Annotated in this window: 54 protein-coding genes and 4 pseudogenes; 21 read left to right on the top strand and 37 right to left on the bottom strand. The window is 60.4% G+C overall.

Going from position 1 to position 55,415, the window contains the following annotated elements:
* Positions 1–15: 15 nt before the first annotated feature.
* From AABM54_RS00290 to AABM54_RS00280, 3 genes and pseudogenes are all read right to left on the bottom strand, one after another.
* On the bottom strand, positions 16–1,554 hold the full coding sequence (locus AABM54_RS00290) for a SulP family inorganic anion transporter (protein WP_347902996.1): 1,539 nt from the start codon (positions 1,552–1,554) through the stop codon (positions 16–18).
* 90 nt (positions 1,555–1,644) lie between these two features.
* Positions 1,645–2,377: pseudogene (locus tag AABM54_RS00285) on the bottom strand (carbonic anhydrase).
* Positions 2,378–2,619: 242 nt separating this feature from the next.
* Positions 2,620–3,678, bottom strand: coding sequence for a PA0069 family radical SAM protein (locus tag AABM54_RS00280; RefSeq protein WP_347902995.1), 1,059 nt, complete (start codon positions 3,676–3,678; stop codon positions 2,620–2,622).
* A gap of 223 nt (positions 3,679–3,901) precedes the next feature.
* Between AABM54_RS00280 and AABM54_RS00275 the strand changes: the two genes are divergently transcribed.
* Positions 3,902–4,207: a hypothetical protein gene (locus AABM54_RS00275; protein WP_347902994.1), complete on the top strand. Its 306-nt coding sequence runs from the start codon at positions 3,902–3,904 to the stop codon at positions 4,205–4,207.
* A 77-nt stretch (positions 4,208–4,284) separates the two neighbouring features.
* Here the strand turns inward: AABM54_RS00275 and AABM54_RS00270 are convergent, their stop codons facing one another.
* Genes AABM54_RS00270 through AABM54_RS00260 form a run of 3 tightly spaced genes read right to left on the bottom strand, consistent with a single transcriptional unit; the run spans position 4,285 to position 8,129 of the window.
* A complete protein-coding gene (locus tag AABM54_RS00270; protein ID WP_347902993.1) occupies positions 4,285–5,589 on the bottom strand; it encodes a cytochrome c in 1,305 nt (434 codons plus the stop codon).
* Between the two features lie 12 nt (positions 5,590–5,601).
* Positions 5,602–7,386, bottom strand: coding sequence for a GMC family oxidoreductase (locus AABM54_RS00265; protein WP_347902992.1), 1,785 nt, complete (start codon positions 7,384–7,386; stop codon positions 5,602–5,604).
* A gap of 2 nt (positions 7,387–7,388) precedes the next feature.
* Positions 7,389–8,129 (bottom strand): gluconate 2-dehydrogenase subunit 3 family protein, encoded by a 741-nt coding sequence (locus AABM54_RS00260; protein WP_347902991.1) that lies wholly within the window; start codon positions 8,127–8,129, stop codon positions 7,389–7,391.
* Positions 8,130–8,435: 306 nt separating this feature from the next.
* Here AABM54_RS00260 and AABM54_RS00255 point away from each other — a divergent pair, with 306 nt between their 5' ends.
* A complete protein-coding gene (locus tag AABM54_RS00255; RefSeq protein WP_347902990.1) occupies positions 8,436–9,074 on the top strand; it encodes a tyrosine-protein phosphatase in 639 nt (212 codons plus the stop codon).
* A gap of 59 nt (positions 9,075–9,133) precedes the next feature.
* On the opposite strand, the gene AABM54_RS00250 is transcribed toward AABM54_RS00255, so the two are convergent.
* The 3 genes and pseudogenes from AABM54_RS00250 to prlC form a co-directional block, all read right to left on the bottom strand.
* Positions 9,134–11,155, bottom strand: coding sequence for a M3 family metallopeptidase (locus tag AABM54_RS00250; protein WP_347902988.1), 2,022 nt, complete (start codon positions 11,153–11,155; stop codon positions 9,134–9,136).
* Between the two features lie 126 nt (positions 11,156–11,281).
* Positions 11,282–11,569, bottom strand: a complete 288-nt coding sequence (locus AABM54_RS00245; RefSeq protein ID WP_347902987.1) for a YheV family putative zinc ribbon protein — start codon at positions 11,567–11,569, stop codon at positions 11,282–11,284.
* A pseudogene (gene prlC / locus AABM54_RS00240) lies at positions 11,566–13,645 on the bottom strand (oligopeptidase A). The gene AABM54_RS00245 and the pseudogene prlC overlap by 4 nt, the downstream one beginning before the upstream one ends.
* Before the next feature lie 62 nt (positions 13,646–13,707).
* On the opposite strand from prlC, the gene AABM54_RS00235 reads away from it, so the two are divergent.
* Together AABM54_RS00235 and AABM54_RS00230 are read left to right on the top strand one after the other, a co-directional pair.
* A complete protein-coding gene (locus AABM54_RS00235) occupies positions 13,708–14,253 on the top strand; it encodes a gamma carbonic anhydrase family protein (RefSeq protein ID WP_347902986.1) in 546 nt (181 codons plus the stop codon).
* A 19-nt stretch (positions 14,254–14,272) separates the two neighbouring features.
* A complete protein-coding gene (locus AABM54_RS00230; RefSeq protein WP_347902984.1) occupies positions 14,273–14,923 on the top strand; it encodes an HAD family hydrolase in 651 nt (216 codons plus the stop codon).
* Positions 14,924–15,073: 150 nt separating this feature from the next.
* Here AABM54_RS00230 and AABM54_RS00225 read toward each other — a convergent pair.
* Positions 15,074–16,151 (bottom strand): annotated as a pseudogene (locus AABM54_RS00225) (aminopeptidase).
* Between the two features lie 59 nt (positions 16,152–16,210).
* On the opposite strand from AABM54_RS00225, the gene AABM54_RS00220 reads away from it, so the two are divergent.
* Positions 16,211–16,624 carry a hypothetical protein gene (locus tag AABM54_RS00220; RefSeq protein WP_347902982.1) on the top strand — a complete coding sequence of 138 codons (414 nt, stop codon included), beginning with the start codon at positions 16,211–16,213 and terminating at the stop codon, positions 16,622–16,624.
* Positions 16,625–16,664: 40 nt separating this feature from the next.
* Positions 16,665–17,084 (top strand): hypothetical protein, encoded by a 420-nt coding sequence (locus AABM54_RS00215; protein ID WP_347902981.1) that lies wholly within the window; start codon positions 16,665–16,667, stop codon positions 17,082–17,084.
* 6 nt (positions 17,085–17,090) lie between these two features.
* Here AABM54_RS00215 and AABM54_RS00210 read toward each other — a convergent pair.
* Together AABM54_RS00210 and AABM54_RS00205 are read right to left on the bottom strand one after the other, a co-directional pair.
* Positions 17,091–17,325 (bottom strand): annotated as a pseudogene (locus AABM54_RS00210) (DUF1161 domain-containing protein).
* A gap of 250 nt (positions 17,326–17,575) precedes the next feature.
* A complete protein-coding gene (locus AABM54_RS00205; protein WP_347902980.1) occupies positions 17,576–18,007 on the bottom strand; it encodes an OsmC family protein in 432 nt (143 codons plus the stop codon).
* A 241-nt stretch (positions 18,008–18,248) separates the two neighbouring features.
* Between AABM54_RS00205 and AABM54_RS00200 the strand changes: the two genes are divergently transcribed.
* The gene (locus AABM54_RS00200; protein ID WP_347902978.1) at positions 18,249–19,250 is read left to right on the top strand and encodes an LLM class flavin-dependent oxidoreductase; all 1,002 of its coding nucleotides are present in this window, start codon (positions 18,249–18,251) and stop codon (positions 19,248–19,250) included.
* 61 nt (positions 19,251–19,311) lie between these two features.
* Here the strand turns inward: AABM54_RS00200 and AABM54_RS00195 are convergent, their stop codons facing one another.
* A complete protein-coding gene (locus AABM54_RS00195; RefSeq protein WP_347902977.1) occupies positions 19,312–19,536 on the bottom strand; it encodes a DUF1161 domain-containing protein in 225 nt (74 codons plus the stop codon).
* A 132-nt stretch (positions 19,537–19,668) separates the two neighbouring features.
* Positions 19,669–19,884: a dodecin gene (locus tag AABM54_RS00190; protein ID WP_029290270.1), complete on the bottom strand. Its 216-nt coding sequence runs from the start codon at positions 19,882–19,884 to the stop codon at positions 19,669–19,671.
* Positions 19,885–20,039: 155 nt separating this feature from the next.
* Between AABM54_RS00190 and AABM54_RS00185 the strand changes: the two genes are divergently transcribed.
* Positions 20,040–20,366 carry a DUF883 family protein gene (locus AABM54_RS00185; RefSeq protein ID WP_347902975.1) on the top strand — a complete coding sequence of 109 codons (327 nt, stop codon included), beginning with the start codon at positions 20,040–20,042 and terminating at the stop codon, positions 20,364–20,366.
* Here the strand turns inward: AABM54_RS00185 and AABM54_RS00180 are convergent.
* A complete protein-coding gene (locus tag AABM54_RS00180; protein ID WP_347902974.1) occupies positions 20,363–21,253 on the bottom strand; it encodes a LysR family transcriptional regulator in 891 nt (296 codons plus the stop codon). The two genes, AABM54_RS00185 and AABM54_RS00180, sit on opposite strands and share 4 nt — an antisense overlap.
* A gap of 112 nt (positions 21,254–21,365) precedes the next feature.
* Here AABM54_RS00180 and trpB point away from each other — a divergent pair, with 112 nt between their 5' ends.
* Positions 21,366–22,601, top strand: a complete 1,236-nt coding sequence (gene trpB / locus AABM54_RS00175; protein WP_007902766.1) for a tryptophan synthase subunit beta — start codon at positions 21,366–21,368, stop codon at positions 22,599–22,601.
* On the top strand, positions 22,601–23,413 hold the full coding sequence (gene trpA / locus AABM54_RS00170; protein WP_347902972.1) for a tryptophan synthase subunit alpha: 813 nt from the start codon (positions 22,601–22,603) through the stop codon (positions 23,411–23,413). Before trpB ends, trpA begins: the two co-directional genes overlap by 1 nt.
* Before the next feature lie 57 nt (positions 23,414–23,470).
* Here trpA and AABM54_RS00165 read toward each other — a convergent pair whose 3' ends face one another.
* The 3 genes from AABM54_RS00165 to hemF form a co-directional block, all read right to left on the bottom strand.
* Entirely contained in the window at positions 23,471–23,797 is a 327-nt protein-coding gene (locus AABM54_RS00165) for a DOPA 4,5-dioxygenase family protein (protein ID WP_347902971.1), read from the bottom strand.
* 150 nt (positions 23,798–23,947) lie between these two features.
* Entirely contained in the window at positions 23,948–24,769 is an 822-nt protein-coding gene (aroE, locus tag AABM54_RS00160; protein WP_347902970.1) for a shikimate dehydrogenase, read from the bottom strand.
* Between the two features lie 68 nt (positions 24,770–24,837).
* Positions 24,838–25,752: an oxygen-dependent coproporphyrinogen oxidase gene (gene hemF, locus AABM54_RS00155; protein WP_347902968.1), complete on the bottom strand. Its 915-nt coding sequence runs from the start codon at positions 25,750–25,752 to the stop codon at positions 24,838–24,840.
* Positions 25,753–25,924: 172 nt separating this feature from the next.
* Here hemF and AABM54_RS00150 point away from each other — a divergent pair, with 172 nt between their 5' ends.
* Entirely contained in the window at positions 25,925–26,902 is a 978-nt protein-coding gene (locus AABM54_RS00150) for an NADPH:quinone reductase (RefSeq protein ID WP_347902966.1), read from the top strand.
* Between the two features lie 162 nt (positions 26,903–27,064).
* On the opposite strand, the gene AABM54_RS00145 is transcribed toward AABM54_RS00150, so the two are convergent.
* The 3 genes from AABM54_RS00145 to AABM54_RS00135 form a co-directional block, all read right to left on the bottom strand.
* Complete coding sequence (locus tag AABM54_RS00145) at positions 27,065–27,622, bottom strand: L-threonylcarbamoyladenylate synthase (protein ID WP_347902964.1); 558 nt, start codon at positions 27,620–27,622, stop codon at positions 27,065–27,067.
* Between the two features lie 70 nt (positions 27,623–27,692).
* Positions 27,693–28,796: a DNA-processing protein DprA gene (gene dprA, locus AABM54_RS00140; protein WP_347902962.1), complete on the bottom strand. Its 1,104-nt coding sequence runs from the start codon at positions 28,794–28,796 to the stop codon at positions 27,693–27,695.
* A gap of 81 nt (positions 28,797–28,877) precedes the next feature.
* On the bottom strand, positions 28,878–29,903 hold the full coding sequence (locus AABM54_RS00135) for a LysM peptidoglycan-binding domain-containing protein (protein ID WP_347902961.1): 1,026 nt from the start codon (positions 29,901–29,903) through the stop codon (positions 28,878–28,880).
* A 170-nt stretch (positions 29,904–30,073) separates the two neighbouring features.
* Between AABM54_RS00135 and def the strand changes: the two genes are divergently transcribed.
* The 5 genes from def to AABM54_RS00110 all read left to right on the top strand — a co-directional run bounded on the left by def (position 30,074) and on the right by AABM54_RS00110 (position 34,805).
* A complete protein-coding gene (gene def / locus AABM54_RS00130) occupies positions 30,074–30,580 on the top strand; it encodes a peptide deformylase (protein ID WP_347902959.1) in 507 nt (168 codons plus the stop codon).
* Between the two features lie 70 nt (positions 30,581–30,650).
* The gene (gene fmt, locus AABM54_RS00125) at positions 30,651–31,610 is read left to right on the top strand and encodes a methionyl-tRNA formyltransferase (RefSeq protein ID WP_347902957.1); all 960 of its coding nucleotides are present in this window, start codon (positions 30,651–30,653) and stop codon (positions 31,608–31,610) included.
* The gene (rsmB, locus tag AABM54_RS00120) at positions 31,607–32,917 is read left to right on the top strand and encodes a 16S rRNA (cytosine(967)-C(5))-methyltransferase RsmB (RefSeq protein WP_347902956.1); all 1,311 of its coding nucleotides are present in this window, start codon (positions 31,607–31,609) and stop codon (positions 32,915–32,917) included. Before fmt ends, rsmB begins: the two co-directional genes overlap by 4 nt.
* Positions 32,918–32,939: 22 nt before the next feature.
* A complete protein-coding gene (gene trkA / locus AABM54_RS00115; RefSeq protein WP_347902955.1) occupies positions 32,940–34,313 on the top strand; it encodes a Trk system potassium transporter TrkA in 1,374 nt (457 codons plus the stop codon).
* A gap of 177 nt (positions 34,314–34,490) precedes the next feature.
* Positions 34,491–34,805: a tetratricopeptide repeat protein gene (locus AABM54_RS00110; protein WP_347902954.1), complete on the top strand. Its 315-nt coding sequence runs from the start codon at positions 34,491–34,493 to the stop codon at positions 34,803–34,805.
* 16 nt (positions 34,806–34,821) lie between these two features.
* Here AABM54_RS00110 and AABM54_RS00105 read toward each other — a convergent pair whose 3' ends face one another.
* The 3 genes from AABM54_RS00105 to AABM54_RS00095 form a co-directional block, all read right to left on the bottom strand.
* On the bottom strand, positions 34,822–35,061 hold the full coding sequence (locus tag AABM54_RS00105; RefSeq protein ID WP_347902953.1) for a PilZ domain-containing protein: 240 nt from the start codon (positions 35,059–35,061) through the stop codon (positions 34,822–34,824).
* Between the two features lie 83 nt (positions 35,062–35,144).
* Positions 35,145–36,032, bottom strand: a complete 888-nt coding sequence (locus AABM54_RS00100; RefSeq protein ID WP_347902952.1) for a lysophospholipid acyltransferase — start codon at positions 36,030–36,032, stop codon at positions 35,145–35,147.
* 56 nt (positions 36,033–36,088) lie between these two features.
* Positions 36,089–36,646 (bottom strand): DNA-3-methyladenine glycosylase I, encoded by a 558-nt coding sequence (locus AABM54_RS00095; protein ID WP_347902951.1) that lies wholly within the window; start codon positions 36,644–36,646, stop codon positions 36,089–36,091.
* Between the two features lie 81 nt (positions 36,647–36,727).
* On the opposite strand from AABM54_RS00095, the gene glyQ reads away from it, so the two are divergent.
* From glyQ to AABM54_RS00075, 4 genes are all read left to right on the top strand, one after another.
* Positions 36,728–37,681 carry a glycine--tRNA ligase subunit alpha gene (gene glyQ, locus AABM54_RS00090; protein ID WP_008155694.1) on the top strand — a complete coding sequence of 318 codons (954 nt, stop codon included), beginning with the start codon at positions 36,728–36,730 and terminating at the stop codon, positions 37,679–37,681.
* Positions 37,678–39,732: a glycine--tRNA ligase subunit beta gene (gene glyS / locus AABM54_RS00085; protein WP_347902949.1), complete on the top strand. Its 2,055-nt coding sequence runs from the start codon at positions 37,678–37,680 to the stop codon at positions 39,730–39,732. Before glyQ ends, glyS begins: the two co-directional genes overlap by 4 nt.
* A gap of 6 nt (positions 39,733–39,738) precedes the next feature.
* A complete protein-coding gene (gene gmhB / locus AABM54_RS00080; protein WP_347902948.1) occupies positions 39,739–40,272 on the top strand; it encodes a D-glycero-beta-D-manno-heptose 1,7-bisphosphate 7-phosphatase in 534 nt (177 codons plus the stop codon).
* A gap of 83 nt (positions 40,273–40,355) precedes the next feature.
* Positions 40,356–41,126: a lysophospholipid acyltransferase family protein gene (locus AABM54_RS00075; RefSeq protein WP_347902946.1), complete on the top strand. Its 771-nt coding sequence runs from the start codon at positions 40,356–40,358 to the stop codon at positions 41,124–41,126.
* A gap of 175 nt (positions 41,127–41,301) precedes the next feature.
* Here AABM54_RS00075 and AABM54_RS00070 read toward each other — a convergent pair whose 3' ends face one another.
* From AABM54_RS00070 to AABM54_RS00060, 3 genes are all read right to left on the bottom strand, one after another.
* Positions 41,302–43,611, bottom strand: a complete 2,310-nt coding sequence (locus AABM54_RS00070; protein ID WP_347902944.1) for a CHASE2 domain-containing protein — start codon at positions 43,609–43,611, stop codon at positions 41,302–41,304.
* Between the two features lie 18 nt (positions 43,612–43,629).
* Positions 43,630–44,580, bottom strand: coding sequence for a FecR domain-containing protein (locus AABM54_RS00065; protein ID WP_347902942.1), 951 nt, complete (start codon positions 44,578–44,580; stop codon positions 43,630–43,632).
* Between the two features lie 455 nt (positions 44,581–45,035).
* Positions 45,036–45,311 (bottom strand): hypothetical protein, encoded by a 276-nt coding sequence (locus AABM54_RS00060; protein ID WP_347902940.1) that lies wholly within the window; start codon positions 45,309–45,311, stop codon positions 45,036–45,038.
* A gap of 190 nt (positions 45,312–45,501) precedes the next feature.
* Between AABM54_RS00060 and AABM54_RS00055 the strand changes: the two genes are divergently transcribed.
* Positions 45,502–46,230, top strand: coding sequence for a response regulator transcription factor (locus AABM54_RS00055; RefSeq protein WP_347902939.1), 729 nt, complete (start codon positions 45,502–45,504; stop codon positions 46,228–46,230).
* A 14-nt stretch (positions 46,231–46,244) separates the two neighbouring features.
* Here AABM54_RS00055 and AABM54_RS00050 read toward each other — a convergent pair whose 3' ends face one another.
* The 10 genes from AABM54_RS00050 to dnaA form a co-directional block, all read right to left on the bottom strand.
* Positions 46,245–46,568 carry a hypothetical protein gene (locus AABM54_RS00050; protein WP_347902937.1) on the bottom strand — a complete coding sequence of 108 codons (324 nt, stop codon included), beginning with the start codon at positions 46,566–46,568 and terminating at the stop codon, positions 46,245–46,247.
* A gap of 77 nt (positions 46,569–46,645) precedes the next feature.
* The gene (locus AABM54_RS00045) at positions 46,646–47,131 is read right to left on the bottom strand and encodes a DUF4265 domain-containing protein (protein ID WP_347902935.1); all 486 of its coding nucleotides are present in this window, start codon (positions 47,129–47,131) and stop codon (positions 46,646–46,648) included.
* Positions 47,132–47,163: 32 nt separating this feature from the next.
* Complete coding sequence (locus AABM54_RS00040) at positions 47,164–47,553, bottom strand: Imm10 family immunity protein (protein WP_347902933.1); 390 nt, start codon at positions 47,551–47,553, stop codon at positions 47,164–47,166.
* A complete protein-coding gene (locus tag AABM54_RS00035; RefSeq protein ID WP_347902932.1) occupies positions 47,543–48,055 on the bottom strand; it encodes a DUF4265 domain-containing protein in 513 nt (170 codons plus the stop codon). Before AABM54_RS00035 ends, AABM54_RS00040 begins: the two co-directional genes overlap by 11 nt.
* Before the next feature lie 33 nt (positions 48,056–48,088).
* Positions 48,089–48,556 carry a hypothetical protein gene (locus AABM54_RS00030; protein WP_347902930.1) on the bottom strand — a complete coding sequence of 156 codons (468 nt, stop codon included), beginning with the start codon at positions 48,554–48,556 and terminating at the stop codon, positions 48,089–48,091.
* Positions 48,557–48,586: 30 nt separating this feature from the next.
* Positions 48,587–49,093 carry an Imm21 family immunity protein gene (locus AABM54_RS00025; protein WP_347902928.1) on the bottom strand — a complete coding sequence of 169 codons (507 nt, stop codon included), beginning with the start codon at positions 49,091–49,093 and terminating at the stop codon, positions 48,587–48,589.
* Positions 49,094–49,208: 115 nt separating this feature from the next.
* Positions 49,209–51,626, bottom strand: coding sequence for a DNA topoisomerase (ATP-hydrolyzing) subunit B (gene gyrB, locus AABM54_RS00020; protein ID WP_347902926.1), 2,418 nt, complete (start codon positions 51,624–51,626; stop codon positions 49,209–49,211).
* A gap of 4 nt (positions 51,627–51,630) precedes the next feature.
* Positions 51,631–52,734, bottom strand: a complete 1,104-nt coding sequence (gene recF, locus AABM54_RS00015; RefSeq protein WP_019694407.1) for a DNA replication/repair protein RecF — start codon at positions 52,732–52,734, stop codon at positions 51,631–51,633.
* A gap of 20 nt (positions 52,735–52,754) precedes the next feature.
* Positions 52,755–53,858, bottom strand: coding sequence for a DNA polymerase III subunit beta (dnaN, locus tag AABM54_RS00010; protein ID WP_347902924.1), 1,104 nt, complete (start codon positions 53,856–53,858; stop codon positions 52,755–52,757).
* Positions 53,859–53,897: 39 nt separating this feature from the next.
* Positions 53,898–55,415, bottom strand: a complete 1,518-nt coding sequence (gene dnaA, locus AABM54_RS00005) for a chromosomal replication initiator protein DnaA (RefSeq protein ID WP_347902922.1) — start codon at positions 55,413–55,415, stop codon at positions 53,898–53,900.

Here is a 55,415-nt window from a genome sequence, read left to right as displayed (position 1 = left end):
CTCCCACACGGTCACCTATCCGGCTGAGCCTACCCCCGCCGTAGTTCGCAACCGTCCTTCAAGCCGCCGCTTCAACCCCCGTGCCTCGATCACCAGTTTCGAGCCCTTGCTTTCATTGGCCCGTCCCCACTCCTCGAGCAATTCCAGGCAGGCGTGGTCGATGTAGCTCAGGTGGCTCAGCGGTACGTGCACGGTCGCGCCTGCGGGAATCGTCCCCAGTACCTGAGTCAGTGCCGGCACCTTGAGGAAGGTGGCAGCGCCTGTCAGTCGCAGTTCCATTTCACCGTCGCGAGGCAGGTCGACCAGGCTGATTTTCAGCCGCGATGCCTTCCACGCCAGTTTGGCGAGGGTCAGGCCGAATCCGATCAATACCCCGGTCAGCAGGTCGCTGAAAATGATTGCCAGCGCCGTCACCCCGTAGGTGAACATCGGCATCCGGCCGTAACGGCCCAGGCCGCGAAACGCCTTGAGGTCCACCAGTTTCACGCCGGTGTACACCAGCACGCCCGCCAGGCTGGCCACCGGAATGCTTTGCAGCACACTCGATAGCAACAATACAAACGCCAGCAGCCATACCCCATGGAAGATCGCCGACAGCCGCGTGGTGGCCCCAGCCTGAACGTTCGCCGAGCTGCGCACGATCACGCCCGTCATCGGCAAGGCGCCCAGCAGGCCACACAGCATGTTGCCTACGCCTTGGGCAGACAGTTCGCGGTCGAAATCCGAACGCTGACCGTTGTGCATGCGATCGACCGCTGCCGCCGACAACAGGGTTTCGGCGCTGGCAATAAAGGCAACGGCGAATGCCGCGACCAGCAGCGCCGGATCGGCCAGGTTCAGCAGGTCCGAAGGCCGCAGCCAATCTATCGCTTCGGCCAGGTTCGCCGGGACTTCGACCCGTTTGACCGGTAGCGCGAGCAGCAGACTGGCGACCGTCGCCAGACCAACCCCCAGCAGTGCCCCTGGAACAAAGCGCAGCGCTTGTGGACGACACTTTTCCCACAGCCACATCACCACAATCGTCGACAGCCCGAGTAAACCGGCCTGCCAGCCCAGCCCGCCGCCCATTGTCGGCAACGCCCCGGCGAGTGCGGCCGGGAACCCGGCGAGGTTATCCAGCCCCGAGGGCTTGGGCGAGCCGTCGAGCATCACATGCAACTGCGACAGCACGATCAGTACGCCGATCCCCGCCAGCATTCCATAGACCACGGCCGGGGCGGTCACCCGAAACCAGCAGCCGAGGCGAAACCGCCCGGCCAGCAGTTGCAGAAACCCGGCCAGCAGCAGAATCGGCCCCAGCATGGCCATGCCATGCTGGCGCACCAACTCGAACACCAGCACCGCCAACCCGGCCGCCGGGCCGCTGACTTGCAGGGGCGAACCGGCCAACCAGCCGACAACCAGACCACCGATGATTCCGGTAATCAGCCCTTTCGCGGGCGGCATGCCGGATGCGATGGCGATGCCCATGCACAAGGGCAGGGCGACCAGAAACACCACCACGGAGGCCAGTAACTCCCGTGGCAAAACAACTTTCCATTGCACAGCACGCATGATGACGCTCCCTGAGGTTTCTTCAGGCGTGGCAAAGCCCGACCGCTTTTCAGCGGCCTCGACCTGGCCAGGCAAGGTGTTTAGGAGGTTTTAGAAGCGCGCTTTGGGCGTCGCCATGGGAATGGGGTGGCTGCCATCCAGCGGCAGGAAGCACCCTTGATCGGCGTCGTACGCTTTGATTTCACTGGTTTCGATGCTGTAGACCCAGCCATGGATAAACAGCTGACCGTTGGCCATGCGCGAAGCCACCGAAGGGTGAGTGCGCAAGTGCTGCAACTGTGCGATCACGTTTTCTTCGGTGAGGACGTGCATGCTTTCGTTTTCGTCAGCGCAATGGCAATTGTCCTGAACCATGGTTTTCGCCACTTCGGCGTGCCGCAGCCAGGCTTTGACCGTGGGCATTTTTTCCAGGCTTTGCGGGTTCAACACCGCACGCATCGCGCCGCAGTCAGAATGCCCGCAGATGATGATGTGCTGCACCCCCAGCGCCAGTACCGCGTACTCGATGGCGGTGGATACACCACCGTTCATCTGACCGTACGGCGGCACCACATTGCCGACGTTGCGGGTCACGAACAGGTCGCCGGGGGCGCTTTGGGTGATCAACTCAGGAACGATGCGCGAGTCGGCGCAAGCAATGAACATTGCACGGGGCCGCTGGGGCCGTGGCGAGCTTCTTGAATAGTTCCTCCTGTTGCGGGAAGACCTCGTGATGAAAGTGCAGAAAGCCGTCAACGATATGCTGCAGCGCTGCATCGGCGCTTTCGGCCTCGGGGAGGGCAGAAGCCGACGCAGCCAACGGCTGTTTATCCTTGTCACTCATAATTCATCCTCTTTGGCGGAGTAAGGGAATCTTCCCGTTTTGTCCGGTACGAAACCAGCACCTGATTAAAAAATATACAGCCCTTTTACCTCGACCAGTCGGTCACTCGATGAACAAGGTAGCGGCCGAAACTTAACTCAAACTGAATGAAACGCTCTAGAACGTGCGTTCCAGGTCACACAAAACGTGACCAGCCTAAAAACGCTGCCTTTTTGCACCACTCAACCATAGGCCACTCGCGCCTAGAGCAGCGACATCTGACGGCCCGGCGGACAAAACGCCTGGCAATCCAGGTCGAAGCCTTCGCGACGGTTGAGCCCCAGGCGTTTAATGGTTTTGGCAAAACGTTGCGCCAGCAAATCGGCAAACGGCCCTTCGCCGCGCATTCGGACCCCAAACCGACTGTCATACAGTTCACCCCCACGGCTTTGGCGAATCAGGCTCAGCACATGAGCGGCGCGTTGCGGGTAGTGCGCCGCCAGCCATTCCTCAAACAACGGCGCCACTTCCAGGGGCAGGCGCAACATCATGTAAGCGGCACTCTGCGCCCCGGCAGCATGGGCCTGGGTGAGCAGGCTTTCGAGTTCGCTGTCATTGATCATCGGAATCATCGGCGAGCACAACACACCCACCGCAATGCCTGCCTCGCGCATCACGCGGATGGCGCGCAACCGTGCCTTGGGTGCCGCGGCCCGGGGTTCGAGAATGCGTTTGAGTTCATCGTCCAGGGTGGTCAAGCTGATCATCACCGCCACCAGCCGTTGCTGCGCCAGTTCGACGAGCAGGTCCAGGTCGCGCAGGATCAGCGACCCCTTGGTGATGATCGTGACCGGATGGCGATAACGCAGCAGCACCTCCAGGGTTCGCCGCGTGATCCGGTGTTCCCGCTCGATCGGCTGATAAGGGTCGGTGTTGGACCCCAGATTGATCGGCGCGCACTGATAGCCCGGCCTGGAAAGCTGCTGCTCCAGCACATCGGCGGCATTGGTCTTGGCGATCAGTTTTGTTTCGAAATCCAGCCCCGGTGACAGGTCCCAATAGGCGTGACTGGGGCGTGCATAACAATAGATGCAACCGTGTTCACAGCCGCGGTAAGGGTTGATCGAGCGGTCGAAGGGCAGGTCGGGCGAATTGTTGCGGGTGATGATGGTTTTCGCTGTTTCAATGCGCACCTCGGTGCCTTGGGTCAGCGGTGCTTCTTGATACCAGCCATCGTCCTCTGCCACCGAGATCTTGGGAGCAAAGCGATTGTGCGGGTTGGTCGCGGTGCCGCGACCGCGAGGTGGCAAGGGAGTGGTCATCGGGAGCAACCTGCTAGCTGTATGCACATACAGTATCCGAGTGCCCAGCATTGGACCAGTGCCGTTCGGCAGCTTCAGAGCCTGAAGCGTATTGTTAGTTGCTATATAACAACTAAGTGCAAATCAACGAAACATATACACAGTGGTCTACTTTCCAATATCCCTCGTACTATCTTCGGCACAGGTAACACTCAACCAACTGAAACAGTAAAAGGATTTACTTATGTCGTTCTTCAATCAACGCGGTATCTTTCTGCAATTACTTCGCCCGTCTCCTGCTAATCCGCAGGAAGCAATGGTTTCGATGCAACTGGCGCGTAAAGAGTCGCAATGGGACCCCGTCAATCAAGTAGCCACCGATGCATTGGTGGACTCCATTTTCATTACCGCAGTTTCAAACGATGGCGGTCATTCCTTTAATATCAATACCGTACGCAAGGATGTGGACGGTGATGGCGATATTGACGAGCAGGACAAAGCCAAGCTGCTGGCCTTGGCCAAGGCTTATTCCAGTATTGTCAGCCCATGATTCAGATTGACTAACCGTCAAGCACTCAACCCATGGCCATAACGTCCGCAGGTTGAGTGCTGATACTGCATGACCGTTTAGTTGTGCACGGCCACGGACCCGGCTTCAATAACCGACGAATCACTTACATCATCTTTGCGTAACTTTTCGACATCGTTGGCGTTAACTTTCGATGCCCGATTCCCCCAGCTCGTGCGGATAAAATTGACCACCTCGGCCACTTCCTTATCCGACAGGCGCCAGGCGAATGCCGGCATGGTGAAGGTCGACGGTGCGCTGTGCGTGGCCGGCAGGGTGCCGCCCTTGAGTACGATGTGGATCAGCGAGGTCGGGTCGTCCGATTGCAACACCGGGTTGCCCGCCAACGCCGGGAACACTCGGGTATAACCGTGCCCATCAGTGCGGTGGCAGGCCGCGCAGTTGTCGATGTAGACCGACGCCCCTGGTTTGCTGTCATCACCGTTCCATAGCGCCTGGGCCACCTGCTGGTCGTACGCGTGCGGCTGATCCGTGGGGTCATTGGCCGGCAGGGACTTGAGGTAGCGGGCAATCGCGCTGAGGTCCGCATCGCTCATGTACTGCATGCTGTGCACCACCACATCGCTCATGCCGCCAAACACCGCACTGCGATCACTGCGACCGGTCTTGAGAAACTGCACCAGTTGCTCCTCGCTCCAACTGCCCAGGCCGTCCTTGTGATCGCCGCGCAGGCTTTTCGCGATCCAACCTTCCAGCGGCGCACTGCCGGACAGAAAGTCACTGCTTTCGCCAGCGCTCAAGGCTTTTTCCTGCATGGTCAGGGCTCGTGGCGTATGGCACGCGCCGCAATGTCCGAGCCCTTCCACCAGATACGCCCCACGGCCGACGACTGCATCCTCACCCACGGCCGGTTGAGACGCCCCGACATTCGGGGCAAACATCCAGCGCCATCCGGCCAACGGCCAACGCATGCTCAAGGGCCATGGAATGTCGCTGTCCTTGTTCACTTGAGCAACCGGCGCCACACCTTTCATGAAGTAGGCATACAACGCCTGCATGTCGGTATCAGTGACACGGGCATAAGACGGATACGGCATGGCCGGGTAAAGCGTACTACCGCTTTTGGCGACGCCATGGCGCACGGCCTTGTCGAAGTCTTCGAAGCTGTAATCGCCCACGCCGGTTTTGTCCGGGGTGATGTTAGTGGAGTAGATCGTGCCGATCGGGGTTTCCATCGGCAGGCCACCGGCGAACGGCTTGCCGTCCTTGGCGGTGTGGCACGCCACACAGTCGCCTGCACGGGACAGGTATTCGCCTTGCCTGATCAACGCTTGATCATCTTCAGAAGCACTGATCGAGCAACTGCCGAGCAGGGCGAGGGTCACGATAACGAGGGTCTTCATGGTCATCGCTCCTTAAGCCTGAACCAGCGGGCCGGGGTTTTTCAGGTACTGCTCGCGAATCGCCCGCGCCGACCAGTAGGTGAGGGCCGCCACCAGCCCCGTAGGGTTGTAACCCAAGCCTTGTGGGAATGCGGAAGCGCCAGGCACGAAGACGTTATGCACGTCCCAGCTCTGCAAGTAGCGGTTCAATGCGCTGGTTTTCGGGTGGGTGCCCATGATCGCGCCACCGTTGAGGTGGGTGGTCTGGTAGGACGCGGTGTTGAAATGGTCGCCGACTTTCTTGCCAATCACGGCGATGGCCTTGGGGTTCATCGCCTCGGCGATCTTGCCCATTTTCTCGACCATGAAGCGGTTCATCTTGATGTCGTTTTCCTGCCAGTCGAACGTCATCCGCAGCAGCGGCAGGCCGTAGGCATCGCGGTAAACAGGGTCGAGATCCAGGTAGTTTCCACGGTAGGACTGATGCGCACCGTGAGCGTCCATCGACACCTGGTGGGTGTAGTAATCGGCGGTAGCACGTTTCCAGGCACTGCCCCAGGCCGGGGTTCCCGGCGGATTTGAAGTACCGGCAATCGGCCGGCTGCCTGCCTGGTTGACCCACATCGGCGAACCGCCGACGAAACCATGGGGGCCATGGTCGAAGTTGTCGGCATTGAAGTCGTCCACCGCCACACCGTTGCCGCCCGCGCCGATGAAGTTGTTGGTGTGCACGTCCTTGTCGAAATAGGCCTTGATGGTCGCCATGTTCTGATAGGCAAAGTTGCGCCCGACCACACCTTCGCCAGTGATCGGGTCATAGGGTTTGCCGATCCCGGACAGCAGCATCAGCCGCACGTTATGAAGCTGGAACGCCCCCAGAATCACCAGGTCCGCCGGTTGCTCGATCTCGCGGCCCTGACCGTCGATGTAGGTCACGCCGGTGGCCTTGGTCTTGCTGCTGTCGAGATTGACCTTGAGCACGTGGGAATTGGGCCGCAGCTCGAAATTCGGCAGCGGCTTGAGCGCCGGCAGAATGTTCACGTTCGGCGACGCCTTCGAATACATGTAGCAGACATAGCCGCTGCAGAACCCGCAGAAATTGCACGGCCCCATCTGCGCGCCGTAAGGGTTGGTGTACGGGCCCGAGGTATTGGCCGATGGCAGGTTGTAGGGTTTGTAACCGACGGCGTTGGCGGCGCTCTGGAACAACTGCGCGGAGTAGGTGTTCTTCTGCGACTCCAGCGGAAAGTGGCTGGAACGGTCCGCCGCGTAGGGGTTGCCGCCCTTGCCTTCACCGACCACTTGCCCGTTCACGGTCCAGGCCTGGCCCGAGGTGCCAAAGACTTTCTCGGCATAGTCGAAGAACGGCTCCAGTTCTTCGTAGCTGACGCCGAAGTCCTGAATCGTCATGTCCTTGGGGATGAAGCTTTTGCCGTAGCGCTCTTCGTAGTGGCTGCGCATGCGCAGCTCGATCGGGTCGACCCGAAAATGCACGCCAGACCAATGCAGGCCGGCGCCACCCACGCCATTACCCGGCAGGAACGCCCCAAGCTGACGGTTGGGCAGTGCAATGTCATTCACGCTATGGCGAATGGTCACCGTCTCTTTCGAGACATCCTGAAAGAGTTTTTTACGCACGCTGTAGGTGAGTTCGTCGATCACCTGTGGGTAGTTGCCGTCGGGATAGGTGTCCTGCATCGGCCCGCGCTCCAGCGCCAGCACATTGAGGCCGGCTTCTGTCAGCTCCTTGGCCATGATGGCGCCCGTCCAGCCAAAACCGACGATCACCGCGTCGACCTTCTTCATTACCGTTGCCATGCTCAAGCCCTCTCGCCGCGAATCGACACTGCCGGGAAGGGGTACTGCTCGTTGCGCTCCACCCAATCCATGAAATCGGCGCGGGCGCCGGGGAAGCCGATCAGGGTCCAGCCGACCATGCCTTTGTTGCCGCCGTGGATCGGGTCGCAGAAGAACCCTTCCCGGGTGTTTTGCAGCAACAAACTGAAGAAAATCTTCGGTGGCACGCTGTCGAATGTCGGCGTACCGGCCTCCAGTTGCTTGAGCAAATCGTCTCGGGTAGCGCTGTCTTGCTCAGCAAAAACTTTGCCGTTGAACGCTTTCGACCAGGCATCCGTCGCCGCGATGCCCAGGCGGTAGATCTGTTTGGGCACCAATTTGCTCTGCCAGCCCATTTCCGGCGCGGCGTCGGCATTGAACGGGCCTTGCATGTACCACAGCGCACCGGCGGCATATGGCGTATTCATTTGGCGGTCGATGTACTCCGGCACGCCGGCTTCCAGCGCGCCCGGGCCTTGTTCATCGGCAGGAATCAATCGCGCGACGGCGGCCTGAATGAAAGCCCACTCTTGTGCGGTGAAGTAGCCAGGCTGATACGCAGCGCTGTTGACCGGCGTCTTGCTGGTGCTGGCCGGTGCGGCGTCAGGCGCAGCCATCAGCACCGAGCTGCCAAAGCCTGTGCTGGCGACGGTGACCACCGGGATCAAGGTCAGGGATTTGCGTAAAAACTCACGCCGCGGGTTGTCTCGATCTTGATCAGACATGGGGGTGCACCTCATCAGGCATTGGGTAGAAGGTCGCTTCAACGAGCGACTTATCGTTTTTTGGCCACGTAAAAGGTCGGGGGAGGACCCCATGGAACAGGACGTGCCAGTAATCATTAGTTACAAATGGTAGCAGCCTAAGCATCAAGATTAATCGTTTCAGCTCAAATAAACCTTGGAACACTGCCGTAACCCCTACGTCGGGCGAGTGGATTCACGACTTTTTGACAGACGTCTCACGGGCCTTTGACTGCCCCTCCCGCAGGCTGCCCACCGATCCTCCATTCGTCTTTTAGGCCCCTACCTATGCCGACATTGCGCATCATCCCTGTGCTCAGCCTGCTGCTGATGCTGTTCGCGGTTCCTGCGGCCCAGGCGGACGACGCCGGCTCCCCGCGTCCGGCCGAATGGGCACAGCCTGTGGAGGTGCAATACAACCTCTACCAGATGTCGCCGACGCTCTATCGCAGCGCGTTGCCTGATGGCGGGGCCGTGCCGTTGCTGGAAAAACTCAAGGTCGCGACCGTCATCAACTTCCTGCCAGAACCGGATTCGAACTGGTTGTCGGCACCCGGCATCAATCAGGTACAGATGCCGTACCGCACCAATCATGTCGATGACAGCGACGTACTCGCGACGCTGCGGGCGATCCAGAGCGCCGAAAGCAAAGGCCCGGTGTTGATGCACTGCAAACATGGCTCGGACCGCACCGGTTTGATGTCCGCCATGTACCGGGTGGTGATTCAAGGCTGGAGCAAAGAAGACGCCCTGAAAGAAATGACCGAAGGTGGTTTTGGCGACAGTAGCCACTTCAAGGACGGCATTCGCTACATGATGCAGGCCGATGTCGACAAACTTCGCACGGCCCTGGCCAACGGTGATTGCAGCACCAGCCGCTTCGCCACCTGCTCGATGAAGAGCTGGCTTAAAACTGCCGGCGAGTAATCCACGTCGACAATAGAAGCCCCCGAGTGCTGAACCCGGGGGTTTTCATCAGGCAATGATCACGATGGGAAAAGACTGCCCGTCATTGATCGGCCGAGAAATACTTCCAGGGATTCGAGCAAGGGTCGCGAATCTCCCACCGCGAAGATCGCCTCACGAAACGCCTTGCCGGTTTCGGTGCTGAACACCCCGCGCGCCTCAAATGGCTTGAACGCTTCTGTCGCCAGGACACCGGACCATATGTAGGCATACACCGAAGCCTCATAACCGGTCACCAGGTAGTCAAAACCGTTGGCATACCGCGTGTAGCCCGGCAGCCGAAGGTGGGGAAACTGCTCCCGTACCTGGGCAAACACCGACGCCACGCTACGACCATCGCCATACCCCCGGTGCAGTTCAAAATCGTACAAGGCGCCCATCAACAACCGCGCGGTTTGCCAACTGCTCTGTTGATGAATCGACGCCAGTATCGAGTCAACCCGCGCCTCGGATAAACGCTCGCCAGTTTGATGGTGCGCCGCGATCCACAGCAGAAAATCCCGGGATAAACCCCATAGTTCAAAGACCTGCCCGGCGAACTCGGCCGTGTCGCGCCCCAGCTCCGAGATGCCGGAAATCCGCCGATACGGTGAACGCGTCAGTACGTGCTGCAAGCAGTGGCCCATCTCATGAAGCAGCACCCTCATTTGCACGTGATCGAGCAGACACGGCTGACCCGTCGCGCCCTCGGGAAAGTTGCCGTGCAAAATGGCCATCGGCAGCTTGACCCGGCCCTCGGCGGTCACCCGACGATTTCGCGGGGTGGACGTCCAGGCATAGTCGTCCCCTTGCGGACGGTGAAACGGGTCGATGTAAATGTGCCCGATCACCTGGGAATGCTCCCTGACTTCCAGCAGGCGCACCTGCTCATGCCAGCGGCTGAACTGCTGTTGCTCGACGATTTCGATGCCAAACAGACGTTCACTGAACCGGCATAACCGGTGCAACGTACCGTCCAGTGGAAAATAGGCGCGAACCCCGCTGAGCGCTGAACCATGCTGGTACTGCCGCAGTTTCTGCGCATAAAACTCGAGGTCCCAGGCCTGCACATCGGCAACCCCCTGTTCAGCCGCAAAGGCTTCAAGTGCTTGGGTGTCCTCGGCAAAACGTGGTGTCTCCAGCGTCAGTTGCCGCTGTAAAAAATTCACGACCTGCCGGGCCGATTCCGCAGATTCGGTTGCCAACTTCAACTCGGCAAAGTTGGCGTACCCCAGCAGCCTGGCCTTTTGCTGACGGTTGGCGAGCAGCAGCTCAAGCACCGGGCCATTGTCGAATTGCCCGGCGTGCGGCCCTTGATCCGACGCCCGCGTGGCGTTGGCGATAAACAGTTCCTCGCGCAAGGTACGGTCTTCGGCATAGGTCATGACCAGACGCCAGGTTTCCTGATCCAGCGTGATCAGCCAGCCCTCATGCCCCGCTTCCCTGGCCTTGGCGGCCATGCGCTGTTTAAGGTCGTCAGGCAGGCCCGCCAACGACGACTCATGGTTGAGCCGCTTGCTCCAGGCGTTGTCGGCGTTCTCCAGTTGCTGCAGAAACAAACCGCCGAGCAGCGATATTTCACGGTTGAGCCGAGCCAGTGTTGCCTGTTGATCCGCCGGCAAATCAACCCCCGACAACCGATACCGTCGCAGGATTTTCTTCAAAACCGCCTGGCGTGAGGCGTCGAAGTGCTGCGCGGGCGGGCTGTCTGCCAGGGCTTGATAGGCCAGGTACAGCTCACGATTGCGCAACAGCCCGGTTTTATAGACCGCCACCGATTCGTCGCACGCAGCGCGCGCCTTACGCCAGGCGTCACCGGCATGAGCAACCAGGTCCAGGGTATGAATAACGGACATCGTCTCATCAAGACGCGCGGTCAATTCATCCATGCCCAACACCAGGTCATCCCAGTTCGGCAGCACCGACTGGCTGGCAACAATCAGGTTAGTGGCACGGCGATTATCGGCCAGAATCTGTTCGATGGCGGGCACCAGGTGTTCGGCGCGCACAGCCGCATAGGGCGGCAGGCCGTGGACCTGCAAAAGTGGATTGCTTTCAAGCATCACGTCTTCCTTGAATAGAGGCTGAAACAAGTCGTCAGCCTAAAAAGGAAGCGCCGTGAGAGGGTGGTAGATAACTATCGCCTTCCTGTCATCGGACAGGAAGGCGAGCGTCATCGCAGTGGACGATCAGGCCTGATCGTCCGGCTTTTTCTTGAGCTTGGGGTTCGGGAAAAACTGCACCGCCTGCACCTTGGCGTCCGGCACTTTCAACGCGGAAGTATTGACCCGCGTCCCCAATTCCTTGGGCACGGACAGCCCTTGCTCGTTGAGCGTGTCGGAGTAACCGCAGGCCACGCATTCGCGGTGCGGTACGGCGTCCTCGCTCCACATCATCAACTTGTCCGGCTCACTGCATGCCGGGCAAACAGCCCCGGCGATAAAGCGTCTTTTGGTAATCACAGGCCCATCACTCATGCTACCGCGACCTCGTCGAGGCCGCTGTGGCGCAAGAGTGCATCAATCGACGGCGCCCGCCCGCGGAAGTCGACGAACAGCACCATCGGCTCCTGCGAGCCGCCACGCGCCAGGATTGCCTCGCGAAATGCGCGACCGGTGGCGGCGTTGAGCACGCCTTCTTCCTCAAATTTGGAGAACGCATCGGCCGACAGCACTTCAGCCCATTTGTAGCTGTAGTAACCCGCCGCATAACCGCCGGCGAAGATGTGCGCGAAGCTGTTAGGGAAGCGGTTGTAGGCCGGTGGGCGCATCACCGAGACTTCGTCGCGCACGCCTTCAAGCACTTGCAGCACGCTACGGCCATCGCCGTGGGTGGCGTGCAGCTCGAAGTCAAACATCGAGAACTCCAGCTGGCGCACCATCATCAGGCCGGACTGGAAGTTCTTCGCCGCGAGCATTTTTTGCAGCAGGTCCTGGGGCAGTGCCTCGCCGGTTTCGTAATGCCCGGAGATCAGCGCCAGGCCTTCCGGCTCCCAGCACCAGTTTTCCATGAACTGGCTCGGCAACTCGACCGCGTCCCAGGGCCACGCCGTTGATACCGGACACGCCAGCATGCTCGACGCGGGTCAGCAGGTGATGCAGGCCATGGCCGAACTCGTGGAACAGGGTGGTGACTTCATCGTGGGTCAGCAGGGCAGGCTTGCCGCTGTCGGCCGGGGTGAAGTTGCAGACCAGGTTGGCCACCGGGCTTTGCAGAACGCCCGCAGCGGTGCGACGACGGTCACGGGCGCCGTCCATCCAGGCACCGCCCCGCTTGTTGGCGCGGGCGTACAGGTCGAAGAAGAAGCGGCCGACGTGCTGGCCGTTTTCCTTGATTTCGAACAGACGAACGTCCGGGTGCCAGGTGTCGAAACCGGTCTGCTCGGCGATTTCGATGCCGTACAACCGTTGAACGATGGCGAACAGACCGCTCAGCACTTTATCGATCGGGAAGTACGCACGCAGCGCTTCCTGGGCGACGCTGTAGCGTTGTTCACGGAGTTTTTCGCCGTAGAAACCGCTGTCCCAGCTTTGCAGGTCCGGGCAACCTTGCTCGGCGGCATAGGCCTTGAGCTGTTCCAGGTCCTGTGTGGCAAAAGGTTTGCTGCGCTTGGCCAGATCCCGCAGGAAGCTCAGCACCTGATCGCTGGACTCAGCCATTTTGGTGGCCAGGCTCAACTCCGAGAAACTGGCGAAGCCCAAGAGTTTTGCCAGCTCCTGACGCAGGTCGAGGATTTCTTCCATCACCGGGCCGTTATCGTTCTGACCGGCGTTCGGGCCTTGGTCCGACGCACGGGTGCAGTAGGCGGCGTAGACTTCTTCGCGCAGCGCGCGGTCCTGGGCGTAGGTCATCACCGCGTAGTAGCTCGGGAACTCCAGGCTGATCAACCAGCCTTCCAGGTCCTTGGCCTGGGCGGCGGCGGCCATTTGCGCCTTGGCCGAATCGGTCAGGCCGGCGAGGGCGGCTTCATCGGTGACGTGCTTGGTCCAGGCCTGGGTGGCGTCGAGCAATTGGTTGGAGAAGTGGCTGCCCAGCTCCGACAGTTTGCTTTGCACGTCGGCGTAACGCTTTTGCTCAGCCTCTGGCAGGTCGATACCCGACAGACGGAAGTCACGCAGTGCGTGTTCAAGAATGGTGTTTTGCGCCACGTCGAAACCGGCCGCTTCGCCGCTGTTTACCAAGGCTTCATAGGCCTGGAACAGTTCGCGGTTCTGGCCCATTTCAGTCGCGTAGGCGCTCAGTGCCGGCAGGCAGGACTCGTAAGCCTCACGCAGTTCGGCGCTGTTGCACACGGCATTGAGGTGGCTGACCGGGCTCCAGGCCGCGCCCAGGCGATCATTGAGCTCGTCCATCGCCAGCACCAGGCCGGCCCAGGTAGGCTGCGTGCCCTGGGTCTTGAGGATCTCGGCGATAGCGGTGCGGTTGTCCGCGAGGATCTGTTCGATGGCGGGTTGTACGTGCTCGGCGCGGATCGCCGAGAACGGCGGCAGGTCGTAGGGCTGCAAAAGAGGGTTGTTCACGCTCACGGTTGGCACCTTGGCTGGAAGAAACATGCAGCCATCTTAATTACAATCGACGCTCACCGCAGCTATCAGCAACAGAGAGAGAGCCTATCGTGTCCCTTCGCAAGTACCAGAACCACACCCCCAAGCTTGGCAAAGGCGCCTTTGTCGACGGCTCCGCGGTGGTGATCGGCGACGTCGAAATAGGCGCCGACAGCTCGGTCTGGCCGCTGACGGTCATCCGCGGCGACATGCACCGCATCCGCATCGGCCAACGCACCAGCGTGCAGGATGGCTGCGTACTGCACATCACCCACGCCGGCCCCTTCAACCCGGACGGTTTCCCGCTGCTGATCGGCGATGACGTGACCATCGCCCACAAAGTCATGCTGCACGGCTGTACTGTCGGCAACCGGATCCTGATCGGCATGGGCAGCATCGTCATGGACGGTGCGGTGGTCGAAGACGACGTAATCATTGGCGCGGGTAGCCTGGTGCCACCGGGCAAACGCCTGGAAAGTGGTTTCCTCTATGTCGGCAGCCCGGTAAAACAGGTTCGTACGCTGACTGACAAGGAGCGGGCGTTTTTCACCTACAGCGCGGCCAACTACGTGAAGCTCAAAGACCTGCATCTGGCCGAAGGCTACGACCGGCTCTGACTCTTATTCAGGAATGTTCATGCATTACCAAACCGTTTTATTCGACCTCGATGGCACCCTGACCGACCCGCGTGAGGGCATCACCCGTTCGATCCAGTACGCCTTGAGCAAACTGGGGATCGACGAGCCCGACCTGAGCAAACTCGAACACTTCATCGGCCCGCCGCTGCTGCAAGCCTTTATGCAGTTCTACGACTTCGACGAGGCCAAGGCCTGGGAAGCGGTGAACTTCTACCGTGAGCGCTTCAAAGTCACCGGGCTGTATGAAAACCGCGTGTTCGACGGTGTCACGCCGCTGCTGGAAACCCTCGGCGGGCAAGGGCGACAGCTGTACATCGCGACGTCAAAACCCTGGATCTACGCACGGGAAATTGCCCGGCACTTCGGTTTTGATCGGCACTTCAAGGTGATCTACGGCAGCGAACTGGACGGCACTCGCACCGATAAGGTCGAGCTGATTGCTCATTTATTGAGCGAAGAACGACTGGACCCGGCCACCACGCTGATGATCGGCGACCGTAAACACGACTTGATCGGCGCCAAGCGCAATGGTCTGGATGCCGCCGCAGTGGGTTATGGCTTCGGCAGCCACGAAGAATTGAACGCAGAAGCCCCGGCGTATCACTTCGAGACATTGACCGAGTTGCATCAGGCGTTTTTGCGGGGTTAGTGGCTGGTCTGCTTTGGTGGCGAGGGAGCTTGCTCCCGCTGGGGCGCGAAGCGGCCCGGAAGTCATGCGGCGCGATTTTTCAGCTTGACCGCATCCGCAGGTTTACGACTGCTGCGCAGCCGAGCGGGAGCAAGCTCCCTCGCCACAGGGTTACTTGTTTGCCAACACCTTCAACGCTGCCTTGCGTTGTTCTACGGGCAACGCGCCCAACGTCTCGACCGCCGCATAAAACTGCCCCCAATCCCCATCTACCTGCTTGAACAACGCGGCAAACGCCGGCACCCATTGGTCATACAACCCGAACGGCAACAACCGGGCGTTGTTCAGCGGTGCATTGATCCAGGCATCAAAACGCGTGTCGCCGGCCCACTGGCTGTCGCGCAGGGTTCGGTAGTCGCGGCGCAAACGTTCGAACTCGGCGGCTTTGCGCACGCGCATCTGTTCGGCCGGCAGGGACAGGGCGTATAGCTGTTCAAGCCGTACGCGGGTGTCCAGCAACAACCCGATGAATTGAGTACGTTGCTGCACCAGCGCCTTGCTGGCCGGTGGCAACCCGCGCGCCGTGCGCCATTGGCGAGTGCCCTCCTGTTCGACGAAAGTGGCGAAAGATTCGTTGAACTCGGTGTCGTCCTTCACATAAAACCGCTGATGCGCCAGCTCATGAAATATCAGCGTGGCCAGGCGCTCGTCGCCCCAGCTCATCATTGAACTCATGATGGGGTCATTGAACCAGCCCAGGGTCGAATAGGCTTCCACGCCACCAATCGACACGTCCATGCCCTGCTGGCGCTGCAACGCCGCCTCACCTCGCGCCGCGCCCTGGCTGTAGTAACCGCGGTAGGGCCACGCACCCGGCGACAGGGAAACAATGGTTGAGCGGCTTGAGGGAAAACTCCGGCGTGGCAAACACATTCCACACCACGAACGGTCGGCCGATGTCGGCGTACAGGCGATAACTCTTGTTGTCCGGCAGGTGCAGTTGCTGGCTGGCAAAGGTCCGGGCCTTTTGCGATTGGGCCAGATGGGCGCGCAGGGTGGCGTCGCGCGTCGGGTCGGCGATGACCTCGCTCACCGGCTCACGCGCCCGCAACAACTGCCATTGCCCGCTGGCCAACTGGCTGTAATAGCTGACGCTGGTGCAACCGTTGAGCACCAAAAACACCACACCCGGAAACAAAACCCGCAAAACGCGATCAAGTAACCCATGGCTCCTACGCAGCCTATCCAAATCGAATCATCCTGTGAGTGTCTGATTGCAAGACTATCTCGCCTGTCTGGAGCTTCGCTATGCGTGCGTTCATGCTGACTACGGGACTGCTGCTGGTGGCAGGCTGTGCCGGATTGCCCGCCCACGACCCGGCGCAAGCCTGGATCGACCTCAAGCACCACCGAGACACGACGCTGCTCGCACTGGAAGTCGACGATAAAACCGTAGCCGATGACCGCTATTTCGAAGTCCAGCCTGGCAGCCACGCGCTGAAGGTGCGCTACCAGTTCACGGTGGAACCGACCAACATCGGCCCGGACACCGAGCCGTTATGGCGCGATTGTCAGTTGAAGGTGCGTTTCGAGGCATTCAATGCAGGTGAGCGCTACCAATTGCATGCCGCCCACATTGGCTGGCGACCATCGATCCGGCTCTACGATCAACAACATAAAGTGGTGGGGCAAGGACAACCGGCCGGCTGCCAGCGCAGCTGATCGGCGCTATGCTGAGCGCATGACCGCTCGGAAAAACATCATGCGCAAGACTCTGCTGTTACTCGCTGTCAGCTCACTCGCGGCCTGTGCGACCCCGTTACCGGACGTCAACCCGAACATGGCATGGGTCGACTTCGCCATGCCGACACCCGGTGGCAAGGTGCTGATGGCCGAGCGCCTGGACAATAAGCCGCAGCGTGACGGACGGTTTTTCCAGGTCACGCCCGGCAGCCATGAACTGACGGTTCGTTTCGACTTCGAAATCTTCGGCGGTGGCCTGGCCATGAACACCGACCCGCAGGAGCGGCTGTGCTACATGACCCTGCGCTACGACCACTTCGAGGCGGGCCAGCGTTATCGGCTTGAAGCCCGCTCACTGTCCTTCACCCCGAGCGCCCGGCTGTACAACGCCAAACGTGAAATCGTCGCCGAAGAACGGCAGATCAATTGCGTGCCGTAAGGCGAATCAGCTGTCGTTTTTCTGGTAGATGATTTTCTTGGTGCCGTTTTCGCAGGTGCCGACCACCATGTTCTGATCGTGCACTTCATCATTGGTGACAACCTCCAGGGTATAGGACGTAACGCCCTGGGCCCTGGATCTTGGCTTCGATCTCGGCCTTGAGTTCTTCACACGGCTTTGGCGCCGCCAGGGCCGACGTGGCCAGCGCACTGCAGATAATCGCCAAGGCAAAACGTTTCATGGTTGAAGCTCCCTTGAGGCAGCGCGCACAGTCATGCGCTGAAGCTGCTGTCACTTATTCGACCACAGTTTCACCCAGCGAGTTCTGACATCGCTCACAACCCTCATGTTTAGCCGTTGGGATTGTGTCGCTTACCTGATAGCTTTCGCGAGCAGGCTCGCCCCCACATTTGAAATACATTCCAATTGTGGGGGCGAGCCTGTTCGCGAAGGCGCCAGTGCATTCAGCGCCTGATCAAACCTGAAAAAAATCAGCTGACCAACGTGGCGTCCAAGCTGATTTTGGCGTTCAGCACCTTGGAAACCGGGCAGCCTTCCTTGGCTTTTTTGCTCAGTTCTTCGAATTGCTGCTGAGTAGCGCCGGGGATTTTTGCCTTGAGAATCAGGTGCACGGCGGTGATCGCAAAACCACCGTCCACCTGGTCCAGCGTGACTTCGGCGTGAGTATCGATGCTGTCGGCCTTGAGGCCGGCATCGCCGAGAATCATCGAAAAGGCCATGGAGAAACAGCCGGCATGGGCCGCGCCGATCAGTTCCTCAGGGTTGGTGCCCTTGCCGCCCTCGAATCGGGCCTTGAAGCCGTAGGGCGCATCCCGGAGTACGCCGGTTTCGGTGGAAATCGAACCAATCCCGGTTTTCAGATCACCTTCCCAATGCGCCGATGCTTTCTTCTTGATGCTCATCTGTGCCTCCTCAAGCGCTGGCGCGAAGGGTCGCGCCTGCATGGTTTTCGGTTGCCAAGGGTTTTGAGGATAGAAGGCCGGGCAACGTTCCGCATGACGGATAGAACCGCTTATCTGGTAGGCAAATTCAGGTCTGCTATTGAAACTCGGGTATATGCCCACATTGCATAGAACACGCTTACGCATTCGGCAGGTTTTCGCTCATGAGAAAAGCCTGCGTACCCCTTGGAGAAGCAGGCTTATGAAACCACTGTCCGCTATCAAGTTCTCGACCCTGGACCTTGTGCCCGTTCGCGAGAACGGCAGCCCCGCGCAGTCGCTGCGCAACTCGCTGGACCTGGCGCAGCACGTCGAGAAGTGGGGCTATAACCGCTTCTGGGTGGCCGAACACCACAACATGGACGGCATCGCCAGCTCCGCAACCTCCGTGCTGCTCGGTTACCTGGCCGGCGGGACGTCGAGCATTCGTGTCGGCTCCGGCGGCGTAATGCTGCCCAACCATGCGCCCCTGGTGATCGCTGAGCAGTTCGGCACCCTGGAAAGCCTTTATCCCGGCCGGATCGACCTCGGCCTGGGCCGTGCGCCGGGTTCCGACCAGATGACCGCCCGCGCCTTGCGCCGCGAACGCTCCGGCAGCGCCGATGATTTCCCCGAAGACGTCGCCGAACTGGTGCGCTACCTCGGCCCACGCACACCCGACCAGCGAATTATTGCCATGCCCGGCACCGGCACCAACGTGCCGGTCTGGCTGCTGGGCTCCAGCCTGTTCAGCGCCCAACTGGCCGGCGAACGCGGTTTGCCTTACGCCTTCGCCTCACATTTCGCACCGCGTTACATGCACGAAGCGATTCGGGTGTATCGCAATCACTTCAAGCCTTCGGCCGTGCTGGATAAGCCCTACGTGATGCTCGGCGTCCCGCTGGTCGCTGCCGATACCGACGAGCAAGCCGATTACCTGGCGACGTCGGTCTACCAACGGATTCTCGCGCTGATGCGCGGCCACAGCCTGGTTCAACGTCCTCCGGTGAAATCCATGGATGGCCTGTGGCTGCCTCACGAGAAGCAAGCCGTTGGCGATTTCCTGGGCCTGGCGATGGTCGGCAGCCCGGCGAAGATACGCGCGAAACTGGAGGTGCTGATCGAGCAGACCGGCGCCGACGAGTTGATCTTCACCTGCGATTTGTACGAACACGCCGACCGCCTGCATTCCTACGAGCTGCTGGCACAGGTCATGAAGGGCTGACCCTCAAACCGCGCCCATGAAAAAGCCGACGCCTTCGCGTCGGCTTTACGTCTGCAAGGGATCAACCGCGCTTGTAGACGATCACCTTTTGGCCTGCCTCGCACTTGCCGACCACTTTGCCACTCGCTGCCGCGCCTTTATCGACGATTTCCAGCGAATAACCTGAAACGTGTTTGGCATCGAGTTTCGCTGCGATTTCGCTTTTCAGCTCTTCGCAGGACTTGCCTCCCGCAAGGGCCGTTCCCGCAATGCTCAACAAACCTACCGCTAAAATAAATTTCTTCATCGGTCACATTCCCTGGTCGGATCAAAAGGGGTCAGCGTAAGCACTTGAGCGTCTGGCACCCAAGAGGATGTAGCGCTTTGCCATTTCCTATGGCAATCGGCCAGCGTACAAGTTCAGAAGCCTAGCTCAAGCTCAGCTATTGGCAATCCGGAAGCCGACTTTGAGCGTCACCTGGAAGTGCGCGGCCTTGCCGTCCTTGATGTGCCCGCGGGTTTCGGTGACCTCGAACCACTCCAGGTGCTTGATGCTTTTGCTGGCCTCGGCCAGGGCGTTGTTGATGGCGTCTTCAATGCTGGTGGGGGACGAGCCAACGAGTTCGACTTTCTTGTAAGTGTGATGGTCAGTCATGGCGTTCTCCTTGAGTACTGATTACAGCCTAGCAGTGATTTTTCTCATGACTTGAGGCAGCTGCTCCGACTGCATATTCAGATTTACTGCACTTTCCAGAAGCGCTGGAGTCCCAATCAACACACGCTACTCATCAACAATGCAGGAGAGCCACCATGGCCAACACCTCGTTACGCAAAGCCTCATTGCAAAGCATGGAAGCCGAGATCGAGAGTCTGCTCAAGTCGTTGGAAAGCCTGAAAGACGACGCCTCGGACGAGTCGCGCAAAACCCTCAAGGCCCTGAAAAGCAACGCCGAAAACGCGCTGAGACACTCGCGTCACCTGCTCAGCGATGCGTACGAAGAAGTCAAAGTCAAAACCCGTGAAACCGGGATCGCCACCCGCGACTACGCCCAGGAACACCCATGGACCACGGCCGGCGTGGCGGTCGGTGCGCTGGGCTTGCTGGCCGCGTACTTGCTGTGCAAACGTGGCGATTAGACCTGTCGCAGCTCGTTTTTCAACCACTGCGCCAACTGCCGAGCGCGCCCGTCCGCGGCGCGCTTGGGTAGCCACAACGCCAGTTGCGCCGGGGTTTCGCAAAAACCCCACGGCGCAACCAGACGCCCGGCCTTCAAGTCTTCGGCCACCAGCGGCTGCGGCGCAATCGCCACGCCCAGCCCGGCCACTGCGGCTTCCAGCAAGTAATACAAATGCTCGAAACCCTGTCCGAACTTCAACGCTTTGGCGTCCAGACCGCTTTGCTGTGCCCAACTGGGCCAGGCTTGCGGCCGCGAGGTGGTGTGCAATAAGGGCTCGTTGAGCAGCGCGGCGGCCGGCGCCTCACGCAGGCGTTCAAACCCGCCAAAGCGTGGGCTGAGCACCGGGCCGATGCGTTCGCTGGCCAGCTCATAGACGTGCATGTCCGCAGGCCACGGCGGCTCGGCAAACACCAGCAAAGCATCCAGCCCTGGCCGGCGCGGGTCAAGATCGCCTTCGCCAGCCGACAGGTGCAGGCGCAAGTCCGGCAGGTCGGCATTCAGCCGCCCCAGGCGCGGGATGAACCAGCGCGCCAACAGGCTGCCCGAACAACCGAGCACGAACGGCGCGTCGGCGGTGCTCTGGGTCAACTCGGCGCACACGGTGCGCAAACGCTCGAAGGCGTCGCTGCTGGCATCGCGCAAACGCACGCCGGCATCTGTGAGTTTCAGGCCGCGTCCATCCTTGCTGAACAGGCTCACACCCAAGTGTTCTTCCAGGACTTTCAACTGACGGCTGACCGCACCGTGCGTCACGTGCAGTTGCTCGGCAGCCTGACTGACGCTGTTCAAGCGGGCAGTGGCCTCAAAGGCGCGCAGGGCGTTCAGCGGAGGAAGGTCGTGGCTCATGGGATCTGTGAGTTTTCCTGACAGGTTTCAGCGATCTTATCGGTTTTCAGTCCGGGACGTCAGGGGTAGAGTGAACGCCATTGTCACTTCACGCATTCACCTGGAGCGCCCCATGACCCAGACTAATCTGCGCAACGGCCCTGATGCCAACGGCCTGTTTGGCGCGTTCGGCGGCCGCTACGTCGCTGAAACCCTGATGCCGTTGATCCTCGACCTGGCCCGCGAATACGAAGCGGCCAAGGAAGATCCTGCCTTCAAAGAAGAACTGGCCTACTTCCAGCGCGATTACGTCGGACGCCCAAGCCCGCTGTACTTCGCCGAACGCCTGACCGAGTTCTGCGGCGGCGCCAAGATCTACCTCAAGCGTGAAGAGCTGAACCACACCGGCGCGCACAAGATCAACAACTGCATCGGCCAAATCCTGCTGGCGCGACGCATGGGCAAAAAACGCATCATCGCCGAGACCGGCGCCGGCATGCACGGCGTGGCGACCGCCACCGTGGCCGCGCGTTTTGGCCTGGACTGCGTGATCTACATGGGCACCACCGATATCGAGCGCCAGCAGGCCAACGTGTTCCGCATGAAGCTGCTGGGTGCCGAAGTGATTCCGGTGGTGGCCGGCACCGGCACCCTGAAAGACGCGATGAACGAAGCCCTGCGTGACTGGGTGACCAACGTCGACAGCACCTTCTACCTGATCGGCACCGTGGCCGGCCCGCACCCGTACCCAGCGATGGTCCGCGATTTCCAAGCCGTCATCGGCAAGGAAACCCGCGAACAGCTGCAAGCCCAGGAAGGCCGCCTGCCGGACAGCCTGGTGGCGTGCATCGGCGGTGGTTCCAACGCCATGGGCCTGTTCCACCCGTTCCTCGACGACAAGAGCGTCGAGATCATCGGCGTTGAAGCGGCCGGTTATGGCATCGAAACCGGCAAACACGCGGCCAGCCTGAACGGCGGCGTGCCAGGTGTGCTGCACGGCAACCGCACCTTCCTGTTGCAGGACGACGATGGCCAGATCATCGACGCCCACTCGATCTCCGCCGGCCTCGACTACCCCGGCATCGGCCCTGAACACGCCTGGTTGCATGACATCGGCCGCGTCCAGTACACCTCGGTGACCGATGACGAAGCCCTCGACGCGTTCCACAAATGCTGCCGCCTGGAAGGGATTATTCCTGCACTGGAAAGCGCCCACGCCCTGGCCGAAGTGTTCAAACGCGCACCGACACTGCCCAAAGATCACCTGATGGTGGTCAACCTCTCCGGCCGTGGCGACAAAGACATGCAGACCGTGATGCACCACATGGAACACTCCCAACAAGAGCAATCCAAGCAGGAGAAACACTGATGAGCCGCCTGCAAACGCGCTTTGCCGAACTCAAGGAACAGAACCGCGCCGCCCTGGTGACCTTCGTCACCGCTGGCGACCCGAGCTACGACACTTCGCTGGCGATCCTCAAAGGTCTGCCAGCGGCCGGCGCCGACGTGATCGAGTTGGGCATGCCCTTCACCGACCCGATGGCCGACGGTCCGGCGATCCAGCTCGCCAATATCCGTGCCCTGGGCGCCAAACAGAACCTGGCGAAAACCCTGCAAATGGTTCGCGAGTTCCGCAAAGACAACACCGACACACCGCTGGTGCTGATGGGTTACTTCAACCCAATCCACCACTACGGCGTACCGCGCTTCATTGCGGATGCCAAGGAAGCCGGAGTCGACGGCCTGATCGTGGTCGACATGCCGCCCGAGCATAACGCCGAGCTGTGCGACCCGGCGCAAGCGGCCGGCATCGACTTCATTCGCCTGACCACCCCGACCACCGACGACGTGCGCCTGCCGACCGTGCTCAACGGCAGTTCCGGGTTTGTTTACTACGTCTCGGTGGCTGGCGTGACCGGCGCGGGCGCAGCGACGCTGGAGCACGTTGAAGAAGCCGTTACCCGTTTGCGTCGCCACACCGACCTGCCGATCAGCATCGGTTTCGGTATCCGTACACCGGAGCAAGCGGCGGCCATCGCCCGCCTGGCGGACGGCGCGGTGGTGGGTTCGGCACTGATCGACCACATCGCCAATGCAACAACGCCCGACCAGGCCATCGACGGTGTATTGAGCCTGTGCTCGGCATTGTCCGAAGGTGTGCGTAACGCTCGCGTTGGCTGATACCTGCCTGATCCGCACCGTCTGATCGTTCCCATGCGTGGGAACGATCAGAGCTGATCAAAAAATCGACAAGTCCAACGGCCGGATCGCCCCCATCCAAATGGCATAGTCGGTGTGGTCGGCCAAATCATTGCCGGTGTCCGGGTGCAGAAACACCACCAGGCCTTTGCGATTGAGCGCCAGCCACGGCAGCACCACGCCAATGTATTCCGGGGCAAAGGCCAACTGGCAGCTCCAGTCCGGGTGCGGGCCGACCGGCCGTTCGTGCACCCGGCCCATCTTCAGCGGGAACAACTGCGCCGCCTGCTCACACAGGGCTCGCGCCTGATCGATGGTGCTCGCATCAAAGTAAACGTGGGCGTGGTAGCCCTTGATCCGTTGCATACAGTTCTCGCGTCTCGGGATTCATTCCCCATACCCGCAACGCTACACCGCAATAGACGGCAGGGCCAAGCCTGTCAGCGACTCGGCGCGATGACATGACCGGAGAAATTACCGATCCGATTCGAAGATTGAAGCCCCATGACTGCAGGGTTACGCCGCGAGCTGGCGACGGAGTTCGGCCAGCACCGGCGCCGTATCCGGGCGCACACCGCGCCACAGGAAGAATGCTTCGCCCGCTTGCTCCGCCAGCATCCCCAGACCATCCATCGACACCGCCGCACCGTGTTCACTGGCCCAGCGGCAGAACGGTGTCGGCTCCTTGCCGTACATCATGTCGTAGCAAACGGTCTGACCCGGTTCGATCAGGCTGCTGGCAATCGGTGGTACATCGCCTGACAGGCTGGCCGACGTGGCGTTGATGATCAGGTCCACCGGCTCACGCAGCCAGTCGAAACCGCTGGCGGACACCGGACCGAGGTCAGCGAACAGCTCAGCCAGCAATTCGGCTTTTTCCACCGTGCGATTGGCGATGATCACCGACGCCGGTTGCTCGGCCAGCAACGGCTCCAGCGCACCACGCACCGCGCCGCCCGCGCCCAACAGCAGAATGCGTTTACCGCGCAGGCTGAACCCGGCGTTGACCGTCAGGTCCCGCACCAACCCAGCGCCATCGGTGTTGTCGCCCAGCAAACTGCCATCCGCCAGTTTGCTCAACGTGTTGACCGCACCGGCGCGCTGCGCCCGCTCTGTCAGGCTGTTGGCCAAGCGATAGGCGTCTTCCTTGAACGGCACGGTGACGTTCGCACCACAACCTTCACGGAAAAACGCCGTGGCACAACCGGAAAAATCATCCAGTGGCGCCAGCAGGGTGCTGTAGTCCAGTTGCTGGGCGGTCTGCTCGGCAAACAGGCGATGGATCATCGGCGATTTGCTGTGGCCAATCGGGTTACCGAATACAACATAACGGTCCATCAGGCAGCGTCCTCAGTGAGTAGCGGGCAAGGGCCGGGAGTTATCCACAGCCCGGAGCGAGCATGGTGTCAGGCGGTGGCCAGCCAATCGCGGTCTTGCAGGAAATACTCGGTCAGGCGCGCTTCTTCGCTGCCTGGCGCGGCCTTCCAGTCGTAGCCCCAGCGTACTTGCGGCGGCAGCGACATGAGAATCGACTCGGTACGCCCGCCCGATTGCAGGCCGAATAGCGTGCCACGGTCGTAAACCAGGTTGAACTCGACGTAACGTCCACGGCGGAATTCCTGGAATTCGCGCTGCTGCTCGGTGAAGGCTTGCGCCTTGCGCCGCTGCACGATCGGCAGGTAAGCCTCGATGTAAGCATCGCCGATGGCACGCATGAAGGCGAAGCTGGTGTCGAAGTCCCATTCGTTCAGGTCATCGAAGAACAGGCCGCCGATACCCCGGGGCTCGTTGCGGTGCTTGATGTGGAAATAGCTGTCGCACCAGTCCTTGTAGCGGCTGTAGACATCCGGGCCGAACGGCGCGCAGGCCGCAGCAGCCACGCGGTGCCAGTGCACGCAGTCTTCTTCATTGCCGTAGTAAGGCGTCAGGTCGAAGCCGCCGCCGAACCACCAGACCGGTTCTTCACCTTCTTTTTCGGCGATGAAAAAGCGCACGTTGGCGTGGGACGTCGGCACATGAGGGTTATGCGGATGGATCACCAGCGACACGCCGAGGGCTTCGAAGCCGCGCCCGGCCAGTTCCGGCCGGTGGGCGCTGGCGGACGGTGGGAGACCGCTGCCAAAGACGTGGGAAAAGTTGACGCCACCCTTCTCGATCACCGCGCCGTTTTCGATCACTCGCGTGCGACCGCCGCCTCCGGCAGGCCGGGTCCAGGCGTCTTCGACGAAGCGTGTGCCGCCGTCTTCAGCTTCCAGCGCGGCACAAATACGGTCTTGCAGGTCGAGCAGGTAGGCTTTTACGGCCTCGGTGCGGGTAGTCATGGCATCACCTTGAATCGGGCAAAGCTACGCGGCGCTCAAATCGGCCGGCGGCAAACGGGCGCACAGGATAACACTGCACCTTGCGCCGCCACAGTTGACGAAGATCAAGCTTAGGAGTCCGATAGGGAGCTTCGTAGCTATGTCACCGAAACATGACCCAAGGAGAAGGCAGATGGCAAAGCGAATTCAGTTCAGCGCCCACGGCGGCCCCGAGGTGCTTGAGTATGTGGACTTCCAGCCAGCCGAGCCGGGCCCGCAGCAAGTCCGCGTGAGCAACAAGGCCATCGGTCTGAACTTCATCGACACCTATTTCCGCAGCGGCCTCTATGCACCGCCAGCCCTGCCATCGGGCCTGGGCGCAGAGGGTGCGGGCGTGGTCGAGGCCGTCGGCAGCGGCGTTACCCGTTTCAAGGTCGGTGATCGCGTGGCCTATGGCAGCGGCCCGCTGGGTGCCTACAGCGAGTTGCATGTACTGCCCGAGGCCAATCTGGTGCATCTGCCGGACGCCATCAGTTTCGAACAGGCCGCTGGCGTCATGCTCAAGGGCCTGACCGTGCAATACCTGCTGCGTCAGACCTATGAACTCAAGGGTGGCGAAACCATCCTGTTCCACGCCGCGGCTGGCGGCGTCGGCTCGCTGGCCTGCCAATGGGCCAAAGCCCTGGGCGTGAAACTGATCGGCACGGTCAGCTCAAAGGAGAAAGCCGCTCTGGCCAAGGCCAACGGCGCCTGGGCCACCATCGATTACAGCCATGAAAACGTCGCACAACGCGTGCTGGAACTGACTGACGGCAAAAAAGTCCCGGTCGTGTACGACGGTGTCGGCAAGGACACGTGGCTGACATCCCTGGACAGCGTTGCGCCTCGCGGGCTGGTGGTGAGCTTCGGCAATGCGTCCGGGGCGGTGGATGGCGTGAACCTGGGGATTCTGTCGGCCAAAGGTTCGTTGTACGTGACCCGGCCGACGCTGGCGACCTACGCCAACAACGCCGAGAACCTGCAACGCATGGCGGATGAACTGTTCGAGATGATCATCAGCGGCAAACTGAAGGTGGACATCAGCCAGCGTTATCCACTGGCCGAAGCGGCGAAGGCGCAGACCGAGTTGTCGGCGCGGCGTACGACCGGGTCGACGGTGTTGCTGCCTTAAGCGTTACTGCTTTTGTGGCGAGGGCGCTTGCTCCCGCTGGATTGCACAGCAATCCCAAAATCGGCAACTGCGTTCGATCTCGAACAACATCTCAGCCGATCTACGGCCGCTTCGCGACCGAGCGGGAGCAAGCTCCCTCGCCACAGAGGCCCCACTGCAGTCTCAGGCCGGGCGCACAACCTGGCCGGTTGCCAGGTCGCGGATCAGGCTCGGGTTCTTGCGCCCGCCCAGGCTTCCGCCCAGCACCATGTCGACCTGCCCACGGAAATACTGCTCGACGCGAATCCGCGTACGCGCCGCCGGGCGGCCTTGCGGGTTGGCGGAGGTCGAGACCAGCGGCCCGACCAACGCGCACAAGTCCCGCACTTGCGGGTGGTCGCTGACCCGCAGCGCCACGCTCTCGTGCACCCCGGTGATCCATTGCGGCAGCATGTTCTGATGGGGCACCAGCCAGGTGTTCGGCCCCGGCCAGGTGCTGGCCATGCGGTCCATCCACAGTTCAGGGAAGTCTTCGAACAGGAAATCGAACTGGCGAATATTGTCGGCAATCAGGATCAGGCCCTTGTCCACCGAACGGCCCTTGATTGCCAGCAAGCGGTACACCGCTTCTTCATCCCATGGGTCGCAACCCAGGCCCCAGACAGCTTCGGTTGGATAGGCAATCACCGCCCCTGCGCGAATTTCTCGTGCGGCTTGCTGCACACGCCAACTGTTGACCATGAAAAACACTCCGGAATTAAGCTGTGCGCAGTTTACCGATCTTCCCTTCAAAACCCAGCGCCTGAAAGCCTTAGCTTAGGCGCGCAAACCAGCGTCCGCCTTCGCACGCCGCCCGGCCATCCATCTCAAGCTCCGTCAATGCCGCCAGAACCTTGGGCAGCGCCCAGCCTGCGGCATTCGCCAGGGCTTCACTGGTATGTGGCGCGGCAAACAGCAAACGCAGCAACGGATGATCGGTGGGCGCCGCAGGCTCTGTGGATAACGGCAGGTTCTGCCAGCCGCGCAGGCCTTCGAGGATGTGTTCGATGGTTTCCACCAGCACCGCGCCATCGCGGATCAACTGATGACAACCACGGGCGCCGGGGTGATGGATGGAACCGGGAATCGCGTACACCTCGCGGCCCTGTTCCGCCGCCAGGCGCGCGGTAATCAGCGAACCGCTGGCCACACTGGCCTCGACCACCAGCACCCCAAGGGACAAACCGCTGATGATCCGGTTACGACGCGGAAAGTTGCTGGCCTGGGGACCGGCGTCCAGCGGAAACTCGGAAACCACCGCGCCGCCCTGGGCAATCATCGCCTCGGCGAGTGCGCGGTTGCGCTGTGGATAAAATTTTTCCAGGCCGGTGCCAAGCACCCCGACTGTCAGCCCGCCGACATCCAGTGCCGCCTGGTGCGCGGCGGCATCGATGCCCAGCGCCAGGCCGCTGGTGATGACAAAACCGGCCCCCGCCAGGCTGCGGGAAAACGCAGTGGCGGTATCCATTCCTGGCCGTGAGGCGCGGCGGCTGCCAACCATCGCCAGTTGCGGTTTTTCGAGGATGGCCGGATCGCCCGCCACGAACAACAGCGGTGGCGCATCACCGGTTTCGGCCAGCAGTGCCGGGTAGCCCGGCTGGTCAAACATCAGCAAATGCTGGCCGGAGCGCTCTAGCCAGGCCAATGCACGGTAGGCGCCATCGCGAATCTCGGGGCTGCGCCGAGCCTCGGCGCACGCAGCCGGCAACCCCAGCGCACGCCAGGCACTGGCCGGGGCGCTGATGGCTTTTGAGGCAGAACCAAAGGCTTCAAGCAACGTGTGAAAGCGTCGTGGACCCAGCTCCGGCAAACGGTGCAGGCGCAAACGCGCCTCCAGTTCCGCCGGCGAAACCGGCGGGGGTGCAGACAGCGACATAAGATCATCCTTGATCGTTATTGGTCCTGCTGTAATCAGGAACAAGCTGTGGATAAGTCTGTTGGTAACTTGTTGAGTGTTTTACGGATTCCGCACCTTGTCCATCACCGCCAGGGAGCGTGAAGCGTTGAGGATCAGGCCGTAACTGAGCTTGTCGTAGGTGCGAAAGACCATCAGCAACCCGGCGCGTTCGTCGGGGACTTTCACTTGATCGCCGGTCACCCGGTCGCGCACGGTTTCGCCGGTTTTCATCACCGCCAGCACATTACCCTCGGCCAACCCGTCGCGACGGCCCTTGTTCAGGGTGACCACGTCGAGCACGCCGATCTGCGTGACACCGCGCGGCACGTCGATAATCAGGCCGCTGATGTCGGTTTGCGGCGCGCTGGGCATGAAGGTCGAGTTGATGGCCCGTTCTTCGCCGCTGAACAACCGGTCGCCGAGGCGAACCTCCTGAGTGGTGCGTTGCAGGGCCAATGTGGCCACATCGCCTTCGGTGGCGACGATTTCGCCGCCGCCGATGTCATCGGCGTTGATCCCCAGGAACTCTTTGCTCTGCGGATCGCTGTAGACCTTGCCCTGACGGAAGATGCCGTACACCGACTGCGTCGGGTCGAACTTGCCCCGGGCATAGATGCGGTCACCGGCACCGCTGAGCACCCGTTCGGCATCGCCGGCGACAATGTAGGGCGCCTTGTCGAAGTCCTCGACCTTGTTGACGATGCGGTTACTCAGCAGAAAGCTGTTGATGGCTTGCAGCGGAATGCTCGGGATGGCGTCGGCCACCGGCGTGCTGCGAATCCGCGGCGAGAGCTTGATGGTGCCCCTGGAAGCCCCGCGATTGAGGGTCAGGCGTGGCTGGCCATTGACGTACACCAGCGACAACGAGTCGCCGGGGTAGATCAGGTTGGGGTTCTCGATCTGCGGGTTGGCGTGCCAAAGCTCTGGCCACTTCCAGGGTTCTCGCAGGTATTTGCCGGAGATGTCCCAAAGTGTGTCGCCCTTGACCACGGTGTAATGCTGCGGAAAACCATCCCTGAGCTGCACTTGCCCATGCGCGATACCGGCCGAGACCAGAAGCAGCAAGGCGAGTAGTGATTTCCTCATGCGGTGAATCCCTTTATTATATGCGTTCGCGTAAAACGCCAGAGCCCCCGTGGCTCGCTCCTGACTCTTCTCGAAAAGAAGGGAGCTACGTTTTACAACGGTAGCCTGCATCTTCGGACCCGCCAGGCAATCGACCCTGACTTTTCCTAACACGTGCAGCAATTACGCCTATGGCCATTTTAAACATCCTCGAATTTCCCGACCCGCGCCTGCGTACTATCGCCAAACCGGTGGCCGTAGTGGACGACGAAGTGCGGCAGTTGGTCGATGACATGTTTGAAACAATGTATGAAGCCCCGGGTATCGGCCTCGCCGCGACCCAGGTCAACGTGCACAAACGCATCGTGGTGATGGACCTTTCCGAAGACCGCAGCGAACCCCGGGTGTTCATCAACCCCGAATTCGAAGTGCTGACCGACGAAGTGGACCAGTATCAGGAAGGCTGCCTCTCGGTGCCGGGTTTCTACGAAAACGTCGACCGCCCGCAGAAAGTCAAAATCAAAGCGCTGGACCGTGACGGCAAACCCTACGAACTGATCGCCGAAGGCCTGCTGGCCGTGTGCATCCAGCACGAATGCGACCACCTCAATGGCAAGTTGTTCGTCGATTACCTGTCCACGCTCAAACGCGACCGGATCAAGAAGAAGCTGGAAAAGCTCCATCGCCAGAACGCTTGATGCCCTCCTTCAAAGGCTTGCTGCGGCAAGCCTTTTTCTTTTCAAGATGCTTTGTAGTAGAGAGCCCTTCATGACTGAGCCATTGCGCATCGTTTTTGCCGGCACCCCCGAATTTGCCGCCGAACACCTCAAGGCCCTGCTCGACAGCCCTTACGAGATCGTTGCGGTCTACACCCAGCCGGATCGCCCGGCGGGTCGTGGACAAAAACTGATGCCAAGCCCGGTCAAACAGTTGGCGCTGGAACACAACATCCCGGTGCTGCAACCGCCAACCCTGCGCAACGAAGACGCCCAGGCCGAACTGGCTGCGCTCAAGCCGGACTTGATGGTGGTCGTGGCCTACGGCCTGATCCTGCCGCAAGTGGTGCTGGATATTCCGCGCCTGGGCTGCATCAACAGCCACGCCTCGTTGCTGCCACGCTGGCGCGGTGCCGCGCCGATCCAGCGCGCCGTTGAAGCGGGTGACGCTGAAAGCGGCGTGACCGTGATGCGCATGGAAGCCGGCCTCGACACCGGGCCGATGCTGCTCAAGGTCACCACGCCGATCAGCGGCGATGACACCGGCGGCAGCCTGCATGACCGCCTCGCCGAGATGGGCCCACCCGCGGTGATTCAGGCGATTGCCGGCCTTGCCGCAGGCACCCTGGAAGGTGAAGTGCAGGACGATAGCCTCGCCACCTATGCCCACAAATTGAACAAAGACGAAGCGCGCATCGACTGGACCCGTCCGGCGGTCGAGCTGGAACGTCTGGTTCGCGCCTTCAACCCGTGGCCGATCTGCCACAGCACCCTCAACGGCGAAGCACTGAAAGTGCTCGCGGCCAGCCTCGCCGAAGGCCAGGGCGCGCCGGGTGAAGTGCTCAGCGCCAGCAAGGACGGCTTGATCGTCGCCTGCGGTGAACACGCCTTGTGTCTGACCCGTCTGCAATTGCCCGGAGGCAAGGCGCTGAACTTCAGCGACTTGTTCAACAGCCGTCGTGAGAAATTTGCCGTCGGCATCGTTCTTGGCCAAGCGGTGGACGCCCAATGAACCCGCGTCTGGCCGCCGCCAAGGCCCTGGCCGCCGTGCTCAACGGCAAGGCTTCGCTGAACAGTTCATTGCCGACACAGCTGGACAAGGTCGAAGACCGCGATCGGGGTTTTACCCAGGACCTGGCCTTTGGCACGGCGCGCTGGCAGCCACGCTTGTCGGCGCTGGCGGCCACGCTGCTGCAAAAACCTTTCAAGGCAGCCGACGCTGACGTTGAAGCACTGTTGCTAGTCGGCCTCTATCAACTCCTTTACACCCGTGTTCCGGCCCACGCCGCCATCGGTGAAACCGTGGGTTGCGCCGACAAGCTGAAAAAGCCTTGGGCCAAAGCCCTGCTCAACGCCGTGCTGCGCCGCGCCCAGCGTGAAAGCGAAGCGCTGCTGGCCGAGCTTGAGCACGACCCGGTGGTGCGCACCGCCCACCCGCGCTGGCTGCAAAAATCCCTGAAGGCCTTCTGGCCTGAACAGTGGGAGGCGATCTGCGCAGCAAACAACGCACACCCGCCGATGATTTTGCGGGTCAACCGTCGTCATCACAGCCGTGATGCCTACCTCTCGTTGCTGAACGAAGCTGGCGTGCCGGCCCAGCCGTGCGTGTTCAGTCAGGACGGTATCGTCCTCGACACGCCGGGCGATGTGCGCGGCCTGCCAGGCTTTGCCGAAGGCTGGATCAGCGTGCAGGACGAAGCCGCGCAACTGGCCGCCGACTTGCTGGACCTGGCACCGGGCCAACGGGTGCTCGACGCCTGCTGCGCACCGGGCGGCAAGACCTGCCATATCCTTGAAGTCGAGCCGAAACTGGCTGGCGTGGTGGCCGTGGACCTGGAGGCCAAGCGCCTGGTGCGTGTGCGCGAAAACCTTGAGCGGCTGGGCCTCAGCGCCGAGTTGATCGCCGCCGACGGTCGCGACACTCAGGCGTGGTGGGACGGCAAGCCGTTCCAGCGCATCCTGCTCGATGCGCCGTGCTCGGCGACCGGGGTGATCCGTCGTCACCCGGACATCAAACTGACCCGCCAGCCGGATGACATCGCCGCGCTTGCGGTGCTTCAGGGCGAATTGCTCGACGCGATGTGGCCAACCCTCGAGGTCGGCGGCATCCTGCTGTACGCCACCTGCTCGACCTTGCCGACCGAAAACACCGAAGTCATCGAGGCCTTCCTGTCCCGCACGCCGGGCGCCCGTGAGTTGGACATTGCCAGCCAGGCCGGCATCAAACAGCCTCACGGTCGCCAGTTGCTCGCGCAAGAGGGCGGTCACGACGGGTTCTACTACGCCAAGCTGATCAAGATTGCCGCCGCACGCGGTTAAACGGGTTTAAGGGAGTGACCGGATGAAAATCATCATCCTTGGCGCAGGGCAGGTCGGCGGCACGCTGGCGGAACACTTGGCCAGCGAAGCGAACGACATCACTGTGGTCGACACCGATAGCGAACGCCTGCGAGACCTCGGCGACCGGCTCGATATCCGCACCGTGCAGGGACGCGGCTCGTTCCCGACTGTGCTGCGTCAGGCCGGGGCCGACGACGCCGACATGCTGGTGGCGGTGACCAACAGCGACGAGACCAACATGGTCGCCTGCCAGGTCGCCCACACCCTGTTCCACACCCCGACCAAAATCGCCCGGGTGCGCGAAGCCGCTTACCTGACCCGCGCCGGCCTGTTTGACAACGATGCGATTCCGGTCGACGTGTTGATCAGCCCGGAACAAGTGGTGACCAACTACATCAAGCGCCTGATCGAGCATCCGGGCGCCTTGCAGGTGATCGACTTCGCCGAGGGCAAAGCCCAACTGGTGGCGGTCAAGGCCTACTACGGCGGGCCGTTGGTAGGCCAGCAACTGCGCCAGTTGCGCGAGCACATGCCCAACGTCGAAACCCGCGTAGCGGCGATTTTTCGCCGCGACCGGCCGATCCTTCCGCAAGGCGATACGGTGATCGAAGCCGACGACGAAGTGTTTTTCATCGCCGCCAAAGCGAACATCCGGGCGGTCATGAGCGAAATGCGCCGCCTCGACGAGAGCTACAAACGCATCGTGATCGCGGGCGGCGGACAGATCGGCGAGCGACTGGCCGAGGCCATCGAAAGCCGTTACCAGGTGAAGATCATCGAGATGAACCCGGCGCGCTGCCGCTACCTCTCGGACACCCTCGACAGCACCGTGGTGCTGCTGGGCAGCGCCTCGGACCGTGATTTGCTACTGGAGGAGAACATCGCCGACGCCGATATCTTCCTGGCGCTGACCAACGACGACGAAGCCAACATCATGTCCTCGCTGCTGGCCAAACGGCTGGGCGCGAAGAAGGTGATGACCATCATCAACAACCCGGCCTACGTCGACCTGATCCAGGGCGGTGACATCGACATTGCCATCAGCCCGCAACTGGCGACCATCGGTACTTTGCTGGCCCACGTGCGCCGTGGCGATATCGTCAGCGTGCACTCGCTGCGCCGTGGTGCAGCGGAAGCCATCGAGGCGATTGCCCATGGCGATGCAAAATCGAGCAAGGTGATCGGCCGCGCCATCGAGAATATCGGGCTGCCGCCGGGCACGACCATCGGCGCGATCATCCGCGACGAAGAAGTGCTGATCGCCCACGACGACACCGTGATCGAAACCGGCGACCATGTGATTCTGTTCCTTGTGGATAAAAAGCATATTCGCGATGTGGAGAAGTTGTTCCACGTGGGGCTGAGCTTCTTCTGATCCTGCACTGAATTTGTGGCGAGGGAGCTTGCTCCCGTTCGGCTGCGCAGCAGCCGTAAATCTGCAACTCTGTTCTTTCTGACACAACGCGTCAGCCCAATTGCGACCGCTTCGCACTCGAACGGGAGCAAGCTCCCTCGCCACAGAAGACATTCGCCCCCATTCAAGGAGCCACAAATGATCGAATCCCTGGAAAAAATGCTCGCCAAGGGTATGGATAACGCGCTGCTGCGCTTCGGGTTGGGCAAGGGTTATCTGGACCTGGGGGAAAACGCCAAGGCCGTCGAGCATTTCACCCGGTGCGTGGCGTTCGATCCAAAGTATTCGGCAGCCTGGAAGATGCTGGGCAAGGCCCATCTGGCGCTCGCCGACCATGCGGCGGCCCGTCAGGCTTGGGAGCAGGGCCTGGAAGCGGCCCGCGCCCACGGCGACAAACAGGCAGAAAAGGAAATGACGGTGTTCCTGAAAAAGCTCGACCGACTGGCCAACTGATCAAAAAACACTCAGCTCAGAGGTAACGCAGGCCGATGCCTTCAGCGTCGACCTGCACCACTTCCATGCGCACACGCGGCGCTATCACCGGCAGGTCCTGCACCTGGCCATAGACCACGGCGCCCTTGGCCAGGGCCGCCAGCGCCGGGTGTTTCACATAGACGCCGCTGGTCGACAGGTTGCGGGTCTGGCCCAGGCACTCGCCGAAGCTCTCGTGCTGGATCTTGATTCGAAATGACTTGCGGTGTTCGGACATCTTCTGCGCCCTTGATTGAACGGTTGTGGATAACTTCTATGGGGTTTGCCCGCAAAACTATCCACAGATCATGCCAGTGAGAGTCAGTACCAGCGCGCTTCGCCCGGTGGTCGTTTCTTGAAACGCTTCATGCTCCACATGTATTGGCTCGGGTACGCCCGCACATACTTCTCGACCACCTGGCTCATGGCCGCGCAGGACGTCTCGGTATCGGTGCTGTACATGTCTTCGGGCGCGGCTTCCAGAATCACTTTGTAGCCTGAACCGTCCGGCAGGCGCAGGGCATGAAGGAACACCCCGACGGCTTTGCCACCGGCGAGCATGTTCGGCACGAACTTGCTGGTCAGGGCCTTGGTGGCGAAGAAGGGCACGAAGATCCCGGCGGATTCGGCCGGTTCCGGGTCAGCCGGAATGCCCACGGCTCCCCCCTTGCGCACTTCCTTGATGACGCTGAGGATGCCTTCCTTGGTGGACGCGGCGACGCGGTTGCCCAGTTGCACCCGTTGCTTGCGCAGCAACTCATCCACAGCCTTGAGCTTGGGTGGACGATAGAAAATGATCGGTTTGCACTGGTTGCAGTAGAAGTGGTTCAGCACTTCCCAGTTGCCCAGGTGGCTGGTGATGCCGACCACGCCTTTGCCGGAGGCCAGCGCGTCCTTCAACACCTCGAGGCCTTCGACTTCACGCACCAGGTCGATGGAGCGCTGGGCCGGCCAGATCCAGGCGCAGGCGCTTTCGGTCAGCGACTTGCCGATGTCCATCAGGCTCTGGCCTGCCAGACGCTCGCGTTCGGCGGGGTCCATGTCGGGGAAACACTTGGCGAGGTTGATGCGCACGACGTCGCGGGAACGGTTGGGGGTTTTCCACATCACCCAACCAATCGCCGAACCGACCGCTTGCACTGCCCGCCACGGGAGCAGGGCGAATAACCGCAGAGCGCCGACCAGCAAGGCGCCTTTCAACTTTTCCACAGGTCACTCCTGAGCTTCTTAATCGACATCATGAACCGTGTCGCGAGCCGGCTATTCTAACCACCGTTGGCCAAGGTGGCGTAGCGATCACACTCGAGGGTGTGATCCATGACCATGCCCGAGGCCTGCATCAAGGCGTAGCAAATGGTCGGACCGACGAAGGTGAAGCCAGCCTTTTTCAGGGCTTTGCTCATCTCCACAGCGACCGGCGTCACGGCCGGCACTTCGCTGCGGTCCTTGAAATGATTGACCTTGGGCACGCCGCCGACAAACGACCAGAGCAGTGCCACCGGGTCTTCCAGCGCCAGCCAGGCCTGAGCGTTGCGCCGGGCGGCATTGAGTTTGAGGCGGTTGCGGATGATCCCCGGATCGAGCATCAACTCGTCGATTTCCGCGTCGCTCATCTGCGCCACGCGCTGCACGTCGAAGCCGAACAGCACCTCGCGGTAGCGCTCGCGTTTCTTCAGGACGGTGATCCATGACAGCCCGGCCTGGAACCCTTCGAGCAAAAGCAACTCGAACAAGCGCTGCGCATCGCGTAGCGGCACGCCCCACTCTTGATCGTGATAAGCCATGTATACGGGATCATCGGAACACCAAAAGCAGCGTGGCATAAGGCTCCAGGGGGCGTGCGCACGAACGAATCGGGTATACTCCCGCTCTTTAAATCGCAGCCCAAGTAACAGGTGAATTTCGTGAGCCAGCCTACGCCAGCCGTGCGTACCTTCCAAGACTTGATCCTCGCCCTCCAGCAATACTGGGCCGAGCAAGGTTGTGTGGTACTTCAGCCCTACGATATGGAAGTAGGCGCCGGCACTTTCCACACCGCAACATTCCTGCGGGCCATCGGCCCGGAAACCTGGAACGCCGCTTATGTGCAGCCCAGTCGTCGCCCGACTGACGGCCGCTACGGCGAAAACCCGAACCGTCTGCAGCACTATTACCAGTTCCAGGTCGTCCTGAAGCCGAACCCGGACAACTTCCAGGAACTGTACCTGGGCTCCCTCAAGCACGTGGGCCTCGACCCGCTGGTGCACGACATCCGTTTCGTCGAAGACAACTGGGAGTCGCCAACGCTGGGTGCCTGGGGTCTGGGCTGGGAAGTCTGGCTCAACGGCATGGAAGTGACGCAGTTCACTTACTTCCAGCAAGCGGGCGGCATCGAGTGCTACCCGGTGACCGGCGAGATCACCTACGGTCTGGAACGCCTGGCCATGTACCTGCAAGGCGTGGACTCGGTCTACGACCTGGTCTGGGCTGACGGCCCGATGGGCAAAGTGACCTACGGCGACGTGTTCCACCAAAACGAAGTGGAGCAGTCCACTTACAACTTCGAACACGCCAACGTCGAGAAACTGTTCGAACTGTTCGATTTCTATGAAAGCGAAGCCAAGCGCCTGATCGAACTCGACCAGCCGCTGCCGTTGCCAAGCTATGAAATGGTCCTGAAGGCTTCGCACACCTTCAACCTGCTGGATGCGCGCCGGGCAATCTCGGTAACCGCGCGTCAGCAATACATTCTGCGTGTGCGCACCCTGGCGCGTTCCGTTGCGCAAGCCTACCTGCTGGCGCGCGCCAAGCTGGGCTTCCCGATGGCGACCCCGGATTTGCGTGATGAAGTGTTGGCTAAACTGGAGGCAGCACAATGAGTGCTCAAGATTTCCTGGTTGAACTGGGCACCGAAGAACTGCCACCCAAAGCGCTGAACACCCTGGCCGAAGCGTTCCTGGCCGGTATCGACAAGGGCCTGCAAGCAGCCGGCCTGGGCTATGAAGCCAAAACCGTCTACGCCGCGCCGCGTCGTCTGGCCGTGCTGATTACTGCACTGGCCACTCAACAGCCGGACCGCAGCATCAACCTCGACGGCCCGCCACGTCAGGCCGCGTTCGATGCCGAAGGCAACCCGACCCAAGCGGCCCTGGGCTTCGCCAAGAAGTGCGGCGTCGAGCTGAGCGAAATCGATCAGAGCGGGCCGAAGCTGCGTTACAGCCAAAGCATCGCCGGCAAGCCGACCGCCAGCCTGTTGCCGACCATCGTCGAAGACTCGCTGAACGACCTGCCGATCCCGAAACGCATGCGTTGGGGCGCTCGCAAGGAAGAATTCGTTCGGCCGACCCAATGGCTGGTGATGCTGCTCGGCGACCAGGTGGTCGACTGCACCATCCTGGCGCAGAAGGCCGGTCGCGATTCCCGTGGTCACCGTTTCCATCACCCGGAAAACGTGCGTATCACCACGCCGGCCAATTACCTGAACGACCTGCGTGCCGCTTACGTCCTGGCCGATGCCAATGAGCGTCGCGAGCTGATCAGCAAACGCACCGCCGAACTGGCCACGATGCAGGAAGGTACTGCCATCGTTCCGCCGAGCCTGCTCGACGAAGTGACCGCATTGGTCGAATGGCCAGTGCCGCTGGTGTGCTCGTTCGAGGAACGTTTCCTCGATGTGCCGCAAGAAGCGCTGATCACCACCATGCAGGACAACCAGAAGTACTTCTGCCTGCTGGATGCCGACGGCAAGTTGCTGCCACGTTTCATTACCGTGGCCAACATCGAGAGCAAAGACCCGCAGCAGATCATCGACGGTAACGAGAAAGTGGTTCGCCCACGCCTGACCGACGCCGAGTTCTTCTTCAAGCAAGACAAGAAGCAGAAGCTCGAAGACTTCAACCTGCGCCTGCAAAACGTGGTGTTCCAGGAAAAACTCGGCAGCGTCTACGACAAGGCCGAGCGCATTTCCAAACTGGCCGCGTTCATCGCACCACGCATTGGCGGCAACGCCCAGTGGGCGGCACGCGCAGGCATTCTGTCCAAGTGCGACCTGGCGACCGAAATGGTCGGTGAGTTCCCGGAGATGCAAGGCGTCGCCGGTTACTACTACGCCCTCAACGATGGCGAGCAGCAAGACGTTGCCCTGGCACTGAACGAGCAATACATGCCGCGTGGTGCCGGCGCTGAACTGCCGACCACCCTGACCGGTGCGGCCGTGGCCATTGCCGACAAGCTCGACACCCTGGTGGGCATTTTCGGTATCGGCATGCTGCCCACCGGCAGCAAAGACCCGTATGCCCTGCGCCGTGCAGCGCTGGGTGTGTTGCGTATCCTGATCGACAAGAAGCTCGACCTGGACCTGACCGACGCCGTGGCCTTCGCCGTCAATGCGTTCGGCACCAAGGTCAAGGCTGCAGGCCTGGCGGATTCGGTGCTCGAATTCATCTTCGACCGTCTGCGTGCCCGTTACGAAGACGAAGGCGTGGAAGTGGCGACTTACCTGTCGGTTCGTGCCCTGAAGCCGGGTTCGGCGCTGGACTTCGATCAGCGCGTACAAGCGGTGCAAGCCTTCCGCAAATTGCCGGAAGCCGCAGCACTGGCGGCGGTTAACAAGCGCGTATCGAACCTGCTGGGCAAGCTCGAAGGCAGCGTACCGACCACCGTTGAAGCCAAGTACTTCGACAACGCCAACGAGTTCTCCCTGTACTCGGCGATCCAGCAAGCGGATCAAGCGGTGCAGCCAATGGCCGCAGCCCGCCAGTACAGCGAATCGCTGGCGCGCCTGGCCGCCTTGCGCGAGCCGGTCGATGCGTTCTTCGAAGCTGTAATGGTCAATGCTGAAGACCCCAAGGTACGTGCCAACCGTTACGCGTTGCTGGCACGTCTGCGTGGCCTGTTCCTCGGCGTCGCCGACATTTCGCTGCTGGGGTAAGCCTGTTTGAAACTGCTGATTCTCGATCGGGACGGGGTGATCAACTACGACTCCGACGCTTACATCAAGTCGGTGGCGGAGTGGATTCCGCTCCCCGGCTCGATCGCAGCCATCGCGCAGTTGAGCAAGGCCGGCTGGACGGTAGCGGTTGCTACCAACCAGTCGGGCATTGCTCGCGGCTACTACGATGTCGCGACCCTGGACGCCATGCACACGCGCTTGCGCACGCTGGTGGCGGAGCAGGGTGGCGAGGTCGGTCTGATCGTCTATTGTCCTCACGGGCCAGACGAGGGCTGCGACTGTCGCAAGCCCAAACCCGGCATGCTGAAAACCATTGCCGCACATTACGACGTGGCGCTGACTGACCTGTGGTTCGTTGGCGACAGTCTCGGTGACCTGGAGGCGGCAAAAGCCGTCGACTGTCAGCCAGTTTTGGTAAAAACCGGAAAAGGCGAAAAGACTCAGGGCAAGACCCTGCCGGCAGGAACTTTGATTTTTGACGATCTGGCGGCGATTGCCGCAGAACTTATCAACAACTAGAGCGATTCTGACATCCTGATCAAGGACTGTTCGGGAGCGCGCTTTTAACAGGCGGGCACAGCCCCGCAACGGTAAACGCGGCCATGTCGATCTTGCAGGCAATCAGAACCTTTCTTTTTTACCTGCTGCTGGGCACCAGCTCGTTGCTCTGGTGCAGCCTGAGCTTTTTTATCGCGCCTTTCCTGCCGTTCAAGGCGCGCTACCGTTTCATCAACGTCTACTGGTGCCGCTGCGCGTTGTGGCTGAGCAAAGTGTTCCTGGGCATTCGCTATGAAGTCAAAGGCGCCGAGAACATCCCGGAACGCCAATGCGTGATCCTGTCGAACCACCAAAGCACCTGGGAAACGTTTTTCCTGTCGGCCTACTTCCAGCCGCTGAGCCAGGTGCTCAAGCGCGAACTGCTCTATGTGCCGTTCTTTGGCTGGGCGATGGCCATGCTGCGACCGATCGCCATCGATCGCGACAACCCGAAAGCCGCGCTCAAGCATGTGGCCAAGAAGGGCGATGAACTGCTCAAGGACAATGTCTGGGTGCTGATCTTCCCGGAAGGCACCCGCGTTCCGTTCGGCACCGTGGGCAAGTTTTCCCGGGGCGGTACGGCGCTTGCGGTCAACGCGCAACTGCCAGTGCTGCCCATCGCCCACAACGCCGGCAAGTTCTGGCCGAAAACCGGTTGGGCGAAAAAGCCGGGGGTCATTACGGTGGTCATCGGCGCGCCGATGTACGCCGAAGGCACCGGGCCTCGGGCAATTGCCGAACTCAATGACCGCGCAGCGGCCTGGAACGAGCAGACCCAGCGCGACATGGGTTCGCTGCCACCGCTGCCCACAGCGGCGGACAAAGAAGCCGTTTGAGATTCTGTGGATAACCTGTGCACTGTTTTTCTGAAAAGCGTCTGATTTGCTCACTAGGCTTATGATTTATATACATATTTCTTAAGCTCATAAAACACGGAAAAACGTGCATAAGTTTTCACGACACAAAAAAACCGGCGATTTTAGCCGGTTTTTTATGCCTGTTTACCCGCCATCATTCATCCAGCAGCGGCAACCGCACGCTGAATGTCGTACCTCGTCCCACCTGGCTTTCACAGTCAATCCGCCCGCCATGGCGGTCCACCACCGCTTTGACCATCGACAACCCGAGACCCAACCCGTCACTGCCCTGCGACGATGCAAAACGCCGGTACTGACTGAACAACTCCGGCAGCTCAGCGGGCGCAATGCCTTGGCCCTGATCGGTAATTTCGCAGCTCAGCCAGCCTTGTGCGCCACTCACCCGCACACTGACCTGCGAACCGGCCGGGCTGTACTTGATGGCGTTTTCCAGCAGATTGAACAAGGCGCGGGTCAGCAGTGACTGATCGGCCAGCACCACGTCCTGGGCGTCATCGTCCAAGTCATGCAGCAACTGGATGTGCTTGAGTTGCGCGATGCTCATGGCCTGGTCGAACGCATCGAGCAGCAGCATGGCAAACATGCTCGGTTCAAACTGATACACCTCGGATTCGGCCTTGGCCAATTGCACGAACGCCTCGGTCAGGCTCAACGCCTTGCGCACTTGCAGCTCGATCTGGCTGAGCAGCGGGCGGTCACCCGAGCCTTGGTGGTACTGAACGTCCAGCAGCGCCAGAATCGCCGAATGCGGTGCGCGCAGGTCGTGGGAGAGAAAACGCAACAGCACCGCCCGCTGCTCTTCGGCATCGCGCTCGACACTCAGGTCGGTGAGGCTGAGCAACCAGCCGATGGGCATATCGCCTTCGGCCGGCAGCAACGCGGCCCGGTCCAGGCGCAGGCTGCGCGCTTGCACATCACGAAACTCCAGCGGTTCGAGCGAGGACAACGTCGGGCGAACCTTCTCGGACGCCATCGGATAGCCCAGCGCGGTCAGACACTCCAGCAAGTCCGAGCCCACCAGGTCACAGGCAAACACACTGCGGGCATTGCGGTTGGCCAGCAGAATGCGTCCGCCCGGGTCGCTGATCAGCGTTGCCACTGGCAGGTACTCCAGGCCGTCGGCGATAAACCGTCGAGTGTCACGGGTGCGGCTCATGGCTTGCTCAAGGGCGATGATCTGCCCCTGCAACACGTCGCCCGCCGGCGCCTGGATGCGGCGGCGTTCGGGAAAGACTTTCGGTTCGCTGTCGAGCCGCGCCAGCTCCCAGCCGAAATAGGCGAGCACCGCGCTCAGGCGCCGCCAGTTCCAGATCAAATAACCCAGCAGCATGGCGACCAGGCTCGCGGCGGGTGACCACCACCAGCCAAACCTGAGCAACAGGCATGAAGCGAGCAGGGCGACGATCATGCAGCCCAGGGTCAGCCACAAGGCGCGGCGGGCACGGAACAACAGCAAGCCCAGCAGCAACGCGACGATGGACACCGAAAACAGCGTCGCCGGACCATCGTCCAGGGTGACGATGCTGCGCTGTTGCAACAGACCGTTGAGCAGGTTGGCCTGAATCTCGATGCCCGCCGTGGTGCCGATGCTCGCCGACTGCGGCGTTACGTAGCGATCACCCAGGCCGGGGGCAGTGGAACCGATCAGGATCAGCCGGTCACGCAGCAGCTCGGGCGGAACTTCGCCGCGTAATACGCTGACATATGGCACGCTCGGGAAACCGGCCTGATCGCTGATGAAAGGGATGCGCACTTCGTGGTCGCGCTGCCAGCCTTGAATCGTTTGCGGGTCGTGAGAACCCGGCATCGCATTCGGCCCGTTGCCCGTCACCAGCCGATAGAGCAGCCACGCCAACTGCGCACGCGGTTTGTCTTCCGGCCCCTCGCGCAGGTACACGCTGCGCACGATGCCGTCTTCATCGGCCTCTGCGTTGATATGTCCCACTTCCCTGGCGCATTCGCTCAGGGGAGGCACCGGTTCGATCTCGCCCAACGGCTGGCCAAAACGCGCCACGCCTTCGCGCAGCAACGGAATGAACACCATGCCGTTGCGGCACATTGCCTGCGCCAGGCGCTGGTCGTTTTCGGGGAGTTTGGCCGGTTCACTGAAGATCACATCGAACAGCACACCCTTGGCGTGAGCGGCGCTGAGCCGGTCGAGCAGGTCGGCGTGCAGGGTTCGCCGCCATGGCCACTGTCCCAACTGTTGCAGGCTGTAGTCGTCGATGGTGACGATGAGGATGCGCGGGTCGACCGCCAACGGGCTGAGCCGGCGCAGGTTGTCGTACAGGAGATTGCTGAGGGTCAGGCCATGGCTCAAGGACAGGAGGGCGGTCAGCGGCAACAGGATCAGGCTGACCCACAACCACTCGCGGACCATGCGCCGGAACAGGTGCTGGGCCTGGGTCGGTTCACGACCCTCCTTCCTTGGCCAACGCTTCATCGGCAAATAGCCGGAGCGCTATTGGACACGCGTGGTCCTGGGGTAATAGAAGATGTCATATACCCCGGTTTCTCCTTCCAGCCCCTGCTCGTCAAACGCCGAGAGGCGCACATGGTAAAAAAATGCTTTGAGCCCGCTGAAGTTGACCTCGGGCGTGCTGGAAAACTGTTCCTGCTTGATGTTCAGGAACGCGGTGTCGGTGGCCACCTGTGCACGGTAACGCGTGGCGCCCGGCAACGGTTTCATGATCAGTTGCCAAACCGGCGCGTCGCCCGTTTGACCGGTCTGCCCCAGCAAGCGGGGTGCCGGGAGCAACTCGGTCGGCGTCAGCTTGCCTTCCTTCTGAATCCGCATGCCCTGACGCGTCATGACCTGGACTTCGTCGGCAGGGGCCGTCAGGTTTTTGGCAGTCTTGCCCGACGCCGTTTTTTTCGGCCGCGGATCACGGGGGTCGAGGCGGTCGACGGCGACCTGGCCATTGAGCACTTCGATCAGCGACTGTCCGTTATCTTCGTTGCGCACCCGGAAATGCGTGCCCCGCACACCCAACACCCCCACCGGCGTCACGATCTGAAAACGATCATAGTCGCTGGCGCGCTTGATCACATACGACTCGACCTGGCCTTGCTCAAGAATCACCTGTGCTATGGCGTGTTCGGTGTTCAACTTCAGTGTGACCCTGGAGCTGGACGGCAGCACCACACGGGTGCCATCACCCAATGAGAGGCTGACAAAGGCTGAGGGCGAGGTCTTCACGCCTTCCAGCTCATCGACCGTCATGCCTTCTTCCAGAGCGATCTGCTTGCCTTTGCTGTCGAGCTTCCAGGCCTCGCCGGTCAAATGCTCGACGGTGGCCGGCAGCGGTTGACCGCGGCATTGCTGGTTGTCATCGATGTAGGGCAAACGCTTGGCGGAGAAGAAACCCGCCGATGCAGACGGCGCGAAGCTCGCCAGCCCGACCGCTAACATCAGACAGCAGCCAACAGAGCGAAAGGGCACAGAGGTGATTGGGTTCATGGGTCGCTTTTCACGCTTATTCTGAACATCGGCTCGGCAACGGTTTGATCCGCCTTGCGCACCATACCCGAGCAGGCTCTGTGGCAGATAGCCAGAAGAGGCGGATCGGCATAAGAAGCGAGGTGCACGCACGTGAGGCGAACACTCAAAAGAGATGACACATCCTTGTGTCGCAACCGGGTCGGTACCTCAACCCGGGTTTACATGTGAACAGGCACTCCGTTTTTTCCCCTGAACTGCAGACCGCAAGCGAACCGGCGATCGGCGGTCCCGCCAGGTTGGCGATGACACTCCCTGTGTCGGAGCACTTCCGAATGCTCCTGTGCCCTTCAACGAAGTCGAATTTACCGCCCCGACCGCGGCATACGACATTTCGCAATATTTGTTCAGATTTGCCCGTGCTGGCGCTAAAACACCCAGCGCTGCCGGTCGTCTCGCACAAGTGGCTGAACCACATGCTCAATGTCGATCAATGGATTGCTGGCCGGGGCGAAGCCGGGAGAGTCGTCGAGCATCAGGTTTGACGTGTCCGGGCTGAAATACCGATGCGTCACGTCCTCCTGCGGTAGCACGGCCGTCGACTGAACGCCTCCAGAGCCAATGCCCACGTACGCCACGCCTGCCAGTAGCATCAAACGCACGGCATTGATGCCCCTCTGTCCCAGAACCGTACGTCCCATCATGTTCACTGTCCTTTTCTGGCCCACTCACGCGTTATCGAGGCTGACTACCGGCCTATTGATATCAGCGTAACGAGCCAAAGAACGCTTAGAGCAAATCGCCACAATTGTTCAGATTCAGACAATCCGCCTAAACTCGGCACTGTAGGACTTTTTACCCACAGCACTCTACGAGATGAAGGAAGCCCTGCGCATGCGTGTCGCAATACTGGATGACGAACCCGCCGAACTGCGTCGGGTGGAACAGACACTGCGACAGATACCCGTAGCGGGGGAGCAAGCATGGACCTTGCACAGTTTCGAACGTGGCGAGGACCTGCTGCGACAGTTGCGACGGGAAACTTTCGACCTGTTGATCCTCGACTGGCAACTGCCGGACCTCAGTGGCCTTGCGCTGCTGCGCTGGACCCGCGAACACATGGATGCGCCACCCGCCGCCATCATGCTCACCAGCCGCGATGCCGAGAGCGACATCGTCCAGGCCCTGAATGCCGGCGCCGACGATTATGTGAGCAAGCCGTTCCGGCCCAACGAACTCAAGGCCCGGGTCAGCGCGGTGCTACGGCGACATGGCTTGCAGCGTTCAGCGGCGAGCGAGGTGCAGCGCTTCAACGACCTCGACTTCGATGACGCCGAGCTGACCGTGACCCGCGCCGGCAAACCCATCAGCCTGACCGAGCGCGAGTACCGCCTGGCCCGGTGCCTGTTTGCCAACCTGGGTCGACCGTTGTCGCGGGAGTACCTGTACGAACGTTTCTGGACCCACGAAGAAATGCTCTCTTCGCGGCCACTCGATACCCACATCTATCGGCTGCGCAACAAGCTCGGGCTGACGGCAGACCGGGGCTGGCAGTTACTGACGATTTACGGCTACGGCTATCGGCTGGAAAGTGTCGTGGCCGCGAGCGAACAGGACGGTTGAGGGCTCAGCCAGCTTCATTCCTGCCCTGCCAGCCAGACGTCTTCATAACCTTCACGGTCGATGATGAACCTGGCGTCTGTGGGCAGCCAAAGATAGTCCACCACCTCGGGCAACAGCTCGGGCAAGTGGTGCGCGTGAAGCGGCTGATAGAAACCCGAGTCGGGTGAATGCTCTCCACAATGGAAAAACCAGCTCACCGTACCGTCCTCCGGCAAAACCACCCGGCTGCCATAAATGGGCGACTGGTCGAGCGTCCCCATCGCCAGGGCGATCATCTCTTCCGGGGCCTGCGCGGGGAGGTTGTAGCGTTCACAGATCAGCTTTTGTCTTTCATTCATGGTGTCTACAGCTCGGCTAAAAATGGATCAGGGTTCAGCGCGCATCTTTTAAACGAAATGCCTCGTTCAGCGGATCGTCAACTATCAAGCCACCAGTTCAGCAACGTTTCGTCGTCCTCGTCATCGAGGTTTTTATAGATGTTGGCGTAGTACCACTCAATGCCAGTCGTCTCGCGGAAGCGGCCGAAAAACTCGGCAATTTTATCCATGCCGTTTTTTGCCGGGACGGATAACGTCAGGTTGCCCTTGTACCGGCCGTCCAGCATGCCATCCAGCTCAGTCACGACATCCGCCTCCAGGGCGGTGATGTGTTCCTGGTCCAGGTGATCCGCATAAATGTGAATGCAGAAGTTTCCGCCTCGCTTCAACACCTCGGCGGGGGCTTCCTTGTTCTTGATCGAAATGATGTCGCCCTTGGCCAGGTTCAGCGTCAACCCTGGCGAATAAAGGAGTTGGTAAACATCGTCATCAATCCGGCGCGCATGCAGCGGTTCATACACCAGCCCACGACTGTTTTCCCCCGCCACGACCTTGATGACCACTTCCTGGTACTCATTCCCCATAAACGTCCCGACTGTCCCTGTGTATAAGTGCGTTATCCGCGTGAGAAGCGTGTGGGCGTGTCGAGAAACAGCGCTTGAAGCGCCTGCCCAATCGCCTCGTTACGTTGAAGATCAGCCGCCAGTGCGATTTCTATCGTGTGGAAGCCGACGCACCAAGGCGTTGAAGCGGCCATCGTGAACGTGATCCTGTCGGGGCGAACACACACGTCTTCAATGCCGCCATAACCCGACAGGGCAGGGCTGGCGATTTCAACGTGGTACGTGTCCTGGCCCAGTGCTTCATCCTGCTCGTCATGCTCGCAGCTACGTTGCAGGACCAGATACTGTTGAGGATCATCTTCTGTGCTGTCGGCAAACCCCACTATCAGCACATCGTCCTCCTCGGAGGACTCGAAATAACGTGCGCAAAATTCAAGCTGCATCGGGTTTCATCCTCAATGATGCCAGTGAAACGCACTCGGCCAATCGCGAGGCGTCCAGTGTTCCATGTTGTAGGCAGGCGTCTTCATAGGCGATGGTTTCGTCATTGGTGATGGACGAAAGATACTCATCGATGGCTGTAAAGCTGACGTGGGGCGGGATATCCACAGAGAACAGCGACAGTGCTGACGTGATCGAGCAAACAGCCCCCAAGCGTTGCAGGTTCTCTTTGATCGCCAACTTGTCTTCCTTGCAGCTGGCAAACACCCTGACGGTGGAGTGCCCTGACTGTTTGGCAACGCTGACGGCGATCAGCTCGTTTTCATCGGTTTGGGTGCAAACCCAGTCACCTTTGCTGACGCCATAGAGGTAGTAGGGCGTGTTGTCGATCTGATAGAGGTGCTCCTCTTTCTGAATGCCCCAGAGTGATTCAAACGAGACGGGTGGATAGCCATCCGAATCCTGGGTGAGTTTGAACACGATCTTGCGAAACTGATCTGTCATGTTATCCATTCAATGTCAGGGTTCAGGGAAACTTCAAGCCACCGGGGAGGGCGCGAGGAACTGACCGCAAAAGAAGTCCTCTTCAAAAGAGAATATGACCTTTGAGCGCTCAGGCATGACCAGCACGCTATTTTCATCTGACGGGTAGAAGAAGTCGCTCCAGCCCTTTATGAAAACTGCCCTGGGCACTTGAGCGGCGCATTCCCGGCCCCAGAAAAACCAGACGAAATCGCCATCGCCAAGCCGCGCCTCAAAAAACAAAGACGACTGCTGCGGGCGGTTGAAGTCCAGGGTGACTTTCTCAGACAGTTGGAACTGTGTTTCAGCGAGGCTCATCAGTGTTTCAACCGGGACGTACACATCCCACAACGCGGCTGATTTCACCTGATCAAGCAAAACGATTTGCTGCTTGTCGCTGTCGCTCAACCCGCAGTCCCGTGCATTGAAACGCCACGTGACGGGGTACAGCGTTTCATCAAAAACGTAAGGCCTTTCATCCATGACGTGTCTGTCCTTATGACTTCGCAGCACTCAATCAACCGGCCTGGGTGTGAGGCTGTGGATTAACAGTGCCGTCTGCGGCGTTGGCTCATACAAGAATGTCGATACCTCGCACATCGGCGAATCAACCTGAAACTTGAGACACGCTTGTGGGTTGAACCTGTCGGCGGCATCGAACATCACCAGCGTGCTGTCCAGCCAGTCGATGCTCAACTGTTCGATGAATGAAACCCTGCCAAGGTCGATATGCTCGATCTGGGCGCGTACCTCGGCCTCACTTTCAGCCCATTTCCATCTGACGATCAGTAACGTATCGCCTGCGCTGGCAACCGCCGTCTGCAGGGGTTCGTCACCCAGAATCAGCACCTCGGTACCGTATGCGGCCAACTTGCCTGCATAGTCCGCCGACTGGCACGCCATCGCATAATCCGAAGGCTGGCCATCGACTCCCGTCCATAAACCCGCGATGGAAGCGTCCATCACAATCAGCGGACCGCCCGAGCTGGACAGCCATGTGGATACGTTAAATCGACTCATGTGTGTGCTGCCTTCCTGTTGGCTTGAACAGCTGCGTTCACAAACGTCCCAAAGCTTCGCAAAAAAAAGGCCAACGCTAAGCGTTGGCCTTTTTCATTTCAGCGGTCACACCGGATCAGAAGTCCAGGTTAGACACAGCCAGGGCGTTGCTCTCGATGAAGTCACGGCGGGGTTCGACCGCATCACCCATCAGGGTGTTGAAGATCTGGTCCGCGCCAATGGCGTCTTCGATGGTCACTTTGAGCATCCGGCGCTGGCTTGGGTCCATGGTGGTTTCCCACAGCTGATCCGGGTTCATTTCACCCAGACCTTTGTATCGCTGGATGGTGTGACGCTTGGTGCTTTCTGCCATCAGCCACTCAAGGGCTTCCTTGAACTCGGTGATGGCTTTCTTGCGCTCGCCGCGCTGAATGTACGCGCCGTCGTCCAGCAAGGTGCTCAGTTGAGCGCCCAGCGAGACAACCGTCTTGTAATCGTTGCTGCCGAAGAAGTCGCGGTTGAAGGTGATGTAGTTCGACAAGCCGTGGGAGATCAGTTCGACCTCTGGCAGCCAGACGTTACGTTCACGGTCTTCACGCAGGCTGGCCTTGTAGACCAGGCCCGACTTCTCGACGGTGCGCAGGCGCACTTCGTACTGGGCCAGCCAATCCTGCATCGCTGCGTGATCGGACAGTTGCTCCAGGCTGACGGCTGGCAGGTAGATGAAGTGCTCGGTCAGTTCCTGTGGGTACAGGCGCGACAGACGCTTGAGGGTTTTCATCACCAGGCGGAAGTCATTCACCAGACGCTCGAGGGCTTCGCCGGAGATACCCGGTGCTTCCTCGTTCAAGTGCAGGCTTGCATCTTCAAGGGCCGACTGCGTCATGTACTCTTCCATGGCGTCGTCGTCTTTGATGTATTGCTCTTGCTTGCCTTTCTTCACTTTGTACAACGGCGGCTGAGCGATGTAGATGTAGCCACGCTCGATCAGCTCCGGCAACTGACGGAAGAAGAAGGTCAGCAGCAGGGTGCGGATGTGCGAACCGTCGACGTCAGCATCGGTCATGATGATGATGTTGTGATAACGCAGCTTGTCGATGTTGTACTCGTCGCGGCCGATACCGCAGCCCAGTGCGGTGATCAAGGTGCCCACTTCCTGCGAAGAGATCATCTTGTCGAAACGCGCCTTCTCGACGTTCAGGATTTTACCCTTGAGGGGCAGAATCGCCTGGGTCTTGCGGTTACGTCCCTGCTTGGCGGAGCCGCCAGCAGAGTCACCTTCCACGAGGTACAGTTCGGACAGGGCAGGGTCTTTTTCCTGGCAGTCAGCCAGTTTGCCCGGCAGGCCGGCGATATCCAGCGCGCCTTTACGGCGGGTCATCTCACGGGCTTTACGCGCCGCTTCACGGGCACGAGCCGCGTCGATCATCTTGCCGACAACCAGCTTGGCTTCGTTCGGGTTTTCCAGCAGGAAGTCGGAGAAGTACTTGCCCATTTCCTGTTCGACCGCGGTCTTCACTTCGGAAGAAACCAGCTTGTCTTTGGTCTGTGAGCTGAACTTGGGGTCCGGCACTTTGACCGAAATGATCGCGGTCAGGCCTTCACGGGCATCGTCACCGGTGGTGGCGACTTTGTGTTTCTTCGCCAGGCCTTCAGCTTCGATGTAGGTGTTCAGGTTACGCGTCAGTGCGGAACGGAAACCCACCAGGTGAGTACCGCCATCGCGCTGAGGAATGTTGTTGGTGAAGCACAACAGGTTCTCGTTGAAGCTGTCGTTCCACTGCAGGGCGATTTCCACGCCGATGCCGTCTTCACGCTGGATGTTGAAGTGGAACACCTGGTTGACCGGAGTCTTGTTGGTGTTCAGGTATTCAACGAACGCACGCAGACCACCTTCGTACTTGAACAGCTCTTCCTTGCCACTGCGCTCGTCCTTGAGGACGATGCCGACACCGGAGTTGAGGAAGGACAGTTCACGAATCCGCTTGGCCAGGATGTCCCAACTGAAGTGGATGTTCTTGAAGGTTTCAGCCGATGGCTTGAAGTGAATCTGCGTACCGGTGGACTCGCTGTCACCGACGATTTTCATCGGCTCTTGAGGAACGCCGTGGACGTAAGTCTGTTCCCAGATCTTGCCGCTGCGGCGAACGGTCAGGATCAGTTCTTCCGACAGGGCGTTCACCACCGACACACCTACACCGTGCAGACCGCCGGATACTTTGTAGGAGTTGTCGTCAAACTTACCGCCGGCGTGCAGCACGGTCATGATGACCTCGGCCGCCGAGACGCCTTCTTCTTTATGCACGTCTACCGGGATGCCACGACCGTTGTCGCGCACGGTAATGGATTCGTCCGGGTGGATAATGATGCTGATGTCGTCGCAATGGCCGGCCAGAGCTTCGTCGATCGAGTTGTCGACCACCTCGAACACCATGTGGTGCAGACCGCTGCCATCGTCTGTGTCACCAATGTACATACCGGGACGTTTGCGTACGGCATCCAGGCCTTTCAGCACTTTAATGCTCGTTGAGTCGTACGTATTTTCTTCGCTCATGCCTTCACTCCCGATGGTCGTGGGTCTGGGTGATACGGCCCTGTTCCACGTGGAACAGAGCGACTGGCGTTTCCGTCTGCCAGCCTTCCCTCAATAATTCGTGATCTACACAGGTGATAAACACCTGGCAGCGTAAGTCTTCCAGCAAACGGCAAAGCGCGCGGCGGTGCTGCTCGTCCAGCTCGGACGGCAAGTCATCCACCAGATAAATACATTGGCCGCGCCGGGCCTGGCTGACCAAATGCCCTTGGGCAATCCGCAATGCACAGACCACCAACTTCTGCTGGCCGCGGGACAAGATGTCCGCGGCATTGTGTGCGCCCAATCTAAGACGCAAATCAGCGCGTTGTGGTCCGGCCTGGGTATGCCCCATTTGCTGATCCCGGTGAACGGACGCGGCGAGCACTGCACTCAGCTCTCGCTCTTTGTCCCAACCCCGGTAATAGCTAAGCGTTAAGCCCTCGAGTTCGACGAGTTCGCTCAAGGTCTGTTCAAAGACTGGTTTCAAGGCTTTGATGTAAGCGCGGCGGTATTCATCAATTTCAGCGCTGGCCTGGCACAGTTCTCTGTCCCAAACCGCTTGCGAAACGGCGTCAAGTGTACCATGCCGCAGCCAAGAGTTTCTCTGACGCAGGGCCTTCTGCAAGCGCTGCCACGTGGACATGAAACGCGGTTCCACGTGGAACACACCCCAATCCAGAAACTGTCGGCGAATCTTCGGTGCACCTTCCAGCAAGCGGAAGCTGTCGGGGTTGATCAGTTGCAAGGGCAGGATTTCTGCCAGTTGCGCCGCACTGCGGGCGTTCTGCCCGTCGATACGAATCTGAAACTCGCCCTGGCGATCCCGCGAGATCCCCAACGCACTGTGCCCACCTTCGGCCAATTCGACCTGGCCAAATACTGTGCACGCGAGTTGCTCGTACTGGATGACCGGTAAAAGACGGGTGCTGCGAAACGAACGGGCAAGCCCCAACAGATGGATGGCTTCCAGCACACTGGTTTTTCCGCTGCCGTTGGCGCCGTACAGGATATTGATGCGGGGGGAGGGGGAGAAGGTCACCGGGTGCAGATTGCGCACCGCGGTGACCGAGACGCGACTGAGGGACATCTAGCGGCTGCTGAGCATGTTTACAGGCGCATCGGCATGACGACGTAAGCCGAGTCGTCGTTGTCGGACTCTTGCACCAGCGCACTGCTGTTGGAGTCGGACAGGATCAAGCGCACTTGCTCAGTGGTCATCACGCCCAGCACGTCGAGCAGGTAGCTCACGTTGAAGCCGATTTCCAGCGAGCCGCCGTTGTACTCAACGCCCACTTCTTCTTCCGCTTCTTCCTGCTCCGGGTTGTTCGCCTGGATCTTCAGCTGACCATTGGCCAGTTGCAGACGGATACCACGGTACTTCTCGTTGGACAGAATCGCAGTGCGGCTGAACGCTTCACGCAGTGCCTGACGGTCGCCCAGTACCAGCTTGTCGCCACCTTTTGGCAGAACGCGCTCATAGTCCGGGAACTTGCCGTCGACCAGTTTCGAGGTAAAGGTGAACTCGCCAGTGGTGGCGCGAATGTGGTGCTGGCCCAGCACGATGCTGACATTGCCGTCCGGCTCGGTCAGCAAACGCGCGAGTTCCAGAATACCTTTACGCGGAACGATTACCTGATGGCGATCCGGCTGGCCGATGTCGGCCTGCATCGAGCACATGGCCAGACGGTGACCGTCGGTCGCCACGGCGCGAATGATCCCGGCCGAGACTTCCAGCAGCATGCCGTTGAGGTAGTAACGAACGTCCTGCTGCGCCATGGCGAAGCTGGTGCGTTCGATCAAACGACGCAGTTTGCTTTGCTCAAGGCTGCAGGTCAGCGAGCCCGGGCCTTCTTCCACCGTCGGGAAGTCGTTGGCGGGCAGGGTCGACAGGGTAAAGCGGCTACGGCCGGCCTTAACCACGAGCTTGGCCTCATCGACCTTGATGTCGATCAGTGCGTCGTTCGGCAGGCTCTTGCAGATGTCCATCAGCTTGCGCGCCGGGACAGTGATTTCGCCCGGCTCCGCCGGTTCTTCAAGTTGCACACGACCGACCAGCTCGACTTCCAGGTCGGTACCGGTCAGCGACAACTGCTGGCCTTCGACAACCAGCAGCACGTTGGAAAGCACCGGCAAGGTCTGTCGGCGCTCAACGACGCCTGCGACCAGTTGCAGGGGTTTCAACAGGGCTTCGCGTTGAATGGTGAAATGCATGGTCTAGTCCCTTGCCTTAATAAGCTGCGCTGGTGTTCATCAAGTAGTCAGTGTACGCAGCAGGTTCTTGTAGTCCTCGCGGATGTCCGCGTCGGATTCCTTAAGTTCGTTGATCTTGCGGCATGCGTGCAACACCGTAGTGTGATCGCGACCGCCAAACACATCGCCGATTTCCGGCAGGCTGTGGTTGGTCAGCTCCTTCGACAGGGCCATGGCCACTTGCCGAGGACGGGCGACCGAACGCGAACGGCGTTTGGACAGCAGGTCGGAAATCTTGATCTTGTAGTACTCGGCGACAGTGCGCTGAATGTTATCCACAGAGACCAGTTTGTCCTGAAGTGCCAACAGGTCCTTCAAGGATTCGCGAATCAACTCGATGGTGATATCGCGGCCCATGAAGTGCGAGTGGGCGATCACGCGTTTAAGCGCGCCTTCCAGCTCACGGACGTTGGAACGAATACGCTGGGCAATGAAGAACGCGGCATCGTGCGGCAGGTCGACTTTGGCCTGGTCGGCTTTCTTCATCAGAATCGCGACGCGGGTTTCCAGCTCCGGCGGCTCGACGGCGACCGTCAGGCCCCAGCCAAAGCGCGACTTCAAGCGCTCTTCAAGGCCTTCGATTTCTTTTGGGTAACGGTCACTGGTGAGGATGACCTGTTGGCCACCTTCAAGCAGGGCGTTGAACGTGTGGAAAAACTCTTCCTGGGAACGTTCCTTGCGGGCGAAGAACTGAATGTCATCGATGAGCAGCGCGTCGACCGAACGGTAGAAGCGCTTGAACTCGTTGATTGCATTCAGCTGCAACGCCTTGACCATGTCCGCCACGAAGCGCTCGGAATGCAGGTACACGACCTTGGCATTCGGGTTCTTCTTTAATAGGTGGTTACCCACCGCGTGCATCAAGTGGGTTTTACCCAAGCCAACGCCGCCGTACAGGAACAACGGGTTGTAACCGTGCTTGGGGTTGTCCGCGACCTGCCAGGCGGCTGCGCGAGCCAGTTGGTTGGACTTGCCCTCGACGAAGTTTTCGAAGGTAAAGGTGCGGTTCAGGTAACTGGTGTGTTTGAGCGCGCCTTCAACCTGCACGGTGCGCTGTTCAGCGCGTACCGGTGCCTGTTGCGAGCTGGCGCCGGCCATTGGGTCGAAGCTGTCACGCGACGGCTCTTCACTGACCTCGGCCATTTTTTGCGTGGCACGCTTGGTCGGCGCGGCAGGCGCGGGCGCACTGACCGGTGCTGGAGCAGCCGCGGCCTGGGCTTGCGACGCTGCTGCGGCCAATGGCGCATTCGGCGCAGCACGCGGAGCAGAGCTGCGCTTGCTGCCTATTAATAAGGAAAGCGCCGGCGCCATGCCATTGCCGTGCTCGTCCAACAGCTCGAGTACGCGGCCCAGGTACTTTTCGTTGACCCAGTCGAGAACAAAACGATTCGGTGCGTAAACACGCAACTCGTCGCCTTCGGCTTCGACCTGTAGTGGACGGATCCAAGTGTTGAATTGTTGGGCAGGCAGCTCATCGCGCAAAAGCTCCACGCACTGCTGCCAAAGTTCCACTGACAC

It is taken from the genome of Pseudomonas purpurea (assembly GCF_039908635.1).
GTDB lineage: Bacteria > Pseudomonadota > Gammaproteobacteria > Pseudomonadales > Pseudomonadaceae > Aquipseudomonas > Aquipseudomonas purpurea.
This window is presented reverse-complemented; position numbering and strand designations above follow the sequence as displayed.

Excerpts from the sequence above, each read along its gene's own strand:
- AABM54_RS00290 (WP_347902996.1), bottom strand. The coding sequence starts at position 1,554 with ATGCGTGCTGTGCAATGGAAAGTTGTTTTGCCACGGGAGTTACTGGCC.
- AABM54_RS00280 (WP_347902995.1), bottom strand. The coding sequence starts at position 3,678 with ATGACCACTCCCTTGCCACCTCGCGGTCGCGGCACCGCGACCAACCCG.
- AABM54_RS00275 (WP_347902994.1), top strand. The coding sequence starts at position 3,902 with ATGTCGTTCTTCAATCAACGCGGTATCTTTCTGCAATTACTTCGCCCG.
- AABM54_RS00270 (WP_347902993.1), bottom strand. The coding sequence starts at position 5,589 with ATGAAGACCCTCGTTATCGTGACCCTCGCCCTGCTCGGCAGTTGCTCG.
- AABM54_RS00265 (WP_347902992.1), bottom strand. The coding sequence starts at position 7,386 with ATGGCAACGGTAATGAAGAAGGTCGACGCGGTGATCGTCGGTTTTGGC.
- AABM54_RS00260 (WP_347902991.1), bottom strand. The coding sequence starts at position 8,129 with ATGTCTGATCAAGATCGAGACAACCCGCGGCGTGAGTTTTTACGCAAA.
- AABM54_RS00255 (WP_347902990.1), top strand. The coding sequence starts at position 8,436 with ATGCCGACATTGCGCATCATCCCTGTGCTCAGCCTGCTGCTGATGCTG.
- AABM54_RS00250 (WP_347902988.1), bottom strand. The coding sequence starts at position 11,155 with ATGCTTGAAAGCAATCCACTTTTGCAGGTCCACGGCCTGCCGCCCTAT.
- AABM54_RS00245 (WP_347902987.1), bottom strand. The coding sequence starts at position 11,569 with ATGAGTGATGGGCCTGTGATTACCAAAAGACGCTTTATCGCCGGGGCT.
- AABM54_RS00230 (WP_347902984.1), top strand. The coding sequence starts at position 14,273 with ATGCATTACCAAACCGTTTTATTCGACCTCGATGGCACCCTGACCGAC.
- AABM54_RS00220 (WP_347902982.1), top strand. The coding sequence starts at position 16,211 with ATGCGTGCGTTCATGCTGACTACGGGACTGCTGCTGGTGGCAGGCTGT.
- AABM54_RS00215 (WP_347902981.1), top strand. The coding sequence starts at position 16,665 with ATGCGCAAGACTCTGCTGTTACTCGCTGTCAGCTCACTCGCGGCCTGT.
- AABM54_RS00205 (WP_347902980.1), bottom strand. The coding sequence starts at position 18,007 with ATGAGCATCAAGAAGAAAGCATCGGCGCATTGGGAAGGTGATCTGAAA.
- AABM54_RS00200 (WP_347902978.1), top strand. The coding sequence starts at position 18,249 with ATGAAACCACTGTCCGCTATCAAGTTCTCGACCCTGGACCTTGTGCCC.
- AABM54_RS00195 (WP_347902977.1), bottom strand. The coding sequence starts at position 19,536 with ATGAAGAAATTTATTTTAGCGGTAGGTTTGTTGAGCATTGCGGGAACG.
- AABM54_RS00190 (WP_029290270.1), bottom strand. The coding sequence starts at position 19,884 with ATGACTGACCATCACACTTACAAGAAAGTCGAACTCGTTGGCTCGTCC.
- AABM54_RS00185 (WP_347902975.1), top strand. The coding sequence starts at position 20,040 with ATGGCCAACACCTCGTTACGCAAAGCCTCATTGCAAAGCATGGAAGCC.
- AABM54_RS00180 (WP_347902974.1), bottom strand. The coding sequence starts at position 21,253 with ATGAGCCACGACCTTCCTCCGCTGAACGCCCTGCGCGCCTTTGAGGCC.
- trpB (WP_007902766.1), top strand. The coding sequence starts at position 21,366 with ATGACCCAGACTAATCTGCGCAACGGCCCTGATGCCAACGGCCTGTTT.
- trpA (WP_347902972.1), top strand. The coding sequence starts at position 22,601 with ATGAGCCGCCTGCAAACGCGCTTTGCCGAACTCAAGGAACAGAACCGC.
- AABM54_RS00165 (WP_347902971.1), bottom strand. The coding sequence starts at position 23,797 with ATGCAACGGATCAAGGGCTACCACGCCCACGTTTACTTTGATGCGAGC.
- aroE (WP_347902970.1), bottom strand. The coding sequence starts at position 24,769 with ATGGACCGTTATGTTGTATTCGGTAACCCGATTGGCCACAGCAAATCG.
- hemF (WP_347902968.1), bottom strand. The coding sequence starts at position 25,752 with ATGACTACCCGCACCGAGGCCGTAAAAGCCTACCTGCTCGACCTGCAA.
- AABM54_RS00150 (WP_347902966.1), top strand. The coding sequence starts at position 25,925 with ATGGCAAAGCGAATTCAGTTCAGCGCCCACGGCGGCCCCGAGGTGCTT.
- AABM54_RS00145 (WP_347902964.1), bottom strand. The coding sequence starts at position 27,622 with ATGGTCAACAGTTGGCGTGTGCAGCAAGCCGCACGAGAAATTCGCGCA.
- dprA (WP_347902962.1), bottom strand. The coding sequence starts at position 28,796 with ATGTCGCTGTCTGCACCCCCGCCGGTTTCGCCGGCGGAACTGGAGGCG.
- AABM54_RS00135 (WP_347902961.1), bottom strand. The coding sequence starts at position 29,903 with ATGAGGAAATCACTACTCGCCTTGCTGCTTCTGGTCTCGGCCGGTATC.
- def (WP_347902959.1), top strand. The coding sequence starts at position 30,074 with ATGGCCATTTTAAACATCCTCGAATTTCCCGACCCGCGCCTGCGTACT.
- fmt (WP_347902957.1), top strand. The coding sequence starts at position 30,651 with ATGACTGAGCCATTGCGCATCGTTTTTGCCGGCACCCCCGAATTTGCC.
- rsmB (WP_347902956.1), top strand. The coding sequence starts at position 31,607 with ATGAACCCGCGTCTGGCCGCCGCCAAGGCCCTGGCCGCCGTGCTCAAC.
- trkA (WP_347902955.1), top strand. The coding sequence starts at position 32,940 with ATGAAAATCATCATCCTTGGCGCAGGGCAGGTCGGCGGCACGCTGGCG.
- AABM54_RS00110 (WP_347902954.1), top strand. The coding sequence starts at position 34,491 with ATGATCGAATCCCTGGAAAAAATGCTCGCCAAGGGTATGGATAACGCG.
- AABM54_RS00105 (WP_347902953.1), bottom strand. The coding sequence starts at position 35,061 with ATGTCCGAACACCGCAAGTCATTTCGAATCAAGATCCAGCACGAGAGC.
- AABM54_RS00095 (WP_347902951.1), bottom strand. The coding sequence starts at position 36,646 with ATGCCACGCTGCTTTTGGTGTTCCGATGATCCCGTATACATGGCTTAT.
- glyS (WP_347902949.1), top strand. The coding sequence starts at position 37,678 with ATGAGTGCTCAAGATTTCCTGGTTGAACTGGGCACCGAAGAACTGCCA.
- AABM54_RS00075 (WP_347902946.1), top strand. The coding sequence starts at position 40,356 with ATGTCGATCTTGCAGGCAATCAGAACCTTTCTTTTTTACCTGCTGCTG.
- AABM54_RS00070 (WP_347902944.1), bottom strand. The coding sequence starts at position 43,611 with ATGAAGCGTTGGCCAAGGAAGGAGGGTCGTGAACCGACCCAGGCCCAG.
- AABM54_RS00065 (WP_347902942.1), bottom strand. The coding sequence starts at position 44,580 with ATGTTAGCGGTCGGGCTGGCGAGCTTCGCGCCGTCTGCATCGGCGGGT.
- AABM54_RS00060 (WP_347902940.1), bottom strand. The coding sequence starts at position 45,311 with ATGATGGGACGTACGGTTCTGGGACAGAGGGGCATCAATGCCGTGCGT.
- AABM54_RS00055 (WP_347902939.1), top strand. The coding sequence starts at position 45,502 with ATGCGTGTCGCAATACTGGATGACGAACCCGCCGAACTGCGTCGGGTG.
- AABM54_RS00050 (WP_347902937.1), bottom strand. The coding sequence starts at position 46,568 with ATGAATGAAAGACAAAAGCTGATCTGTGAACGCTACAACCTCCCCGCG.
- AABM54_RS00045 (WP_347902935.1), bottom strand. The coding sequence starts at position 47,131 with ATGGGGAATGAGTACCAGGAAGTGGTCATCAAGGTCGTGGCGGGGGAA.
- AABM54_RS00040 (WP_347902933.1), bottom strand. The coding sequence starts at position 47,553 with ATGCAGCTTGAATTTTGCGCACGTTATTTCGAGTCCTCCGAGGAGGAC.
- AABM54_RS00035 (WP_347902932.1), bottom strand. The coding sequence starts at position 48,055 with ATGACAGATCAGTTTCGCAAGATCGTGTTCAAACTCACCCAGGATTCG.
- AABM54_RS00030 (WP_347902930.1), bottom strand. The coding sequence starts at position 48,556 with ATGGATGAAAGGCCTTACGTTTTTGATGAAACGCTGTACCCCGTCACG.
- AABM54_RS00025 (WP_347902928.1), bottom strand. The coding sequence starts at position 49,093 with ATGAGTCGATTTAACGTATCCACATGGCTGTCCAGCTCGGGCGGTCCG.
- gyrB (WP_347902926.1), bottom strand. The coding sequence starts at position 51,626 with ATGAGCGAAGAAAATACGTACGACTCAACGAGCATTAAAGTGCTGAAA.
- recF (WP_019694407.1), bottom strand. The coding sequence starts at position 52,734 with ATGTCCCTCAGTCGCGTCTCGGTCACCGCGGTGCGCAATCTGCACCCG.
- dnaN (WP_347902924.1), bottom strand. The coding sequence starts at position 53,858 with ATGCATTTCACCATTCAACGCGAAGCCCTGTTGAAACCCCTGCAACTG.